Consider the following 56,456-nt stretch of genomic DNA (forward strand, 5'->3'; position numbering starts at 1 on the left):
GGCCGAGGCGTTCGTCGCCCTGGTACGTGCCCGAACAGGCGGCCGGGGCCGCCGGTCGCGACGCGGCACTCGCGCTCGCGGCCGCGCCCCCGCCGGGCTCCGCCGCCTGCGCCGGCGCGGCACCGAACAGGACCGTCGCGGCCAGCGCCGCGCCCGAGGCGGTCGCGCCTATGAGGACCCGCAGCCTGCTGAAACGTTTCACCATGTATGCCTCCTGAGATGTGATGGCGTCTCACATCTAGTGGCGCCGCGATCGGTTGAGCGTCCCGTACGCGCAAGTAGGCCGAAAGATCGCGCGGCGCGGCCGGAAGCGCACTGTTGTGCCCTGACGTGGCGCGTGGTGCCCGGCGGCACGCGAACCGCAGGCCCTCTCGGGTACTTGACGCGTGCTCCCCGAGGCGCTTTCATCCAGCCAGTGCGGGGCCCACGCGGCCCGGCGCTTCGAGAGGTGTGCCCAGCCGGTAGCGGATCCCGACCCGATCCCGAGTCCGGCCCGAGTCGCCAGGACGTGTGTCCCGCGTCCGAGGCGGGGCGCATCCGCGAAGGGATGGACGACCATGCCCGCCGGTCAGGACCGCACCAGCAAGCCCCACCCCGCCCCCGGCCTCCCGCGCCGCCGGGTCCTGCGCACGGGGGCGGGCGTCGTCGCCGGGGCCGCGGCCCTGCCCGTGCTCGACGCCTGCGCCGCCACCACCTCCGACGGCGTCGGCGCCGACGGCCGGGTCAACATCGAGATGTGGCACGGCCAGAACGAGATCGGCGCCAAGGCGATCGAGAAGCTCGCCGCCGACTTCAACCGCTCGCAGTCCCGCATCCGGGTGAACGCGAGCGGCGGCGGCGTGGTCGCGGACGCCATGCTCCAGAAGGTGACGGCCGCGCTGGCCGCGGGTGCCTTCCCCGACATCGCGTACATCTTCGGCTCGGACCTCGCCAGCATCGCCCGCAGCCCCAAGGTCGTCGATCTGACCGGCGTGATGCACGAGGGCGACCCGCCGTGGAACGACTTCTGGCCCTCCGTCAGGGAAGCCGTCACCCTGCACGGCAAGGTCCGGGCCGCGCCCTCGCTGCTCGACTCGCTCGCCGTCGCCTGCAACACCGAACTCTTCCAGCGCGCCGGAATCCCGCTGCCCAGGCCCGGCTGGACCTGGCCCGAGTTCGTGGCCACCGCCAAGAAGCTCACCGATGCCGGACACGGTGTCTTCGGCACCGCCTGGCCCGGGGCGGGCGACGAGGACACCGTGTGGCGGCTGTGGCCCATGGTGTGGGACCTCGGCGGCGACGTGATCGCCCCCGACGGCAAGAGCATCGGCTTCGCCGACGCGGGGAAACGGGCCCTGGAGACCGTGGCCCAACTGGTCGCCGACAAGAGCGTCTACATCGACCCCAAGCCCGGCAGCGAGCAGATGTACCAGGTGTTCACCTCCGGCCGGATGGGCATGGTGATCACCGGCCCCTGGCAGCTCCCCAACATCGTGGAGTCCAAGCTGCCGTACGACGTGGTGCCCATGCCCACCTACAGCGGAAAGCCGCTGACCATCTCCGGACCCGACACCTGGACCGTCTTCGACAACGGCAAGGCGCGCTCCCGGGCGGCCGTCGAGTTCGTGCGCTGGCTGATCACTCCCGCGCAGGACGTGCGGTGGGACATAGGGGGCGGCAGTCTGCCGCTGAGCAGACGGACCGAGGCCGAGAGCGCCTGGCAGCGGCACTCCGCCGACACCGTCGGCCTCCCGGTGTTCACCAAGGCCCTGGAGACCGCCCGGGTGCGGCCCATCCACCCCGCCTATCCGCAGATCTCCCAGGCCACCGGCGAGGCCGTGGTGTCCGTGCTTCTCGGCCGCGCCTCCCCCGCCAAGGCGGTGCGCCGGTGCGCCGACAAGGCGGACGCCGCCCTGCTGATTCCCCGATGAGGAGGGCCGTCGTGGACCGAGGATCCCGCACGGGCGCACCCCGCCCGCTCACCCTGTCCCCCGCCGACCGGGAGCCCGCCGAACGGCGCCGCGCCCGGCGCCGGCGGGCGCGCGGCGAGCAGGCCACCGCCTGGGCGTTCATCGCCCCGTCGGTCCTGGTGATCCTGGGGCTGAGCGTGGTGCCGGTCATCTGGTCACTGCTGCTGTCGTTCCGCGCCGACGACCTGGTCACGCCCGGCCGCTGGGTCGGCCTCGACAACTACCGGGCCCTGTCGAAGGACCCCGGCTTCCGCGAGGCCGTCGAGAACACCCTCACGTACGCGGGCCTGTACGTGCCGCTGAGCCTGGCCGGCGGGCTCGCGCTGGCCCTCGCGCTCAACCGGCGGATCCGGTTCGTCGGCGTCTACCGCACCCTCGTCTTCATACCGTTCGTCGTCTCGGCCGCCGCCCAGGGCGTGCTGTTCTCCTTCATCTTCGACCCGCAGTTCGGCGCGGCCAACTCGATCCTGCACAAGCTCGGCGTCTCGCCGCAGGGCTTCCTGACCGACCCCGGCCAGTCGCTGTACGTCCTGCTCGCGATCTCGCTGTGGAGCGGCATCGGCTTCTGCGTCGTCGTCTTCCTCGCCGCGCTCCAGGACGTCCCCACCGAACTCGTCGAGTCCGCGCGCCTGGACGGGGCGAACCGGGCGCAGGTCCTGCGGTACGTGACGCTGCCGACGCTCGCCCCCGTCACCGCGTTCCTGGTGCTGTGGCAGCTCATCACCGCGCTCCAGGTCTTCGACCTCGTGTACGTGACGACCAAGGGCGGGCCGCTGGAGTCGACCACGGTCATCGTGTACTTCGTCTGGGAGCAGGCGTTCCGCACCTTCACCGCGGGCTACGGCGCCGCCGCCGCGTACGTCCTCGCCGTCGCCCTGCTCCTCGCGGGCACGGCCGTCACCCTCTACCGCCGCCACCGGGAGCGCACCACCGGCGCCGCGTCCGGACTGCCGCGCATGGAAGGAGTGGCCCGATGACCGCCTCCACCATGGTCACCGAGGGCGCCGCACCGGCGGAGGCCCCCGTACCGCGCACGGCACGGGGGCGCCGACTGCCGTTCAGCGCCTGGCACTTGCTGCTCGCGCCGCTGTCGCTCTGCTTCGCGCTGCCGCTGATCTGGCTGGTGCTCAGCTCGTTCATGACCAACGCCGAGATCAACCGGTTCCCGCCGGCGCTGTGGCCCAAGGGGATCGACTTCGGCGGGTACCGCTATGTGCTGGGCAACGCGATGTTCCCGCGCTGGTTCGCCAACTCGTGCATCGTCTCGACCGTCGCCGTCGGCTCCAACCTGGTGCTCGGCGCGCTCGGCGGCTACGCGTTCGCCCGGATGCGGTTCCGGGGTTCGCGGGCACTGCTCGCGCTGATGCTGGCGACGATGGTGATCCCGTTCCAGCTGACGATGATCCCGACGTTCCTGGTGATGAAGTGGCTGGGGCTGATCGACACGCTCGGAGCACTGATCGTGCCGTCCCTGGTCACCCCGTTCGCGGTGTTCCTCTTCCGGCAGTTCTTCCTCGCCCTGCCCAGGGAGATGGAGGAGGCCGCCTGGATCGACGGCTGCTCACGGCTGCGGGTGCTCTTCTCGATCGTGGCGCCGCTGGCCAGGCCCGCGCTCGCCACGGTCGCGGTCCTGACGTTCCTCGCCACCTGGAACGACCTGTCCTGGCCACTGATCGCCATCAACCACGACACCCAGTACACCCTCCAGCTGGGGCTGACCACCTTCCAGGGGCAGCACCACACCCAGTGGGCGGCGGTGATGGCGGGCAACGTCATCACGGTGCTGCCGGTGCTGCTCGCCTTCCTGTTCGCCCAGCGGACCTTCATCCAGTCGTTGACGTCGAGCGGACTCAAGGGCTGAGGCGGTCCGGAGGCCGAGGCGGGCCGGACACCCGCCCGGCCGACGCCAACGGAAGCCACCGCTCCCTGACACCCCGTCACCCGACTCCCCCGGACCAGAAAGCCCTTCGCCATGCCGTCACCGCCCGCGCCCTCATCCCGCCCCTTCGACCTGCTCGTCGTCGGCGACGCCAACCCGGACGTGGTCCTCGGACCGGTGCCGCGCGACCTCGCGTACGGCCAGCGCGAGCAGCTGGTCGAGCGGGCCGACCTCGTCCTCGGCGGCTCCGCCGCGATCATGGCGTGCGGCGCGGCCCGGCTGGGGCTGCGCGTGGCGTTCGCGGGCCGCGTCGGCGACGACCCGGCGGGCGCCTTCGTCCGTACGGCCCTGGCCGCGCGCGGAGTCGACACCTCCGCCCTGACCACCGACCCCGAACGGGCCACCCCGCTCACCGCCGTCCTCACCCGGGGCGCCGACCGGGCGATCCTCACCGCGCCGGGATGCCTGACAGCGACCGGGCCCGGGGACGTCCCCGAGGAACTGCTCGCCCGGACCCGGCACGTCCACGCGGCCTCGTTCTTCCTGATGCCGCGGCTCGCCGGGGCGCTCGCCGGAGTGTTCGCGCGGGCGCGCGGGCTCGGCGCGACCACCTCGCTCGACACCAACGACGACCCGTCCGGCCGCTGGGACCCCGAACTGCTCGACCCGGTCCTGACGGTGACCGACCAGGTGCTGCCCAACGCGGCCGAGGCGCGCGCCCTGACCGGGGTCGCCAAGGGAGTGGCCGAGGCGGCGGCCGCGCTGGCCCGGCGCGGCCCGCTCGTCGTGGTCAAGAACGGCGCCGAGGGCGCACTCGCGCACGACGGGACGCGGGTCACCACGGCTCCCGCCCTGCCCGTCGAGCCGCTCGACACGGTGGGGGCCGGGGACAGCTTCGACGCCGGGTTCGTCGCCGCCGTACTGCGCGGCCTCGGCCTCGCCGACGCCCTGGCCGTCGCCGCCGCCTGCGGCTCGCTGTCCACCCGCGGCCGCGGCGGCACCGCGGCCCAGCCCACCTGGGACGAGGCCGTCGCCCGCGTTCCCAGCCTCAGCCACACCGCGGTCACGGGGGTCTCCGCATGACCGAGCCGACCACCACCGACACGAGCACCCGGACGACTGGAGTCACCGAGATGGCCGAACCGGCCGAAGTGAAGATCGCCTTCATGGGCGCGGGCAGCGTCGTGTTCACCCAGGGGCTGCTGGCCGACCTGTTCGCCTTCCCCGAGTTCACCCGGCTGCGGATCGCGCTGCACGACATCGACCCCGAGCGGCTGGCGACCAGCGAGGCGGCGGCCCGGCACATCGCGAGGTCGCTGAACGTGGCGCCCGTCATCACCGCGCACCCCGACCGGCGCGGTGCGCTGGAGGGGGCGCACTTCGTCATCAACACCGTCCAGGTCGGCATGAACGCGGCGACCCGCACCGACTTCGCCGTCCCCGCGCGGTACGGGCTGCGCCAGACCATCGGGGACACGCTCGGCGTCGGCGGCATCTTCCGCGCCCTGCGCACCTTCCCGGTGCTGCGGGGTATCGCCGAGGACATGGCCGAGCTCTGCCCGGACGCCTGGCTGCTGAACTACACCAACCCGATGGCGATGAACCTCCTGTATCTGCACCGGATCGCCCCCCGGCTCAAAGCGGTGGGGCTGTGCCACTCGGTGTACTGGACGATGCACGACCTGTCCGAGCTGGTCGGCGTCGACTTCTCCGAGGTGTCGTACCTGGCCGCCGGGATGAACCACCAGGCGTGGGTGCTGCGCTTCGAACGGGACGGCCGGGATCTGCACCCGCTCCTGGACGCCGCCATCGAGAAGGACCGCGAACTGCTGCGCCGCGTCCGTGTGGACATGTACCGCAGGCTCGGCCACTACCCCACCGAGACGAGCGAGCACTCCTCCGAGTACGTGCCGTGGTACCTGCACCACGACAGCGAGGTCGAGCGGCTGCGGCTGCCGATCGGCGCGTACCTCGACATCATCGAGGACAACACGGTCAGCTACGAGCGCACCCGCAACGCGCTGGCGGCGGGCCGCCCGCTGCCGGTCGAGGGCACCATGGAGTACGCCCCGCAGATCGTCCACAGCATCGTGACCGGCACGCCCCGCGCGATCTACGGCAACGTCCCCAACACCGGTCTGATCAGCAATCTGCCGGCCGACTGCGTGGTCGAAGTCCCGTGTCTGGTCGACGCGTCGGGTGTGCAGCCGACCCACGTCGGCCCGCTCCCGCCGCAGTGCGCCGCGCTGAACCGTACGTACGCGAGCGTCACCGATCTGGTGGTGCGGGCCGCCACCGAGGGCGAGCCCCGGCATGTGCGGCACGCCGCGATGACGGACGCGGCGACCGCCGCCACCCTGCCGGTGGAGCGCATCTGGGACCTGTGCGACGACCTCGTACAGGCCCATGGGGAGCTGCTCCAGCCCGAGTTGAGGGTGCTGCTCGGGCACTGAGGGCGGCCGGTTCAAAGACAGGCTGTCAGTACGCCACGGTGAACCTCGTGCGGTGGTGGCGGGGCTGCTCGGCCTCGTCGAGGAGCGCCACGGCGAGGTCCTCCATCGAGATGGCGGACTCGCCCCGGTCGTCCACCAGGAGCTCGTCGGCGCCGAGCCGGTAGCGGCCGGTGCGCTCGCCCGGCTCCAGCAGGGCGGCCGGGCTGAGGTAGGCCCAGTCGATCTCGCTCTCGGCGCGCCAGACGGCGAGCTGCTCGGTGCACGCCTGCGCGATGGGCCGCCAGTCGGCCGGGAAGTCCGGGTCGTCGACGACGGTGGCGCCGTCGCCGCCGGGCAGGGTCAGGGTGGCGGCGCCGCCGACGACCAGCACCCGCACGCCCGTTCCGCCGAGTCCGGCCACGAGCGCCTTGGTCACCGTGACGAGGTCGCCCTCGCTGCCCGGCGCGGGGCGGGTGGCGCTGATGACCAGGTCCTGTCCGGCGCTCAGCTCGGCTATGTCCTCGACGTTCCGCGCGTCGCCGGTACGGGCGGTGGCGGCCGGGTGGAGTTCGGGGAAGCGGGCCCGGTCACGTACGACGGCGGTGACCTCGTGCCCCCGGGCGATGGCCTCGGCCACGACGCGGCTGCCGACGTTTCCCGCGGCTCCGAAGACGGTGATGCGCATGAGTGTCCGCTCCTTCAGCTTCGTCCGGTCACCCCGGAAGTTCTCTTAGTGCTAAGAGAAAAGTACCTTAGCGCTAAGCAATTGGCTAGTCTGGAGCCGTGACCGACCATGTGGACCTCCTGCTCGCGCAGTGGGCCGAGCGCCGCCCCGACCTCGATGTGTCGCCGATGGCGGTGATCGGGCGGCTGAAACGGCTCACCCGGCTGATCGAGACCGAGCTGCGCCGCACCTTCGCCGAGCACGGCCTCGACCCCGCCTCCTTCGACGTCCTCGCGACCCTGCGCCGCAGCGCCCCGCCCCATCTGCTCACGCCCGCCGAGCTGATGCGCTCCGCGATGGTCACCTCGGGCGCCGTCTCGCAGCGCCTCGACCGGCTGGAGGCGCGCGGCCTGGTGACCCGCTCCCCGAGCCCGACCGACGGCCGGGTCGTCGAGGTCGCCCTCACCCCTGAGGGCCGCGCGCTCGTCGACCGGGCGCTGCCCGACCACCTGGCCACGGAGGAACGCCTGCTCGCGGCCCTCGGCCCGGACCGGCGGGACGCGCTCGCGGACACCCTGCGCGAACTCCTCGAATCCCTAGGGGACAGCGTCGACTGACGCGCGGCCGCGGGGTCCGGGGGCAGCGGATGGAGTACGGCCGACGGGCGTGGGCACGCGCTGGAGGAGACAGTGGAGACGGCGTCGGCCCGCACGGGCCATCTCCCGGGCGCGGAGCCGACGCCCCGCCACCGGCCCTGACCAGGGCCGGAGCACCCCAGGAGGTCCCGATGACGCAGCCCCCCCACCCCGATCCGAACCCGCCGGCGCCGGGGCCCACCCCGGGCCCGACCCCGGGACCGCCCACCCCCGGGCCGCCCGATCCGGTGCCGCCGACGCCCACGCCGAAGCCCGGCCCGCCCGCGCCCGGACCCGGGCCGCTGCCGGGGCCCCTGCCCGTACCGGAGCCGGATCCCGTGCCCAACCCGCCGGGGCCCGACCCCGTACCGGAACCGATGCCCTCGCCCGGTCCGCTCACCTGACGCCCGAGGGCCGCGGCGCGGCTACATCCCGCCCGCCACCCGCATGACCGTCCCCGTCGCGTACGAGGCGTCGGCGGAGAGCAGCCAGGCGACCGCTCCGGCTATCTCGTCCGGGCGCCCGGCCCGGCCCATCGGGATGGCGCCGGCGAGCTTCGCGGGGCGCTCGGGGTCCTCGTGGAAGCCGGTCCAGATGACGCCCGGCGCCACGCAGTTGACCCGGATGCCGTCGGCCGCGACCTCCTTGGAGAGGCCGACCGTCATGGCGTCGACGGCGGCCTTGGTGGCGGCGTAGTGCACATACTGCCCGGGGCTGCCCAGGGTGGCCGCGGCCGAGGAGATGTTGACTATGGACCCGCCGCCGCGCGCCGCCATGTCGCGCACGGCCCGGCGGGCGCAGAGCAGATAGCCCAGCACATTGACGTCGATGGCCCGGCGCATCCCCTCCGCGTCGGCGTCGGCGAGACGGCCGTTGGGGCCGCTGACGCCCGCGTTGTTGACGAGCCCGGTGACCGGGCCGAGCGCGGCGGCGGCGTCGAAGAGGGCGTCCACGGAGGCCTCGTCCGCCGTGTCGACCGCCATCGCCAGGCTCTCGCGGCCCGCCGCGCGCACCTCATCGGCGACGGCTTCGGCGGCCTCGGCGTCCGAGCGGTAGCCCACGACCACGTCATGGCCCTCGGCGGCCAGCCGGGCGCAGACCGCGGCGCCGATACCGCGGCTGCCGCCGGTGACGACGGTGACGAACCTCTGCTCCACAACGAACCTCCGGCGCCGGACGGACGGCCGCTCGAGGCGGCCACTCCTAATGGAAGTGATCTTCCACCATCGTAGGATCCGGCACTGACAACGCCCCAGGAGCCCTGTGGACGAAGGGCCGGAGCCCACCTGGCGGGAATCCGTTGGATGCTGGCACTCCCGCCACTTCTCCCGTTGCCCGAGCACGCCATAACGTCGGCCGGGGCTCCCGTCCGGGGGCCCACACGCCCGTACGAAAGTGCTCACCCCGTGACGAAGTTCCTGCTCACCGTGCACATCCTGGCCGCGATCCTCGCCATCGGACCGGTCGCCGTGGCCGCCAGCATGTTCCCGCCCACGGTCCGGCGGGCGCTCGCCGCGCCCGGCGACGCGCAGGCGCTGGCGTCGGTGCGGCTGCTGCACCGGATCTGCCGGGTCTACGCCGCCGTGGGCGTCGCGGTGCCCGTCTTCGGGTTCGCCACGGCGAGCAATATGCACATCCTCGGCGACACCTGGCTGATCGTCTCGATCGTCCTGACCACGCTCGCGGCGGGCGCGCTCATCGCGCTGATCCTGCCCCGCCAGGACGCGCTGCTCACCGAGCTCGACGCGGCCGCCGCGGCACCGCAGTCCGGGCCGGTGGCCACCGTCGATACGCGCCGGACCGTCCGACTGGCCATGTTCACCGGGGTGTTCAACCTCCTGTGGGCGGCGGTGACGGTCCTCATGATCCTGCGGCCCGGCTCCACCACCGGAGGCTGACGGCCGCGCCCCCGAAGGAACGTTTCCGGCCGCCCGGGTGCGCCCCCGCCTGCGCACCCGGGCCGAGTGGGGCAGGCTGGAGGGCGAATCACCCTCGGCAAGGGAGGACGCAGTGGCTCTGAAACCCGGAGACGGCGGCGCGGTGGAGATCAGCCCGACCGGCTGGGTGGCCCAACAGGCCCAGCTGTACGAGGAGTCGGGGGGCACCGAGGGAACGACCCTGCGCGGCGCGCCCTGTCTGCTCCTGGACTACGTCGGCCGCCGCACCGGCACGGTGCGCCGCACCGTTCTGATCTACGGGCGCGACGGCGACGACTACCTGATCGTGGCCTCCAAGGGCGGCTCCGACGACCATCCGCTCTGGTACCTCAACCTGATGGACCAGCCGGACGTCAGCATCCGGGTCGGCACCGAGCGGTTCCCGGCCCGCGCCGAGACCCTCTCCCCGGAGGAGAAGGCCCGCGTGTGGCCGCACTTGGTGGAGGTCTACCCGCCCTACGCGGACTACCAGAAGAAGACCGACCGGGACATCCCCGTCGTACGGCTGCGGCACACGGATCACTGACGGCCGCGCCCATGGGTGGTACGGGGCGGGGATCCGCGCCGTACCACCGGCGCGGCGTCAGTCCTCCAGCGAGATGGCCTGCACCGGGCAGGCGCGGGCCGCCTCGCGGACCATGGGGTCTCCCCCGCCGTCCGCGCGCCCCGGCAGCAACTCGCTGAACCCGTCGTCATCCTGGGTGAACACGCCCGGCGCCGTCAGGACGCACTGCCCCGAGCCGATACAGACGTCACCGTTGATGCTGATCTTCATGAGCCCACTCCACTACCAAGTGACGGGGAGTTCCAGCATCCCCTGGAGGGTGTCGCCCGGTTTGAACGGAATCCGGTCGGCGGGCGCCGCGAGCCGCAGCCCCGGCAGCCGGGTGATGAGGGCGCCCAGCGCGATCTCCATCTCGGCCCGCGCCAGGTTCTGCCCCAGGCACTGGTGGATGCCGAACCCGAAGCCCACGTGGTGGCGGGCCGAGCGGTGCCAGTCGAGCACGTCGGCGTCCGGGTAGACCGAGCCGTCCCGGTTGATCAGGGAGGTGGCGAGCACGACCCCCTCCTCGGCGCGGATCACGGTCCCGGCCACCTCGATGTCCTCGGTGGCCACCCGCAGCATGCCGTCGGCGATGGAGAGGAACCGCATCAGCTCCTCGACCGCCACCGGCATCAGCGACGCGTCCGCCCGCAGCTCCGCGAGCCGCTCGGGGTGCTCCAGGAGCGTGAAGGTGCCGAGCGAGAGCATGTTGGCGGTGGTCTCGTGTCCGGCGACGAGCAGCAGCACCGCCATCCTGACCAGCTCCGTCCGGTCCATGCCGCCGGTGCGCAACTGGTCTGCGACGAGCTCGTCGAGCAGCCCGTCGCCCGGCTCGCGGACCTTGTGGTCGATCAACTTGCCGAGATAGCCGTCCAGTTGGTCGCGGGCGTCCTGGGTGTCGGCCGGTTCCGGACCGCGCAGCAGCCGCCGGGACTGCTCCTCGAAGAAGTCGTGGTCGTCGTAGGGGACGCCGAGCAGCGCGCAGATCACCATGGACGGCACCGGCAGCGCGAACGCGGTGACCAGGTCGGCCGGCGGCCCCTTCGCCACCATGGCGTCCAGCAGGCCGTCCACGGTCCGCCGGATCATCGGGCGCAGGGCGGCGGTGCGTTTGAGGGTGAAGCCGGGGATGACCTTGCGGCGCTGGATGTTGTGCTCGGGGTCGTCCACGCCGAGCAGCTCGGTGCGGCGTTCGTTCAGCGCCGCGAACCGCTCGGTGGTCGTGGGGAAGGCCGGGTGGAGCCGGTCGGAGGAGAGCCGCGGGTCGACGAGCAGCGCCCGCGCCTCGGCGTGGCCGGTCACGAACCACGCGGTGCGGCCGTCGAAGAGCGTCACGCGCGACAGCGGGCTCGCTTCCCGCAACGGCTCGTACGCGGTGGGCGGCTGATAGGGGCAGGTGCGGTCCTGGGGAAAGGAGACGGATTCGGTCATGGGTGAACCTCGCAAGCGAAGAGTCCGACTTGCCGATCTCCATTACATGCCCAAGGCAGCTAAGTACTCTACGCAGAGTTCGGCCGAATCACCCGTGCGGGACGAACAGGCTGATTTCTGCCGCATTGAGCCGTCTCGCCCCGAGTACGCGTGAGAACCTTGGGGCCCCGGCACCACTAGCGCAGGCAGAAGGGGGGTCCCGTATGGCGGAGACGGCCCGGGAACTGGTGGAGCGGATCACGGCGGAACTGGCTCCCGCGAAGGACGCCAACCGGCTGGTACCGCAGATCGCCGACGGCTCGGCCACGGTGCACACGCTGGCCGCGCTGGCGCTTGAACAGCACCACGTCATCGCTTCCGACCTGCGCGCCTTCGCCTTCCTCGCCGACCGGTCGGCGAGGGCGGGCAACGTCGCCTGCGCGGAGTTCTTCGGCTCGCTCGCGACCGGCGAGACGCTCGCCCGGGAGCGGCTCGGCGTATACGCGGCGGCCTGCGGCCTCGACGCGGACGACGTGGAGCGGTACGAGCCGCTGGCCGGCTGCCAGGCGTATCCGGCCTATGCGGCGTGGCTGGCACTGAACGGCGAGCCGCCCCTGGTGGCCCTCGCGCTCACCGCCAACTTCGCGGCGTGGGGCGGCTATTGCGCCAACGTGGCCGAAGCGCTGCGCGGCCGCTACGGATTCTCCGACGAGGCGTGCGGCTTCTTCGACTTCTTCGCCGAGCCCTCGCCCGACCTGGAGCGCCAGGCCCTCGCGGCCGTCGCCTCGGGCGTGCGCTCCGATGCGGAGACCTCCCTCGCCCGCCGCTACGGCAGGCTGCTTCAGACGTACGAGGCGATGTTCTGGAACACGCTCGCCGACCGGTGACCGGGCGGCCGGTGGCACCAGTGCCACCGCCGACCGGGATGCCTGCGGGATCGATCGGGCCCTGCCCCCGGCAGGAGGATCGCGGATGACCGATCCACCCCGACGGGGAGTACGTATGAGCACGTTGAGCACGTTCCGGAACGCGACCCGGTGGTCAGTCGCCGCCACGGCCGGACTCCTGGTGGCCGCCGCGCTGCCGGCCGGCCCGGCCCACGCCTTCGCACCTCCGGGAGGCGCCGCCCGCGTGCCCGACCGCTATCTCCAGCAGCGGCTCGACTGGCGGCCCTGCGACTCGGGCGCGCTGGAGTGCGCGGCCATGGCGGTCCCGCGCGACTGGCGCCACCCCGGCGCGGGCCCGGACCTCACCGTCGCGGTCTCCCGTCACCGGGCGACCGGCCCCGGGGCGCGCGAGGGCGTCCTGATGATGGCGGCGGGCGGGCCGGGCGCCTCGGGCCTGGCCCGGCCCGCCGGCTTGGCCGAGAGCGCGCCGAAAGTGGCGGCCGCGTACGACATCGTCGGCTTCGACCAGCGCGGCGTCGGCGCCGGCACCCGGGTGGTCTGCTCGGACCAGCCCGCCGTCGACTCCTTCTTCACCAGCGGCGACCTGCGGGACCGCACCGCACCGGCGATCCGGCGGACCTTCGCCCGGGCCCGGGCGTTCGTCCGGGACTGCGAGCGCCACTCCGGCGATCTGCTGCCGTACCTCACCACCGACCAGGCCGTCCACGACATGGACCTGTACCGCGCCCTGCTCGGCGTGGACAAGGTCGCGTACTACGGGCCGTCCTACGCGGGCTTCCTCGGCGCGTACTACGCGACCGAGTTCCCCACCCGGGTGCGGCGGATGGTCCTGGACAGCACCGTCGACTTCAGCGGCTCCTGGCAGTCGTTCCTGACGGGCCAGCCGCTCAGCTTCCAGCGCCGGTTCGAGCAGGACTTCCTGCCCTGGCTGGCCCAGAACGACACCGTCTACCACCAGGGCCGCACCCCGGCCGAGGCGAAGGCGGGTTACGAACGGCTGCGCCAAGCCCTGCACGACCGCCCGCTGGAGCTGGAAGGCACCACCGTCACGGCCAACAGCCTCGACGTCGCCGCGACCGACGCAATGTACAACACCGGGCGCTTCGGAGGGTTCGCCGCCGCGCTCGGCGTTCTGGAGCGCCCCGACGCGGCCGCGCCCGCCGCCCGCAAGGCCCTCGCCCAGCGCCTCCGACACGCCATGGGCGCGGACTTCTTCGCCGACTTCTTCGCGGTGACCTGCTCCGACACCCCGTGGAACCGGGACGGCGGCCACTGGGTCCGCGAGAGCGCCGAGGCGACCCGCGCCCACCCGCTCGCGGGCGCCCGGGAGTTGACGTTCGCCTCGATCTGCGCCTCCTGGCCGCGCTCGAAGGCGCCGCGCGTCGAGGTCACCGGCAAGGGCCTGCCGCCCGTCCTGATGCTCAGCTCCGTGCACGATCCGGCCGCCCACTACGAGGGCGCCCTGCGCGCCCACCGCGCCCTGCCCACCTCCCGCCTGGTGACGGTGACCGGCGGCGGCGACCACGGCCAGTACCTCGACGGCAACGCATGCGTGGACGGGCTCGTCGAGGGCTACCTCCTCGACGACCGGATCCCGGCGGGCGACACGAGCTGCCCCGGGGTCAGTGCCCCCGGGGCAGCGGTAAAGACGACCGCGACAGGTTGACGCACACATCTGGCCATCACCGGCCCCAGGGCTCACCATGCTCCCAGCCACCCGGCCGTCAACCACCGTGATCCGCACCGCCGTTGCGGAGTGAGGGAGACATCGTGCTGTCCATGCGCCGTAGAGCAGTGTCTTCGGTGGTGACGCTGGCGGCCGTCGCCGCCGGGCTGGGGCTCGTCCCCGGACCGGCGGCAGCGGCCGCCCCCGCCCACACCCCGGTCGTCTTCGTGCACGGCTACAACGCCGACCCCGGGGTCTGGGGCGGAATGCGCGACGACTTCAAGGCGTCCGGGTACACCGACGCCGAGTTGTTCTCCTGGGGCTACGACACCGGCCAGTCGGTCAACGAGGTGCTGTCCGGCCGGTTCGCCGCATACGTGGACCAGGTCCGCGCGCGGACCGGCGCTGCCAAGGTGGACGTCGTGGCCCACTCCTTCGGGAGCCTGGTGACGCGCTGGTACGTCAAGTTCGGCGGCGGCACCGCCACCGTCGGCCACTGGGTCTCGCTCGCCGGACCCAACCACGGCACGTCCACCGCTTGGGCCTGCGCGCTGTGGTCCCAGGCCTGCCGCGACATGACGCCGGGCTCGTACGTGCAGAAGCAGCTGGCCGAGGGCGACGAGACGCCCGGCGCCGTCCAGTACGCCACCTGGTGGTCGAACTGCGACGAGGTCATCAACCCGGACAGCAGCGTGCCGCTGACCGGCGCGGCCAACAACCCGGCGGGCTGCCTCAAGCACAACGACCTGCTCGGCGACGACGCCGTCTCGCAGGGCGTGCGCGCCTTCCTGACCCGCTGAGCGTGACCTCCACCACCGGCCCCACCTGCCGGAATGTCACCGGGCACGACATGGTTGTGCCGTACACGGTCCGGCGGGACGAGCCCGGGGGCCGGTCGCGGAGAACGGGAACGATCCATGGGCGAGTTGATCCTGATACGGCACGGCGAGACGGCGTGGACCCTCACCGGGCAGCACACCAGCCACACCGACCTGCCGCTCACCGAGCACGGCGAGGCCCAGGCCCGCGCGGTGGCGCCGCTGCTCGCCGGGCACCGGATCGGGCTCACCCTGGTCAGCCCGACGGCCCGCGCCCGGCGCACCGCCGAACTCGCCGGACTCACCGCCCCGCGGGTGCGGCCCGATCTGAGCGAGTGGGACTACGGCGGGTACGAGGGCGTCACCACCCCCGAGATCCAGCGCGAGCGCCCCGACTGGAACCTGTGGACGGACGGGGTGGCCGCCGGGCCCGCCGCGCACCCCGGCGAGAGCGCCGAGCAGGTCGGCGAGCGGGCCGACCGGGTGCTCGCGGAGGCGCGGGCCGCGCTCGTCGAGTCCGGCAATTCCGGCACCGATGTCGCCCTCGTCGCCCACTCGCACTTCCTGCGTGTCCTGACGGCCCGCTATCTGGGGCTGCCCGCCTCGGCCGGGGCCCTGTTCCTGCTCGGCACCGGGGCCGTGTCACGGCTGGGTACGGAACACGGCCGACCCGTGATCACGGCGTGGAACACGACCCTTGCGCAGAGCGTGCCCGTGCCCGTGGGATGAGGCGGCCACCGCCCGCCCCCAGGGCGAGTTCCGCGAGCGCCTCGGGGGCGCCGCGCTGACCCCGTATCCCGGGAAAGGCGTTGACGTCCACGATGAGCGGGCCGCCGTCCGCGTCGATGAGGTCCACCCCGTACACGTCCAGGGCGAAGACCTCCCCCACCCGGAGCGCCAGCTCGGCCCGGCCGGGCGGCAGGTCGTCGAGCGCGAGCGAGTGGGTGGGGCCGCGGCCGCCGGGCGCGAGCTCGGAGCGGCGCAGGGCGGCGAAGACCCGGTCGCCGATCACCCACAGCTTCTGGTCCCAGCCGCTGTTGGCGGTGAACTCCTGCACCACCACCGGCTCCCGCGCCCACTCCTCGGCCAATGCCCGCAGCCCCGCCGCGTCGTCGGCGCGGGCGACCAGGTCGTGGCGGCGGCTGTGGCGGCTCTTCACCACCAGCGGATACATGAGGTCCGGGTCGTCCGGCAGCGGGGCGAGCGCGGCGAAGGTGCGGGTGGCCGCGAACGGCAGGCCGGCCGCGCCGGCCAGCTCCGCCATCGCCGTGCGGTCCTGGCAGAGGGCGGTCGCGGACGCGGAGTTCAGCACCGCCGCGCCCCGCAGCTCCAGCTCCCGGGCGAGCGCGAGGGCGCGCGGGGTACGGGACTTGAGCAGGTAGACGTCCGCGACGCGGGCCGGGGGCGCCGAAGCCGGGTCCACCGGCTCCACCACGTGCTCGCGGGCGAGCAGCGCCGTGGTGGCGGCGAGCAGCGGATGGCCGGGCTCCGGGGTGATCAGCCCGATCCTCATACCGCCGCCCCCGGCTGCTGTTCCGGGACGAGCGCGGCCGGGAACACGTCCGGCCCGCTCCCCCGGCCCGTGCGGGCCAGTTCCAGCACCGCGCGTGCCACCCGGGCCGCGGCCTGGGGGACCTGACGGAAGCTCGGGAAGTCGTTCACGTCGACCACCACCGGCCCGTCGGGGCCGAGCAGCACGTCCACGCCGTACAGGTCCAGGCCGTAGACCGCGCCGACCTGCGCGACGGTCGCGGCCACCTCGGCGGGCAGCGCCACCTGCCGCTCGCGCACGGCGTGGTCGGGGTGGAGCGGGGAGCACCGCTCGGTGGCGTACAGCTCGCCGCCCACGCAGTACACCTTGAGGTCCACACCCGAGTTGGGCACGTACGGCTGGGCCACCAGCATGCCCTGACCGGCCAGTTGCCCCGTCATCGCGGCGAGCCGGTCCGGCGAGGGCACCAGGCACACTCCGCGTCCGGCGCTGCCGTCGGCGGGCTTGACCACCAGCGGGAACTCCGACTCGGGTATCTCCGCGAGCAGCTCGGGGACGGCCGCCGCGTACGTCGTAGGCATCGGCAGACCCCGGCTGCGGCCGATGGCCGCCGCGAGCGCCTTGTCCCGTACGCCCCGTATCGCCCGGGCGTCGTTGATGGTGGTCAGACCGACCGCGGCGGCGGCCTCCAGGAGCATGAGGCCCGGGCCGCCGGACACCGTCTTGAGCACCCACGCGTCATGGCTGCCCGCGTTGACCGCCTCGGACATCCGCAGCAGGGAACCGCCGGGGCGCAACACGTCCACCCGATGACCCCAGGCGACGAGTTGGCTGATCACCTCCACCGGCATGCCGTCGTGGCGGTAGTGCTCCTCCACCAGAAAGCAGAGCCTCATCGACCTTCCCCTGTAACCCCCCGGACGTCCGCCGATCTGTCCGGCGAGCTGTGACGACACAGGATGTCATGAACAGCCGGGAACCTCGCTCTCCGCCCCACAACGGGCTTCGGCGCAGGTCAGCGCGGTCGCCGGGGAAAGGGGACTTGCCCCTCACACTAATGTGAGGGTTCGATCATGGCCGTATGCCGACCGCACGACTGGCGCGCACCGCCGCGCCGACCGCCACCGCACCCGCCGCACTGCCGCTGGGCGGCCTGCTCACGCTGGCCGCGACGGCCTTCACCGCCGCGCTGACCGAGCTCCTGCCCGCCGGGCTCCTCCCGGACATGGGCGGCGGACTCGGTGTGTCGCAGGGCCGGGTGGGATTCCTGGTGACGCTGTACGCGGCGGCCTCTTTCCTCTCCGCGATACCGCTCACCGCGCTGCTGCGCGGGCTGCCCCGGCGTACGGTCCTCATCGGCGCGCTCACCGGCCTCGCGCTCGCCGACGCCGTCACCGCGCTCTCCTCCTCCTACGTCCTGACGTGTGCGGCCCGGCTGCTCGCCGGGGCGATGGGCGGCACCCTCTGGGCGATGCTCGCGGGCTACGGGGCCCGGATGGTGCCCGCCGAACGCCGGGGCCGCGCCATCGCGATCGTGCTCGCGGGCATCACCGTCGCGCTCTCGCTCGGTGTGCCGCTGGGCACCGCGCTCGCGGGCACGGTGGGCTGGCGCGCGGGTTTCGCGGCGCTCGCCCTCCTCGCCGCGCTCCTGATCCTGAGCGCGCTGCGGTACGTGCCCGACTTCCCCGGCGAGCCGAGCGCCGGGCGGACCCCGTTGCGGCGCATCGCGGCCCTGCCGGGCCTGCGGAGCATCCTGTCCGTCACCCTGCTGCTGCTCCTCGGCCACCAGGCGATGTACACCTTCCTGGTGCCGTTCGCCGAGCACGCCGGGTTCGGGCGCGCGGGCCTGGTCCTCTTCGTCTTCGGGGCCGCGACCGTCGGCGGCATCTGGCTCGCGGGCGTGCTCGCGGACCGCAGACTACGGGCCGCGCTCCTGTGCGCCCTGGCTCTGATCGCCCTCGTGATGGCGGCGCTTGGCGCCCTGGGGCGGGTGCCCGCCGTCCTGGTGGTCGCGGTCGCGCTGTGGGGCGCGGCCTTCGGCGGGGCGCCGACGCTGATCCAGACGGCCCTGGTCGACGTCTCGGGCCCGGAGCACGCGGACGTGGCCACCTCGCTCCAGGCGACCGTCTACAACGTGGGGATCGCCGCCGGATCGCTCACCGGGGGCGTGGTTCTGGAGAACGCGGGCGCCGGGGCGCTGCCCTGGACGGCCCTGCCGCTCGTCATCGGTGCCGTACTGATGGTTTGGACCGCACGCACCTGTGGTTTCCCTGTTCGGCGGCGGGTGCGCTGATCGCCCAAGGTCGGCCGCAGGCATATGCCAGAAGCACCACCGTATCGAGTGTTGCCAAATCCCTTACGGGGCATCGCTCCCTGTGCAACAGTCGTTACCGGTCCATCCTTCCGACTTGCAGTGCCGCGCCTGTATCGGAGTACGTCATGCCGTCCCATCTGTTCGCGGACCGTCCCAGCCCGCAACCGCCGGAGCGGGAGACGGTCGACGCGCTGATCACACAGACCCGTCGGCTGCGCGGCGGAGTGGACGCCGTACGGCGCGACGCGCTCGTGGACGACGACGACGCGCACGGCCGCTGGCAGCGCGCCCTGTGCGATCTGGCGGTCCATCACCTCGACGACCTCGGCACGCACTTGGACCAGCTCAAGGAGGGCCTGCCCGAGCCCGTCGCGGAGGAGCCCGGCGAAGAGGAGGCACCGGCGGGGTACGAGCCCGACCCGATGCCCGGGTCGCTGCTCAGCCGGGTCGGCAGCGCCGAGTGGAACCTGCTCACGGACGCGGTGGACTGGTCCGACGAGCTCTTCCAGATATTCGGACGGGCGCCCGAGAGCGGAGCGATGTCGCTCGACGAACTGCCGTCGATGGTGTTCGCCGACGACCAGGCCCTGCTCACGGCCATGGTGACGGACTGTCTGGTCGACGGGAAGCCGATCGACGGCGAGTTCCGGATCGTCCGGACCGACGGGCGCGTGCGGACGCTGCACATGATGGGCGAGCCGGTGCTCGACGCCGACGGCTGCACCGCGTCGATGTGGGCCGTGCTGCGCGACGTCAGCGAGCTGCGCCGCAGCCAGCGCGCCGTGCGGGAGTCGCGCGACTCGCTGCGGCGCGAGCGGCACATCGCCCAGACCGAACACCGGCTCGCGGTCGAGCTCCAGGAGGCCGTGCTGCCGCCGTGGCGCGGCTCGCTGCGACTGCCCCAGGGCAACCCGGCGGCGCTCGACGTGGCGGCGCACTATCTGCCGTCGGGCACCAGCGCGCTCATCGGCGGCGACTGGTACGACGCGCTCGAACTGCCCGACGGCAGGTCTTTACTGACCGTCGGGGACCTCACCGGCCACGGCGTCACCGCCACCGGTGCCATGGCCATGCTGCTCGGCGCGCTGCGCGGCATGGCCGTCGCCGGCATCCGCCCCGGCGACCTGATGGGCCACCTCAACCAGCTGCTCGACCACTCGGTCCAGCCCGCGCTCGGCAGCGCGGTCTGCTGCCAGTACGACCCGGCCACCCGCGTCCTCTCCTGGGCGCAAGCGGGACACCCCGCCCCGCTGCTGTTCCGCGGCGGGACGGGGTGCGCCCTGACGCCGCCGGACGGGGTGCTGCTCGGAGCGACGTCAGGAGCCGGGTACGGACAGGCCGAGGTACAGCTGAGGCCCGGCGATCTGCTGGTCCTGCACACCGACGGGCTGACCCGGCGGGGCACCTCGGACGAGCCGGGGTGCCGCAGGCTGCTCGGGCTCGCCGCCCGCCTCGAAACGGTCCGTACGGCGCAGGACGGCGTACGGACGGTGGTCGAGGAGTTCGGCGAGACGAACCGCGAGGACGACGCGTGCGTGCTGGTCGCCCGGATCGGTTCGTGATGGCTGACGGGTGTGTTGGCGGTGATGGGGTGGATTGGCTGCGGATCGTGCGTGGCTGAGCGCACCCACGCGGCGGAACCGCGAGTGTTGCCGTCCCGCGCCCCTTGAGGGAGTGCGGTTGTCGGCATGCGCCCTTGGTGGGTGGCGAGTTGACGGGTTGCGTGCTCCCTAGAGATCCATGCTCCGGCCCCGCCTCGTCGGTGCCTTCGGCAGGGCCAGCTGGATTTCCTCGCGCAGGTCCTGGATCTTCTGGTACCCGGCGTACTGCCCGGTCAGCCGGTACATCTCGCGCAGCCGGTCCCAGGTGCGGTGGGAGGAGGTCTCCCCCATCGACACCAGGGCCAACCGGGCGTAGCGGTCCGCCTGTTCGGGGTCGTCGGCGATGAAGCAGGCCGAGGCGAGCGAGATGTAGTCGAAGATCTTCGAGCGCTGGCGCCCGTTGACCCGGAGTTCGAGCGCCTGTTTCGCATGGCGGGCCGCGGTGTTCGCGACACTCGGGTCGTGCTCGGCGAGCGTACGGAACGCCAGGGCCTGCATACCGTGCATGTCCGCCTCGTCGAACATCTGCATCCAGCTCGGCGGGGGCACGTCGCCCCGGTCCGAGACGAAGAGCTCCTCGGCCTCGCCGAGGGTGCGCCGCATCGCCTGGCCCTGCCCCATCGACGCCTGCGCCCAGGCCTCGATGGTGTGCAGCATGGCCCGGGTCCGCGGCAGGGTCTCGTCGCCGGAACCGGACTTGGCGAGCTTCATGAGGTCGAGCGCGTCGTCGGGACGGCCCAGATGGACCATCTGCCGGGCTGCGCGGGACAGTGCTTCGCCGGCGCGCGGGCGGTCGCCGCCCTCGCGGGCCGCGTGCGCGGCGATGACGAAGTACTTCTGGGCGGTCGGTTCGAGGCCGATGTCGTGGGACATCCAGCCGGCCAGGACGGCCAGGTTGGCGGCGACGCCCCACAGGCGCCGCTGGAGATGGTCGGGGTGACGGTAGGCGAGCATGCCGCCCACCTCGTTGAGCTGGCCCACCACGGCCTTGCGCTGAAGTCCGCCGCCCCGGGACGCGTCCCAGGCGCGGAAGACCTCGACGGAGCGCTCCAGTGCCCCGATCTCCTGCGACCCGATGGGGGCGGCCTCGTAGCGGTCGTACCCGGCGGGGTCGGCGTGGAGGGGATCGTCGAGGTGGGGGGCGTCGGCCGAGAGTACGGGGTCGGTGTGCAGCCAGTCGTGCATGGCGCTGCTGAGTGCGGAGCCTGCGGCGAGCGCGGCGCCCGCGCCCACCAGACCGCGTCGGTTGAGCATGAGGTCCATTCCCGTGAATTCGGTGAGGACCGCCGCCGTCCGTTCAGGCGCCCACGGTAGGCCGTCGGGGTTCTGCTTGGGTCCGACGTCCCGCCGCTTCCCGGCGCGCCCTTGCCGGTCGAAACCGAGGTCCTCGATGGTCACGACACGGCCGAGCCGCTCGGTGAACAGAGCCGCCAGCACCCTCGGCACCGGATCGCGCGGGGACTCCCCCATGTCGATCCAACGCCGCACCCGCGAGGTGTCGGTGGCCAGCTGGGGGTGGCCCATCGCGGCCGCCTGCCGGTTCACCAGCCTCGCGAGTTCGCCCTTGGACCAGCCGGCCAGGCCGAAGAGGTCGTTCAGGCGGGTGTTGGGTTGTCCGTTCACTTCAAGCCCCCAGGTTCTCGGCTGAGTTGACAGTAACCCCCAGTCAGATGCGGTGGGACTATTCGCCACGGTTCGCCAGGGTGCGCCAGATGGTGTGCCACCCGCGGCCGGGTGTCAGGTAAGAAGGCGCCACCCCGCCCCGGCAGGCGGACCCCATTCCCCAGGGTGGGATCAGGGCCACCGGGCCGGGCTGGCCGGCAACTCGTCGGCGCACGAAGGGATCTGTCTCGCCCATGTACACAGCATCGTCCTCCGTGTCAGCCCCGCCCCGACCGCACCGTCATCTGGTGACGGGCGGCGGACCGTACCTCGACCCCTCGCACGCCGCTCCGGCGGCGCTCGGCGCCGGCCGGGCCGCACGCCGGCCCGGCGCGGGCGTCCAACCGCTCAGCGGGAGGATCGACTTGTCCGGTCCGCAGGGCGCGCAGCTGCGGATGGCCATCGCCTCGGTGCACCGCATCTGTCCCGAGTTCAATCCGGTACAGGTGCTGCGGCGCAGCGGCCGGTCCGTCCTGCTCGTCGGATCGACCGGGCGCGCCACGGCGGTCGCCAAGTGCCTGCTGGACCACTCGCCCGTCTGGGCCGAGCGGTTCAGGCACGAAATAGCGGTCTACCGCGCGTTCGTCCGGCACCGCCCACCGGTGCGGGTGCCGCGGCTGATCGCCGCGGACCCCGACAACTGCACCCTGGTGATCGAGCGGATGCCCGGACGAGCGGCGGCGCTGTCCCGCCACCCGGTCGAGGCTCCGCCCCGCGCGGACGTCCGGGCGGCTCTCGGGGCGATCGGCCGGGTCAACGCCTGGCGGCCCCCGGCCGAGATGTTCACCCGGCCGCTGGAGTACGCGCCGCGGATCGCCCGCTACCACGAGCTCGGGCTCTTCACCGACCGGGATCTGAGCGACCTCCAGAAGCTGCTGCACGGTCTGGCCCACTCGGGCCGCCCGGTCGCGTGGCAGTTCTCGCACGGCGAGGCGCTGCTGACGAACATCCTGCTGTCGCCCGCGGGTCCGGTGCTCGTCGACTGGGAGCACGCCGGCTGGTACCTGCCGGGGTACGACCTGGCGACGCTGTGGGCGGTCCTCGGGGACGCCCCGGTGGCCCGGCGGCAGATCAGCCAGGCGGCCCAGGCGTCCGGCCCGGCCGCGCGGGACGCCTTCCTGGTGAACCTGATGCTCGTACTGACGCGGGAGATCCGGACGTACGAGACGGCCGTGCAGCGCACCATGCGCGAGTCGGCGCCCTCGGGCGCGGGCTCGCCGCAGCAGCCGGGTGTGCCGTCGGCCGGGGAGCAGCAGCGCCTGCTGCTGCGCAGGCTGCACGACGACTGCGCCCTGGCGCGTCGGGCCGTGCGTGCGGCGGTCGGGACCCGCTGACCGCCGTGTGAGGGGCCCGTTCCGGCCACCTGCTCCGCCGGGCGGGCCCCGTGGGAAAGGTGCGCGCCGCGCGCCCGGTGCCGACACACCGGACGCGCGGCGCGCCGCCGTGTGCGCTCAGCGCACCCGTACGACGTCGACGTCGGCGGCCCGCACCACGGCGATGCGGTGGCCGATCTGCACGGTGACGTACTTCGCCGTGCCGGGGAAGTACGTGTGGTCGTACGGGCGGGACGAGTCGATGGTCGGCGCGTAGAAGTAGCCGCTGGGCGCCTCGCCGCCGCCCGGGTAGGACTGGCCCGCCTTGATGGTGTACGCGAGCGGGGTGCCGACGCGGGGAGCGGTGAAGTCGGCCGGGTAGTCGGACTTCTCGGGGTAGGCGACGCCGTACACCGGCACCTCCGTCAGGCCCGCCCTCGGCTGTACGACGTAGCCGGCCGTCGGTGTGGTGGTGCGGGTGTGCTCGGGAGTCCGGAGCCAGGCCTTCTGGCCGTACCACCAGATCGCCGTCCAGCCCTCTCTGCGCTCGGCCACCACGGCCTGCTGGGTGGCGCTGATCTTGCTGCCCCAGTCGTTGGCGCAGTTGGTGCCGCTCTCCCCGGGGGCGTGCAGGCCGGGGTCGGCGAACAGCGGGGCCGTGGCGGAGGGTTCGGTGTGCAGGGGGACGGCGCTGCTGCCCTGGACGGGCAGGTCGGCGTTCTTCTCGCAGTCCCGGAACACCTGCTGGTTGGCGGAGAACTTGGGGCTGATGGTGACCAGTTGGCTGTTGGGCCGTGCGGTGGGGTGGGTGGGGGCGCCGAGCGCGGCCATGAACCGGTTCCAGTCCCAGTACGGGCCCGGGTCCCAGTGCATGTTCTTGGTGCCCCCGGCCGTGGTCGGCGGTACGTTCTCGTGGCCGATGATGTGCTGGCGGTCCAGGGGGATGTCGTACTTGGCCGCGAGATAGCGCACCAGGGCGGCCGTGGACCGGTACATCTGCGGCGTGTACCACTTGGCGCCCTCGACGGCGACGCCCTCCTGCTCGATGCCGATGGAGTGCGTGTTGATATACCAGTTCCCGGCCTGCCAGGCCACGTCCTTGGTCTTCACCATCTGCGCCACATGGCCGTCCGAGGAGCGCACGACGTAGTGGGCGGAGACGGCTCTCTTGGGATCCTGGAAGATTCTGATCGTGCCGTCGTAGTCCTCTTCGGTGTCATGGAGGACGATGTACTTGATCCGGTTGGTGGACGGCCGGTCGGCGATGTCGTAGTTCCCGTACGCCTGTTTGTTGGCCGGATCGCCGTTCTGCTGGTAGGCCGCCGGGATCCAGTCGCACTTCAGCACGCGCGGGCACTCGGCGGTGCGCTCCTGTGCGCCTGCCGGTGCCACGGGGGAGAGCAGGGCGAGGCCGAAGGCCCCGGTGGCGGTCAGCGCGAGTGCGAGCCTGGTCCTGTGATGGGGTGTCATGACAACCCTTCCTGCCGGGAGTTCACCTCGGGTGCGGGTGCGCGCACACTGTGTGACCCCGGGTGAGGGCGCGTCAAGAGCGCCGCCAGAAGGGTGAGTTGTATCAGTGGACCAGACCGGTGGCAGGCCGTCGACCTGCCGTCGGCGCCGTCAGCCCTGCTGGAAGAGCTCCGCGGGCAGCGGCTTCAGGAGTGCGTACAGGTCGTCGGTGATCGGCCGGTCCCAGCTGGCGATGGTGACCAGCACGTTGTCGCTGCGGTCGAACTGCACACAGGAGACGCGGCTCTCGGAGAGCTTGAGGCGCCGCACGATCAGCAGGTTGTCGCCCTGCATCACGGGGATGTCCTCGGAGTCGACGACCTCGACGGGCTCGTCGTTCTCCAGCGCGAGCAGGAGCTGGGCGACCTCGAACGGCACCTGGCCCTCGTCGAGCTCCCGGGCCGGGGAGCCCTCGGGCAGGTTGCCGATGACCATCGCGGGGCCGCGGCCGCCGAACAGGTCGTAGCGCAGGAAGACGCCCTGGCAGCTTCCGTCGGGCGCGGGCAGCAGCCCGGCACCCAGGTTTCCGGGCCAGTCGCCCGGGTCCATGGCCAGGACATCGAAGTCCGGGCCCGCGGGAGTGGCGGAGCTGCGGCGGCGGAGGAACGACATGCCGCCCATGGTACGTGGCCGGGGCACCGCGACGGGCCCCGGCCCACGACCGACGGTTCAGCGCGGCGGCAGCCCCGGGGCCGGGCGGTTCTCGGCGTGCCGCAGCAGCTCCGGCAGCCCGGCCAGATCGGTGCCGATCTTGCGGAAGACGCCCGAGAGCAGCAGTTCGACGGCCCGCTCCCGGATGCCCAGCTCCTCCGCGATGCGGGTGTTCTCCCAGCCCCGCGCCGCCCGGTCGGCCACCGTCTTCTCCTGTGCGGTGAGCGAGTCCGTGCCCACCGCACGCAGCCGCAGCGGGCGCAGCCCCGACGCGGCCAGCTCGTCGCGCGCCCGGGCCGCCAGCGCGTCGGCGCCGCACACCACCGCGCTCTCCATGCCCCGGATGAGCAGCTCCGAGGCGTCCTGGTGCAGCCCGGCCCGGCTGAGCGCCGTGCCGTGGTCGACCAGCGCGCAGGACAGCTCGTACGCGGAGGGCGAGCGCTCCAGGTGGTGCACCGCCTCCGCGAGGAGCTTGAGGCTCTTCGCGCCGGTGGCCACCTTGGCGGCGGAGTGCAGGGCCCGGCCGATGGCGCCCGCGGTGCCGAACCGGCGGGCCAGCTCGACGCCCTCGTCGGCCACCTTCTGGGCCTCCGCCGGATCCGCCTGGGCCAGCGCCTCGGCGAGCAGCGGCCGCCAGGGACACCACGCCGGGTTGCGCATGCCCCTGCGGTCCAGACGCCGGCCGACCGCGCGCAGCCGCTGCTCGGCGTCGCTGCGCAGACCGCGGGCGAGCAGCAGCTCGCTGTAGACGGTCTCGGAGTCGGGGTAGACGACGGCGTTGGGGACGACCTGGCCGTAGTTGTACCGGTCGGACAGGTCCTGTGCCTCGTCCACCCGGCCCCTGGCCAGCAGGATCTCGATCAGGATGCCGAGGGCGAACCACTGGGCCGGGATGCGCTGGCCGACCCGGTCGGCGATCCGCAGCCCGCCGTGGACCAGGTCCTCGGCCTCGGCGAGGCGGCCGCGGCAGAACCGGATGTACCCGAGCAGGGTGAGGCCGAACGAGAGGTGGGCGCCGCGCCAGCCGCGGTTCTCGCACTCCGCGATGCCCCTGCTGAACAGCTCGTCCGCGCGGCCCGGCTGGTCGCAGTACATGAAGGTGAGCGCGACCATGACGGGGACCTCGAAGCCCCAGTCCTCGTCGGTCCAGGAGAGCCCGTCGCCCAGTGCCTCCTCCGCGTAGGAGAGCGCGACGGCGGCGGGCTCGCCGCGGACCATGGCGTCCCAGGCGCGCAGCCCCAGGATGTAGCGCTCGGCCATACCCCGGGTGGTGAGGTGGTCGGCGAGGCGGGCCAGCCTGCGGGAGCGGGCTGCCGAGTCCTCCTCGTCGGCCCGGAACGCGTTCCACTTGAAGCCCTCGGCCTGCATGCGCAGCCGGGTGCGGGGGTTGGTGGAGGTGCGGCCCTCGACGGCGACCAGCTCGGCCGCCTCGCCCATCCGGTCGGTGTGCGCCAGCGCCTGGGCGAGCCGGTAGGTGATGGCCTCGCGCAGGGCGGGGGCGAGCTCCGGTTCCTCCAGGGCCGCCTGGAGGTGGTTGACCGTGGTGGCCGGTTCGTTCAGGAGCGCCGAGCAGCCGAGCTCGAACAGCACCTCGGCCCGCTCCTCCAGGGAGGGCGGTTCGCGCAGGGCGCGGGCCAGACAGCGCCGGGCGGCCTCGGGCGCACCGGCCCGCATGCACTCGCGCGCGGCGGCCCTGAGCTGCTGGACCGCCCAGCGGTCGTCCTCGGGATGCATCTCCAGGAGGTGGCGGGCGGCGACCGTGGGGCCGAGGCCCGCCTCGGTGACGCAGACCGCTGCCTGGCCGTGCATCGCCACCCGCATCGCGGGCGGAATGGCGCGGTAGACGGCCGTACCGACCAGCGGGTGGAAGAAGTCCAGCCGGTCGGAGTCGCCCGCGCGGTCGGCCAGGATGCGGGCCTCGCGCAGCCGCTGGATCGCGTCGACGGACTCCTCGGCGCCCAGTCCGCCCACGCTGCTCGCCATGTGCGGGTCGACCGCGGTGCCCAGGATGGCGACGGCCCAGGCCAGCCTGACCGGCGAGGGGCCGAGCCGCTCCAGGCGCTCGACGAGTCCGCTGCCGCGCGCCAGGGAGGCGAGCTCCCGCAGCTCGGCGGCGTTGGCGTAGTGGGGCTTGATGTTCCGCTCGCGGATCTTGGCGATCAGTTCGACCGCCTCGAACGGGTTGCCGCCCGTCAGCGCCCAGCACTCGCGGGAGAACAGGTCGTCGGCGCCGTTCTGCAGCACCTCGTGGACGAGCCTGCCCACGCCGTGCGGGGAGAGCGGTGCCAGCGTGACCGGCCGCGAGCCGTGCCGCTCGGCGAGCCTGCGGAACTCGCTGGCCTGCGCGGGCAGTTCCTCCGGCCGGTAGGCCACCACGATCAGGATCGGCAGCTCGGCGGCGCGCAGCGCGAACGAGCTCAGCCAGGTGAGGGATTCGTCGTCCGCCCAGTGCGCGTCGTCGACGATGAGCACGACCGGCGTGTGCTCGACCGAGAACCGGGTCACCAGCCAGTCGAGGCCGTCGCGCACGCCCTGCGGGTCCGGCGAGCCGCCCGGCAGGGCGACCAGGCCGACCGCGGGAGCCACGATGTCGTACCAGGTTCCGAGTATCCGCCGGTGTTCGCTCTCGCCGGCCGAGGCCAGCACGGGCTGCACCAGTTGGCGCACCACGTGGAAGGCCACGCGCTGCTCCTGCTCGCCGCCGCGGGCCGTCAGCAGGGTGCAGCCGCGGGCGACGGCCTCCCTGCGGACCTCGGCGAGCAGACTCGTCTTGCCGAGCCCGGCCGCTCCCGAGACGGCGAGCAGCCCGCCGCTCGACGCGCCCGTGTTCCCCTCGGCGCCCGCGCCGCACAGGTCGTCCAACATGCCTTCGAGGAGCAGGAGTTCATTCTCCCGCTCGAACAGCCGCCTGCGCGCACCACTGGTCCGCCGGCCTTTCATGTCCGCCACAACCGTCCCCTTTTGACAGTAGGGCCGAGCCTACGCTTTCGGACACGCACCGTGACACCGATGTGACCGTCTTGCAAACCCGGCTTGACTAACTCGTATGGATCTGCTGGGGGGTTGACGTCTATTCAGGGGGCGCAAAGCACCGGCCCACACGCCGCTTGTGCGGTTCCGGCCACGGGCGCACTATGAGCTTTCCGGACAGCAGCTCCGCCCAAGGCTGCTCACCCTTCGGCGCAGAGGAGGCGGAGCGATGTCATCCCCGGCAGGCTCACCGCCGACGCACGACCGCACAGGGCTCGTCGACATCCCGTTCCGCGCCCGCTGCCATCCGCGCCACGCCGTCGCACGTCAGCACACCCTCGACTGGCTTCACCGGTTCGGGATGCTGTCGGGCCAGTGCGCCACGGACGAGTACGACGCGATGGGGCTCGAACGTCTGATGGCGTACTTCTATCCGGACGCCACGGACTCGGACCTCGCGCTGGCGACCGACCTCAACGCCTGGTTCTTCGTGTTCGACGACCAGTTCGACGGCCCGATCGGCCGGCAGCCGGACGCGGTGGCCCGGCAGATCGACATCATGCTGCGCACGATGAGCGACCGCGGCCCGGCGCCGGGCGATCCGACCAACCATCTCGCGGGCACGCTCGCGGAGTTGTGGAAGCGGCTGTGCGACGGCACCCCGCGGCTGTGGCAGGAGCGCTTCCGGGAGCACTGGCGGGAGTATCTGACGGCCTATCACTGGGAGGCCATCAACCGCACCCGCACCGGGCCGCCGTCGCTGCCCGGGTTCCTGCGCGGCCGCCGCGACTCCATCGGCGTACAGCCCTGTCTGGATCTCGTCGAGCGGTGCGGCCGGTACACGCTCCCCGACGAGCTGCACCGCGGCAGCCCGCTGGCCGAGATGCGCTGGATCACCGCCGATGTGGTGATCTTCGTCAACGACATCGTGTCGGTGGACAAGGAGCTGGCCGCCGGGGACGTCAACAACAGCGTGATCATCCTGCACAAGGGGTCCGGCCTCTCGGTGGACCGGGCCGCCCGTGAGGTGGCCCGGCTGGCCAACTCCCGTGTGGAGCGCTTCCAGACGCTCGCGGTGGAGCTGACCGAGGCGCTCGCGTGCGCCGGGGTCTCGGGCCAGCTGCGTGCCCAGGTCGACGACTATGTGGCGGGCATGCGGGCGCTGATGAGCGGCAATCTGGCGTGGTCGCGCACGACGGCCCGGTACAGCAGGACGGGCGTCGAGGCCGCGGGCCGGGGTCAGCGGCCCTGGGCGCACCTCTTCGACGAGGCGGACGCGCTGGAGGCCTGACGCCGCCGCGGCGGCCGGCCCCACGGCTCGGCGTGGAGTCCTACGGCTCGGCGTGGAGCCGATGGCGCCGCTGGTGGCGGGCGACCCGGGCGCGGTTGCCGCAGGAGGGCCTGCACCACTCCTGGCGCGGGTGCTCCTTGAGGAAGTACCGCACGCACCGGGGCGCGTGGCAGGCCCGCAGCTTCTCCCGGTCGGGCCCGGCCAGGAAGTCGACGGCGGCGCGGGCGAGCGCGGCGCAGAGCGCCGTGACGGCGTCGGGGGCGCCGGTGCCGCGGTGGACGGCGTACGGGTCGCGGCCCTCGGGCCATTCCAGGCGGGGCGCGGTGGGGACCGCGCCCGCCGCCGAGTTGAGCACTTCCAGGGCCATCCCGGCGGGGAGCAGCCGCTGGGCGTCGGCGGGGCTCGGCGGGTCGGGCCGTACCGCGCGGGCGAAGAGGGCGCGCACGGCGGCCCGCAGGGCGCGCACCGCCGCGAGGGCCTCCTCGTCGGCGGTGAAGGCGTCCGCCGCGGAGCCGTCCGTACCTGCCTCCGCGCACATGTCCGCGTCCGGTTCCAGCGCCGCCGCGTGCTCGCGCACCCACGCGGTCAGCCCCTCCGGCCCGCTCAGGTCGTCGGCGACCCCGCCGTGGCCGTCGTGCCGGACGGTGAGGGCGAGCGCGAGGACGAGGGAGTGGTCGGCCATGCGGCTAATGGTAACCACGGCGGCAAACGTTAGACGGGGGCGGCATCCGGGCGCGGCTGGTCTTCGCGCTCCGGCCCCGCCCGGCCCGTGGGCCGGGCGGGTGCGCGGACGCCCGCGATCGGCCGGGGCGAAGCCGTCCGGCCGGTCTTTCAGGTGAGGTCGAACTCCCCGTCGCGCGCGTTCAGCACGAAGGCCCGCCACTCGGCGGGGCTGAAGATCAGCGAGGGGCTGCCCGGGCGGCCCCCGTTGCGCATCGCGATGAACCCCTCGACGAACGCGATCTGGACGTCTCCCGTCCCTTGGCTGCTCGACCTCCAGTCGGCCTTGCTGAGATCGAGATCCGGCTTGTCCCAGCCCACAAGGGTCTGCTGGGTGGTGCTCTCGGCCACGTCCCTGCTCCTCCCGGTTCCCTGTCGTCCGGGGGCCAGACTAGCGATCGCGTCCGGTCCCGGACAGGCCACGGAAGGAGTACCGCGGCCCGCCCTCCACGTCGGCCCGTACGCCCCCGGCGACCGGCCGCCCGCACCCCGCGCCGGGGCCGCCCCGATCGACCGGACCGGCCCTATCGGCTCGGCGGCTCGGAGCCGACCAGCCACATGGAGAAGAACTGCGAGCCGCCGCCGTAGGCGTGCCCGAGCGCCCTGCGGGCCCCCTCCACCTGGTGCTCGCCGGCCCGGCCCCGCACCTGGAGGGCCGCCTCGGCGAAGCGGATCATGCCGGAGGCGCCGATGGGGTTGGTGGAGAGCACCCCGCCCGACGGATTCACCGGGAGGTCCCCGCCGAGCTCGGTGACGCCCGACTCGGTGAGCTTCCAACCCTCGCCCTCCGCCGCGAACCCCAGGTTCTCCAGCCACATGGGCTCGTACCAGGAGAACGGCACGTACATCTCGACGGCGTCGATCTCGCGGCGCGGGTCGGCGATCCCCGCCTGCCGGTAGACGTCGGCGGCGCAGTCCTTGCCCGCCTGCGGGGAGACGAAGTCCTTGCCCGCGAAGAGCGTGGGCTCGCTGCGCATCGCGCCGCCGTGCACCCAGGCGGGCGGATGCGGCGAACGGGCCGCCCCCGCGCGGCCGGTGAGGACCATCGCGCACGCGCCGTCGGAGGAGGGGCACGTCTCCGAGTAGCGGATCGGGTCCCAGAGCATCGGGGACGCCTGCACCTTCTCCAGGGTGATGTCCCGCTCGTGCAGATGCGCGTACGGGTTCAGGAGCGCGTTGCGCCGGTCCTTGTAGGCGACGAGCGAACCCACCGTGTCGGGGGCGCCGGTGCGCCGCATGTACGCGCGCACATGCGGCGCGAAGAAGCCGCCCGCCCCGGCGAGCAGCGGCTGCTGGAAGGGGATCGGCAGCGACAGGCCCCACATGGCGTTGGACTCGGACTGCTTCTCGAAGGCCAGGGTCAGGACCGTGCCGTGGACCCGGGCGGCCACCAGGTTCGCGGCGACCAGCGCGGTCGAGCCGCCGACGGAACCGGCCGTGTGCACCCGCAGCATGGGCTTGCCGACGGCGCCGAGCGCGTCGGCGAGGTACAGCTCCGGCATCATCAGGCCCTCGAAGAAGTCGGGGGCCTTGCCGATGACGACCGCGTCGATGTCCGCCCACCCCAACTCGGCGTCCTTCAGAGCGCGTTGGGCGGCCTCGCGGACCAGTCCGGCGATCGAGACGTCGTGCCGGGCGGCGACGTGCTTGGTCTGGCCGATTCCGACGACGGCCACGGGTTCCTTGCTCACGACGGCTCCCCCTCCAGGACGGCGACGAGGTTCTGCTGGAGGCACGGCCCCGAGGTGGCATGAGCCAGCGCCCGGTCGGACTCGCCCCGGTGGATCGCGGCGGCCGCCTCACCGATACGGATCAGACCGGCGGCCATCACGGGGTTGGCGGCCAGCGCTCCCCCGGACGGGTTGACCCGTACCGTGCCGTCCAGCCGCAGCGCCTTGCGCAGCACCACTTCCTGCGAGCTGAAGGGGGCGTGCAGTTCGGCGGTGTCGACGGTGGGGGCACCTCCCGTGCCCTTCAGGCCATGGGGGAGCTCGAAGGCGCCCGCGCGCTCGGCGGCGAGCCGGGCCGACGGCGAGTCGGTGAGGTCGCGCACGCCCAGGCCGTGCGCCTCGATGCGGTGGTCCATGCCCCGGATCCAGGCGGGCCGCTCGCACAGCCCGCGCGCGGCGTCCCCGGCGGCGAGGATCACGGCGGCGGCCCCGTCCCCGACCGGCGGGCAGTCGCCGGTGCGCAGCGGGCGTACCAGATAGTCGCCCTGGGGCCGTGAACCGCGCACCTGGGCGTGGGGGTTGGCGGCGGCGGAGTCCCGGCTGCGGGCCGCGATCGCGGCGAGCGCGGGCTCGTCGGTGTCGCCCGCGTCGATCAGCGCCTGCGCCTGGAGCGCGGCCAGCGCGACGGAGTCGGGCCACAGGGGTGCCAGGTAGTACGGGTCGAGCTGGCGTGTCAGTACGTCACGGACCTCGCCGGGCGAGGACTTGCCGTACGAGTAGACGAGCGCCGTGTCGGCCTCCCCGGTGAGGATCTTCACCCAGGCCTCGTAGAGCGCCCAGGCGCCGTCCATCTCGACGTGCGACTCGGCGATCGGCGGCCAGGCGCCCACGCCGTCGAGGGCCATGGTGAAGGAGAAGGCGCGGCCCGCGAGGTAGTCGGAGGAGCCCGAGCAGGTGAAGCCGATGTCGCTGGTCTTCAGGCCCGTCCGGTCGAGCACCTCGTGCAGCACCGGCATCAGCATCTCGACCTCGGAGAGCTCGTCCGTGCGGCGCCGGTGGTCGCTCTGCGCGAAGGCGACGACGGCCACATCCCGTGCGGGGCCCATCAGATCAGCTCCTTGTACGTGTCGTAGTCGGCGTCGGGCTCCCCGGTGGGCCGGTAGTGGTCGGGGTGGCGGCCGCCCTCGCTCCACACCGGCTCGACCCGCAGCCCCATTCGCACCTGGTCATAGGGGATGCCGCCGATCCGGCCGTGCAGGGCGAGGTCGGCGCCGTCGAGGGCGATGTGCGCGTAGACGTACGGCACTTCGATGTCGAGGTTCTTCGCTTTGATGTTGACGATGCAGTACGTGGTGACGGTGCCCGCCGGGCCCACCTCCACCCGCTCGTCGGTGGCGACCCCGCAGGTGGGGCAGGCCCCGCGCGGCGGCACGTACACCTTGCGGCACGCCGGGCAGCGCTCGCCGACGGTGCGGCGGTCGGCCAGGGCCTCGATGTACCCGGCCTGGGCGCGGCCCGGGCTGTAGGTGTAGTCGAGCCGGGCAGGGGCGACGATCCCGGTGACGGGGTCGGTGAACTCGCCGGTGTGCGGGGCGGGTTGACCCGCCTCCTCGCTCTCGTACGGTTCGAAGCACGCGATGTCGGTGATCGCGCCGACGCGTTCCGGCGCCCACCGCACACGCACCCGCATCCCGGTCCGCACGGCGTCGGGGCCCGGCGCGTCCAGGGCGTGCAGCAGCGCGGTGTCGGCGCCGTCGAGCCGTACCAGGACCCAGGCGAAGGGGCGCTCCAGCGGCTGGCCCCGGCGCGGGGACGGGTTCCAGGCCCAGGTGGTGACGGTGCCGGTGGCGGCGACCTCGACGAGGTCGCGGAGCTCTTCGGCGGTGGCGGGGTCGTACTCGACGGGCGGCACCAGCGTGCGGCCGTCGACCGTCCGCACACCGAGGACGGTCCGCTCGCGCAGCCCGGTGAGGAAGGCGCTCTGGACCGGGCCGAGCGAGCGGGTGAACGGGAACTCGACCACCAGGGGGGCGCTGAGGACTTCGGGCATCGATAATTCCTTCTTGAGTGCGTCAACTTGGAGCTCCAGGGCCGCGCCCCTTCAGAGGCGCGGGGAACTGCGCGATCAGCCACAGACGGCCCGCGGTCGCATCACCGCACTTCCAGCGGAGCGTCAAGCGCGCCGGTAGACGGGCGGGCGCTTCTCGGCGAAGGCGCGGGCGCCTTCCTTGGCGTCGGCGGTGTCGAAGACCGGCCAGCCGCGCTTGAGTTCGGCGGCGAGCCCCTCGGTCTCGGTCATCTCCGCCGTCTCGTACACCGAGGCCTTGACCGCCTCGACGGCGAGCGGTCCGCAGGCGTTGATCTGCTCGGCGAGGGCGAGCGCCTGCTCAAGCGCGGTGCCGTCGGGCACCACCCGCCCGACGAGCCCGATGTCCCGCGCCTCGGCCGCGCTGTAGGCCCGCCCGGTGAGGAGCATCTCCAGGGCGTGCGTGCGCGGGATCTGGCGCTGGAGCCGGACGGTCGAACCGCCGATCGGGAACAGGCCGCGCCGGACCTCGAAGAGCCCGAAGGTGGCGCTCTCGCCCGCCACCCGGATGTCGGTACCCTGGAGGATCTCGGTGCCGCCCGCCACACAGGGGCCCTCGACGGCCGCGATCACGGGTTTGCGGGGGCGGTGGTGGCGCAGCATCGCCTTCCAGTGCAGATCCGGGTCGGCCTTGAGGCGGTCCCGGTACCGCTCGCCCTCCATCCCCTTGCCCGCCAGGGCCTTGAGGTCCATGCCCGCGCAGAACGCGCCGCCGGCGCCGGTGAGGACGACCGAGCGGACCCCGTCGTCGGCATCGGCCTCCAGCCAGCCGTCGTAGAGGCCGACCAGCATCGACAGCGAGAGCGCGTTCCTGGCCTCCGGCCGGTTGAGCGTCAGTACGAGTGTGGCGCCCTCGCGCCGCACGGTGAGGTGTTCGGTGCCACCCATGCGCATGCCTCCCGTCGTCGGACTGGAACAGGTTGCAGGAGCCGGGGACGCAGTTCAATAGTTTTCTGACAGGCAGTCAGATTCTTTCGCCGGGGGCTCTTCACAGTTGTGGTCGGCTCTGCTCTGATGACGGCCACACGGATGGCGCCGGGGTCAGGAGGAGCGGTGGAGTACAACCTTGCCGACCTGTTCGAGTCGGTCGTCGACGTGGTCCCCGACCGCGAGGCACTGGTCCACCTCGACCACCCGGGCACGGGCGCCGAGCGCCGGCTCACCTACGCGCGGCTGGACGCGGCCGCCAACCGGATCGCCCACCACCTGATCGACAGCGGTATCGAGCCGGGCGAGCACCTGGGCCTCCATCTGTACAACGGCGTCGAATACCTCCAGACCGTGCTCGGCTGCCTCAAGGCGCGGATCGTCCCGGTCAACGTCAACTACCGCTACGTCGAAGACGAGTTGGTCTATCTCTACCGGGACGCCGATCTGGCGGCGCTGGTCTTCGACGCGGAGTTCACCGAGCGGGTGGCGGGCGCGCTGCCGCACACCGAGAAGCTGCGCCACCTCGTACGGGTGGGGGAACCGCCGCGGGGCGCGCCCGCGCTGGACACGGTGCCGTTCGCCGAGGCCGAGGCGGCCGGGTCCGAGGAGCGGGGATTCGCACCCCGCTCGCCCGACGACCTCTTCATCATCTACACCGGCGGCACCACGGGCATGCCCAAGGGCGTGATGTGGCGCCAGGAGGACCTGTTCTTCTCCGGGCTCGGCGGCGGCGCACCCACGGGCGAGCCGGTCGCGCGCCCCGAGGAGCTGGCCGAGCGGGTCGCGGCGGGCGGCGAGGGCATCACCTTCTTCCCCACTCCCCCGCTGATGCACGGCACCTCCACGCTCACCGCGTTCATCGGCTTCAACTTCGGCCAGCGCGTGGTGATCCACCGCAAGTTCGTGCCCGAGGAGGTGCTGCGGACGATCGAGAAGGAGAAGGTCACCAGCGTCTCGCTGGTCGGGGACGCGATGCTGCGCCCCCTCATCGACGCCCTCAACGGCCCGATGAAGGGCACCGACTGCTCGTCCCTGTTCAGCGTCTCGTCCTCCGGAGCGATCATGTCGGAGACGGTCCGCGCCCAGTTCAGCGCGCTGGTGCCGACCGCGATGCTGCTCAACAACTTCGGCTCGTCCGAGTCCGGCTTCAACGGCACCGCCACCGACGACTCCGGCCCCGACAAGGGCTTCCGGCTGCGCGTCAACTCCCGTACGGCAGTGGTCGACCCGGCGACACACGAGCCGGTGAAGCCCGGGGAGCCCGGCCGGATCGCCCAGCGCGGCCATGTGCCACTCGGCTACTACAACGACCCGGCGAAGACCGCCGAGACGTTCTTCCAGCGGGGCGACGAGCGCTGGGTGCTGCTCGGCGACATGGCCACGGTCGACGAGGACGGCATCGTCACGGTCCTCGGGCGGGGCTCGCAGTGCATCAACACCGGTGGCGAGAAGGTGTATCCGGAGGAGGTCGAGCAGGCGCTCAAGTCCCATCCGGACGTGTACGACGCGCTGGTCGCCGGGGTGCCGGACGCCACCTGGGGCAACCATGTGGCGGCCGTGGTGCAGCTGCGCGAGGGCGCCGAGGAGCCGACCCTCGACGACATCCAGAGCCACTGCCGCACCCGGCTCGCGGGGTACAAGGTGCCGCGCCAGCTGGTGATCGCCCCGAGCATCCAGCGCTCCCCGAGCGGCAAGGCGGACTACCGCTGGGCGCGGGCGGTGGCGGCGGGGGCCGACTCCCCCGCCGGGTGACCTGTTCAAAGACAGGCACTCAGATCCCGAAGTCCCGCAGTTCTGCGACGAATTCGTCCGGCCGGGCCGTGTGGACCGAGTGGCCGCCGTCGATGGTGACGAGGCGGGAGCCGGGGATGCGGGCGGCCATCTCGGCGACGCTCGCCTGGTCCACGATCTCGCTGGTCGCGTCGCCCGCGATCAGCAGGGTCGGTACGGCGAGCTCGGCGAGCCGCTCACGCCAGGCCGGGTCGGGCGCGTTGAGCTGGGCATTGGTGTCGGTGACCACCGGCCAGTCGAACGCGAGCTCCTCGTCCGGCCGCGCCATGAACCGGCGCGGCGGATCCAGCGGTACGAACACGGGCGCCTCCTCCAGGACCAGCCGCCCGATCAGCTCGGGCGCGTCCTGGGCGAGCAGCAGCGCGGCCGCGCCGCCCATGGAGTGGCCTATCAGATCGGCGCCGGCCAGGCCGAGCGCGTCGACAAAGCCGCGCAGGTCGTCGCGGAAGCCCTCGAACGAGTAGCGGCCGGGCCAGTCGCTGAGGCCGTGGCCGCGCAGGTCGACCGCGTACACCCGACGCGTCGCGGCGAGCCGTTCGGCCACTTCCGTCCAGTGCGCGCCCGATCCGCCGCGCCCGTGCGCGAGCACGACGGGCGGGGCGCAGGCGTCGCCCCAGGTCCGGTAGGCGAGCCGGATGCCGGAGACGGTCCTCACACTCTGGACGCCGGGCGTCAGGAAGGCGGCGACCATACGGGCGAAGTCGCCGTCGTACGCGTCGGCCATGGCCGGTGACTTCCCCGCCCCCGTCAGGTGGTGGGCGGGTCCGGTCCCGTCGTATTCGGTGAACTTCGGCATGCCGGTGATCTTCACAGGCCATGGTGACCGGGCCAAGGGATTTCGCCGACAGCGCGAACGGCAGTGGGGACGAGAGCGGGGGCGGCATCGGCGACGGCACAGGGATGACAGCGTGGTCGGCAACGTGGTCGGCAGCGCGGACGGCTCGGTGAAGCGCGTTGTCCACAGGCCTTGACGGTGCGGTCGGGTGGCTGGATTACTGAACCCGAACAGATCTACCGAATGATCGGTCGTCCGATTTCGGGCGGAGTGACGACCGGCGAGGGCGGCGAGGACGGGAGCGGCCATGGAACCCCTGCTGGACGCGGCGGAACGGCTGAGCCGGGCGGAGCTGGAGGCGCTCCAGCTGGACCGGCTGAGAGCTTCGCTGCGCCATGCGTACGACAACGTGGGTTTCTACCGGGAGGCGTTCGACAAGGCGGGGATCCGGCCACAGGACTGCCGTTCGCTCGCGGACCTCGCCCGCTTCCCGTTCACCACCAAGGCGGATCTGCGCGACCACTACCCGTTCGGGATGTTCGCGGTCCCCGACTCCGAGGTCCGCCGTATCCACGCCTCCAGCGGGACCACCGGCCGCCCCACGGTGGTCGGCTACACCGAGCGCGACCTGGACACCTGGGCGGACGTGGTGGCCCGCTCGATCCGCGCGGCGGGCGGCCGCCCCGGCCACAAGGTGCATGTGGCGTACGGATACGGGCTGTTCACGGGCGGTCTGGGCGCGCACTACGGGGCGGAGCGGCTCGGCTGTACGGTGATCCCCGCGTCCGGCGGCATGACGGCCCGCCAGGTCCAGCTGATCCAGGACTTCCGTCCCGAGATCATCATGGTGACCCCCTCGTACATGCTCACACTCCTCGACGAGTTCGAGCGGCAGGGCGTCGATCCCCGCTCGACCTCGCTGAAGGTCGGGATCTTCGGCGCCGAGCCGTGGACGGAGGAGATGCGCCGCGAGATCGAGGAGCGCTTCGCCATCGACGCGGTCGACATCTACGGGCTCTCGGAGGTGATCGGGCCCGGTGTGGCACAGGAGTGCGTGGAGACCAAGGACGGGCTGCACATCTGGGAGGACCACTTCTATCCGGAGGTCGTCGACCCGCTCACCGGCGAGGTGCTGCCCGAGGGCGAGCGGGGCGAGCTGGTCTTCACCTCGCTGACCAAGGAGGCCATGCCCGTGATCCGCTACCGGACGCGGGATCTGACCCGGCTGCTGCCGGGCTCGGCACGGGTCTTCCGGCGGATGGAGAAGGTGACCGGCCGCAGCGACGACCTGGTGATCCTGCGCGGGGTGAACCTGTTCCCCACCCAGATCGAGGAGATCGTGCTGCGCACACCCGGCCTCGCCCCGCACTTCCAGCTGCGGCTCACCAAGGAGGGCAGGCTGGACGCGCTGACGGTACGGGTGGAGGCGCGCGCCGACACCCCGCCCGAGCAGCGTGACGCGGCCGCGCGGTCGATCGTCGCGGCGGTGAAGGACGGCATCGGGGTCTCGGTGGCGGTGGAGGTCGTCGACCCCGAGACCATCGAGCGGTCGGTGGGCAAGTTCAAACGGATCGTGGATCTGCGCCGGGGGCCTGCGGGTGGGGCGTGAGCGCGTGAGTCCGGGGGGCGGCGGACGGGGGTGAGCCAGGGCCCTGCGGGCCGGGGCTACGTCGGCACCCTGCGAGCCACGCGCACGTCAGCGCCCTGCGGGCCGGGCGGGAGTGTTGACAGGCGTGCGCCGGGCTGACTGAGTGGCTGGCGGCACTTCGTGTGCCATGAGCAACCACCTGTGTCACCCACTGAGTTGGGAGGAACATTGGCTCTCCGCACCGGCGCCCGCAGCCGCGCCGCCGACCGCACCCATGCCCGGGCCCGTACCCCGATCAGGCGTCTAGCGGTGCTCGGCATCGCCCTGCTGACCGCCTCCGCGTCGCTGTCCCCGACGGCCTCGGCCGCGTCCGACGACCGCGAGCACCACCCCTCCGGGGGCGGTCTGTCCGCCGTCATCCGGTACACCGAGTACGGCATCCCGCACATCCTCGCCGAGGACTACACCGACCTCGGCTTCGGCACCGGCTACGCCCAGGCGGCCGACCAGGTGTGCACCCTCGCCGACGGTTTCGTCACGCTGCGCGGGGAGCGGTCGAAGTGGTTCGGCCCGGACGCGGCTCCCGACGGCTCGCTCTCCGCCGCCGCCAAGAACCTCTCCAGCGACCTGTACTTCACCTCGGTACGCGACTCCGGCACGGTCGGGAAACTCCTGGCCACCCCCGAGCCCACCGGGCCGAGCCACCAGTCGAAGGAGCTGATGCGCGGCTGGGCGGCGGGCTACAACGCCTGGCTGAAGCAGCATCGCATCACCGACCCCGCCTGTAAGGGCGCCGCCTGGGTGCGCCCGGTGACCGTCGTCGACGTGGCCGCGCGCGGCTTCGCGATATCCGTGCTCGGCGGGCAGGGGCGCGTCACCGACGGCATCACCGCCGCGCAGCCGCCGGCCGCCGCGTCCACGCCCACCGCGCCCGATCCCGCCTCCAGTGCGAAGGCGGCCGAGCGGCTGTTCGCCGCCGACCAGGCCGACATGGGCTCCAACGCCGTCGCCTTCAGCGGCGCCGCCACCGCCAACGGGCGCGGTCTGCTGCTCGGCAACCCGCACTACCCCTGGCACGGCGGCCGCCGCTTCTGGCAGATGCAGCAGACCATCCCCGGCGAGCTCAACGTGTCGGGCGCGGCCCTGCTCGGCACGCCGACCGTGAGCATCGGCTTCAACGACAAGGTGGCCTGGAGCCACACGGTCGCCACCGGCGTCACGCTCAACCTCCACCAGCTGACCCTCGACCCGGCCGACCCGACGGCGTACCTCGTGGACGGCACGTCGCAGCGCATGATCCGGCGCACGGTGACGGTCCCGGTGCGGGGCGGCGCGCCGGTGACGCGCACCCAGTGGTGGACGCGGTACGGGCCGGTGGTCACCGCGCTCGGCCCGTCGGTGCCGCTGCCCTGGTCCCGGACCACGGCGTTCGCGCTGAACGACCCCAACGCCCTCAATCTTCGCGCCGCCGACACCGGTCTGGGCTTCTCCAAGGCGCGCGGCACCGACGACGTCCTCGCGTCGCTGCGCCGCACCCAGGGCCTGCCCTGGGTCAACACGGTGGCCGCCGACTCCCGGGGGCACTCCCTGTTCACCCAGTCGCAGGTGCTCCCCCGGATCACCGACGAGCTGGCCGCGCGCTGCTCGACCCCGCTGGGCAAGGCGCTCTACCCGGCGTCGGGGGTGGCCGTGCTCGACGGTTCGCGCGGCGACTGCGCCCTCGGCTCGGACCCGGACGCGGTCCAGGCCGGGGTCTTCGGGCCCGCCCGGATGCCGCTGCTCAAGGACGCCGCGTACGCCGAGAACTCCAACGACAGCGCCTGGCTGACCAACGCCGACCACCCGCTGACCGGTTACGAGCGGATCTTCGGCACCCTCGGCACGCCGCGCTCGCTGCGCACGCGCGGCGCCGTCGAGGACGTCTCGGCGATGGCCGCGAAGGGCCGGCTCACCGTCGCCGACCTCCAGCGCCAGGAGTTCGCCGACCGGGCGCCCGCCGGGTACCTGGCGGCGGCCGACACGGCCAAGGCCTGCGCCGCGCTGCCGGGCGGCACCGCGACGGACAGCACCGGCAAGGCCGTCGACGTGTCCGCGGCGTGCGCGGTGCTGGCCCGCTGGGACCGTACGGTCGACGCCAGGAGCCGGGGCGCGCTGCTCTTCGACCGCTACTGGCGCAGGCTGACGGCGACGGTCCCGGCGGCCGAGCTGTGGAAGGTGCCGTTCTCCGCCGCCGACCCGGTGCACACACCGAACACCCTCAACACCGCCTCGCCCGGCGTCGGCCGGGCGCTCGCCGACGCGGTGGGCGAGCTGCGCGCGGCCGGCATCCCGCTCGACTCGGCGCTGGGCGACCACCAGTACGTGGTGCGCGACGGCAAGCGCCTGCCCGTCTCGGGCGGGACGGAGGCCCTCGGCATCTGGAACAAGGTGGAGGGGATCTGGGACCCGGCCGGCGGCTACACCGAAGTGTCCACCGGATCCAGCCACATCCAGGCGGTCGGCTGGGACGGCGGCAGGTGCCCGGTCGCCCGCACCCTCCTGACGTACTCCCAGTCGGAGAACGTCCTCTCCCCGCACCACAGCGACCAGACGAAGCTCTACTCGCGGCAGCGCTGGGTCACCTCGCGCTTCTGCGAGCGGGACATCCGCTCCTCGCCCGCCCTGCGGGTCGTGAAGGTGCGCGAGCACGGCTGACGTCCGCGCGGCCCGCCGTCGGGGCGGGCCGCGCACGGAGGTTCACGCCGGTACGTGGCCGAGCTTGTCGGGGTTGAGCACCGCGTAGATCCCGTGGACGCGGCCGTCGCGGACGTCCAGCATCGTGATCTGGGAGCGGTCGTGCATCGAGGTCGACAGCGCGGGCGCACCGTTGACGTCGACCAACCGGGTGGCGCCGGTCGCGTACCGGCTGAGCAGGCCGGTGATGAAGGCGAGGACCTTGGCGCGGCCGATGACCGGTCGCAGGGCGGCGCGCACCCTGCCGCCGCCGTCGTTCCAGGCGACGACGTCCTCGCTGAGCAGATCGGTGAGAGCGCCGAGGTCGCCCTCCTGTGCGGCCTCAAGGAACCGCGTGAAGAGCTTCACATGGTCCTCCTCGGCGGGCGTGAACCGCTCGCGCCCGTCCGCCAGATGCTGTCCGGCCCGGCGCAGCAACTGGCGGCAGTGGGGGACGCTCGCCCCGAGGATGTCGGCGATCTCGTCGTACGGCAGCTCGAAGGCCTCGCGCAGGACGAACACGGCCCGCTCCGGCGGGGTCAGCCGCTCCATCAGGTGCACGGTGGCGAAGGCGACCGTGTCGCGCAGCTCGGCCGTGTCCATCGGCCCGAGCGCGCCGGTGGCGACCGGCTCGGGCAGCCACGGCCCGGTGTAGGCTTCACGGGTCACCCGCGCCGAGCGCAACTGGTCCAGGGCGAGCCGCGAGACCATCTTGACCAGGAAGGCGCGGGGCACCCTGACCTCCTCCCGGTCGGTACCCAGCCAGCGCACACAGGCGTCCTGGACGACGTCCTCGGCGTCCCACATGGAGCCGAGGAACCGGTAGGCGAGCCCGAGCAGCATCGGCCGGTGCCGTTCGAACTCGGCTGCCCCGTCCCCGTCCGCCGTCGTGTGCTGCTGATCCGCGGGCACTGCCATGGTCCTTCTTCCTCTCCCCGTCCCTGCGGCCGTCGCGGATCACTTCGCCGCGGCCACCGCGCCATTCAACTCGACCGCCAGACCGGTGCGCCACGAGGTGTGGCGCGGCCGCCAGTCGAGGGTGAGCCGGGCACGCGCGTTGTCCGCGCCGCGCAGCCGTGTCAGATACGCCGCTCCCCAGCCGCCGACGGCGAGGCGCGCCACGAACGCGGGGAGCCGCTTCGGCGCCGGGGCGCCCAGGATCCGCGCCACCTCGGGCAGCCACACGCTCATCCGGGCCGGGTCGTTGTCGACGATGTTCAAGGCGCCGGTGGCGTTCTTGTCGAGGGCGGCGGCCACGGCCGTGGCCGCGTCGTGGGCGTGGGTGAAGGAGAAAGTGGCCGAACCCCCGCCCACCAGCGGCAACTTGCCGGCCCTGATCTGACGGACGAACTGCCCGTCGGTGTCGAACGCCGAGCCGGGACCGTAGAGGTGACCGAAGCGCAGCACGAGTCCGCCCGCGTCGTGGGTGCGCCGCTCCAGCTCGCGCAGGGCGTCGAGCGAGCGCCGGAACGGCTTGGGCGGCGCCTGCCACAGCGGGGTGTCCTCGTTGGCGAGGCTGTCGCCGTCCGGGTCGTAGGCGAAGGCGACGCTCTGGGCGATGACCCGGCGCGCTCCCGCGCGGTGGGCCGCCTCGATCAGATTGCGGGTGCCCTCGGTGCGCAGCCGGTCGGTGAGGGCAAACTCCTGCCGCATTTTGCGGGGGTTGAGCTCGGCCGGAATCGCGGTGAGCAGGTGCACGACCGCGTCCGGGGCCGCCTCGCGCACGGCCCGGTCCAGGGCCGCGGCGTCCAGGGCGTCGGCCACGACGGCCCGCGCCCCCGCCCGCTCCAGGAGGGCGGAGCGCCCGGCCGAGCGGGAGAGGCCGGTCACGTCATGGCCCACCGAGGCGAGCAGCGGGACCAGGGCCCGCCCGATGACTCCGGTGGCTCCGGCGACGAGTACACGCATGGGGGTCCCTCCTGAGGTCGGTCCTCCGGGGCCGGTGCACGGCCCCGGAGGAGGTTCGGCATCAGGACGGGCGAGCCCCGCCGCGCGTGACAGTCACCGAAGGTGACGTGGGTCACGGCACCACGGCGAAGGGCCGCTCACATCGCCCGCTCGTGCCCCTCCCAGTACGGCTCGCGCAGCCGCCGCTTGTAGAGCTTGCCGTTGGGGTCGCGCGGCATGGCGGCGATGAAGTCGACGGACTTGGGCCGCTTGTAGCCCGCGAGCCGCTCCTCGCAGTGGGCGAGGATGTCGGCGGCGAGCGCGTCCCCCGGCTCGTGCCCGGGCGCCGCCTCGACGACCGCCTTGACCTCCTCGCCCCAGTCCGCGTGCGGAATGCCGAACGCGGCGGCGTCGGCGACCGCCGGGTGGGTGAGGAGCGCGGCCTCGATCTCGGCCGGGTAGATGTTGACCCCGCCCGAGATGATCATGTCGATCTTGCGGTCGCGCAGGAAGAGGTAGCCGTCCTCGTCGAGGTAGCCGAGGTCGCCCACGGTGAAGAAGTCCCCGATGCGGTTCTTGCGCGTCTTGGTCTCGTCCTTGTGGTAACTGAAGCCGCCCGTCGACATCTTCATGTAGACGGTGCCCAACTGGCCGGGGGGCAGCCGCTCGCCGTCGTCGTCGAAGACGGCGAGTTCGCTGATGGGCCATGCCCTGCCGACCGTGCCCGGCTTCTTGAGCCAGTCCTCGGCGGTGGCGAACGCCCCGCCGCCCTCGCTCGCCGCGTAGTACTCCTCCACACAGCTCCCCCACCACTCGATCATCGCCCGTTTCACATGGTCGGGGCAGGGGGCCGCGCCGTGGATGGCGTGCCGCAGCGAGCTCACGTCGTACCGCGCCCTGACCTCATCGGGCAGGGCGAGGAGCCGGTGGAACTGGGTCGGCACCATGTGCGTATGGGTGCAGCGGTACGCGTCGATCAGACGCAGCATCTCCTCGGGCGTCCACTTGTCCATCAGGACCAGCGGGTGCCCGATGTGCAGGGACGCGCCCGCGAACTGGAGCACGGCCGTGTGGTAGAGCGGCGAGCAGACCAGATGGACGTTGTCGTCGAACGGCTTGATGCCGAAGATGCCCAGGAAGCCGCCGAGGTAGGACTCCTCGGGGAGCTTGCCGGAGAGCGGGCGCCGGATGCCGCGCGGGCGGCCGGTGGTGCCCGAGGTGTAGTTCATCACCCAGCCGAGGGTGCGGCCCTCGGGCACGGACGCGGACTGCCCGTCGAGGAGTTGGCCGTACGGGCGGAATCCCGCCACCTCGCCCACCGCGTACCGGTGGCTGCCCGCCAGCTTCGCCTCGTCGGCGGCCGCGGTCGCCGCGTCCGCGAACCGCTCGTGGGCGATGAGGACCTTGGCGCCGGAGTCGGCGACGATCCACGCGATCTCGGGCCCGACCAGGTGGTGGTTGACGGGCACGAGATAGAACCCGGCCTGGGACGCGGCCAGATACGCGGTGAAGAACTCGACCCCGTTGGGCAGGACGACGGCGAACGCGTCGCCCCGTTCGAGTCCGGCCGCCCGCAGCCCGTGCACCAGCTGGTTGACGGCGCCGTGCAGCCGGCCCGCCGTCCAGTGCTCGCCGTCCGGCGCGGTGAGCACCACGCGGTCGGGGTCGGCTGCGGCCTGCGCCCAGAACCCGTTGGGCGGCTGCGCGGAGTCGCTCATGACCCGCTCCTCTTGGCGATACGGCTGATGCGGTCGACGGCCTGCTCGAAGCCGCGGGTGAGGTCGTCGAAGACCTCCTGGACGCTGCGTTCGGAGTTCATCCGGCCGACGATCTGGCCGACGGGCGTGCCGAGCAGCGGCGCGACCTCGTACTTCTGGATCCGCGACAGCGCCTCGGCGACCAGCAGTCCTTGCAGGGGCATGGGCAGGGTGCCCGGGCCGCTGGGGTCGTCCCAGGCGTCGGTCCACTCGGTGCGCAGCTGGCGGGCGGGCTTGCCGGTGAGGGCGCGCGAGCGGACGGTGTCGCCGGAGCCCGCGGCGAGGAGCTTGCGGGTGAGCGCGCGCGAGTGCAGGTCGGCCTCGGTGGTGGTGAGCCAGAGGGAGCCGAGCCAGACGCCCTGGGCGCCGAGGGCGAGTCCGGCGGCCACCTGGGCGCCGCTGCCGATGCCTCCGGCGGCGAGCACGGGCAGCGGTCCGACCGCGTCGACGACTTCGGGCACCAGCACCATGGAGGCGATCTCGCCGGTGTGTCCGCCGGCTTCGTAGCCCTGGGCGACGACGATGTCGATGCCCGCCTCGGCGTGGTGGCGGGCGTGCTTGGCGCTGCCAGCGAGGGCGGCGACCAGGACCCCGTTGGCGTGGGCCCGGTCGACGACGTCGGCGGGCGGGGAGCCGAGCGCGTTGGCGAGCAGGGCGATCGGGTAGTCGAAGGCGACGTCGAGCTGGTTGCGGGCGACCTGCTCCATCCATCCGGTGATCCGCCAGCCGGAAGCCTCGCCGTCGGCGAGCTCGGGCACACCGTGCTTGGCGAGCGTCTCGCGGACGAACTGCCGGTGCCCCTCGGGGATCATCGCCTCGACGTCGGCCTCGGTGACGCCCTCCACCTTCCGCGCGGGCATGACGACGTCGAGCCCGTAGGGCAGCCCGTCGGTGTGGTCCTGCATCCAGTCGAGGTCGCGCGCGAGGTCGTCGGGGGCGGTGTAGCGGACCGCGCCGAGCACGCCGAACCCGCCGGCCCGGGTGATGGCGGCGGCCACCGCCGGGAACGGCGTGAAGCCGAAGATGGCGTGCTCCACTCCCAGTCTTCTGCTCAGCTCCGTCTGCATGGGGCGCAGGATGCCGCAGCCCGGCCGACGAGGGAAGAGATTTTCTGATGCTGCGTCAGATTATTTGCCGCGTCGGTTTCTTTACGCGGCGGGCGCACCCGGGCCCCTTAAAGTGGCGGCCATGATCCGGGGCGACGGGACGGGAGCCGTGCTGAGGTACGGCACCGCCGAGGAGGCCGGGCTGCTGCCGGGGCCGCTGGGCGAGCTCGTCGCCGTGGCCGAGCGGTTCCTGGGGCCGTCGCCGGTCCACCCCTGGTACGCGGGCGCGGTGGTGCTGGCCGGGCGCGGCTCGACGGTGGCGCTGCACCACGCCGTCGGCACGGCGGTGCGCTACTCGGCGTACGACGAGCGGACGGACACCGGCGTCGAACTCCCACCCGGGCAGCGGATCCCGATGACCCGGGACACGGTCTTCGACCTCGCCTCCGTCTCCAAGCTGTTCACCTCGCTCCTGGCGGTGCGGCAGATCGAGCGGGGCGCGCTGGAGCTGGAGGCCGAGGCGGCCGTGTATCTGCCGGAGTTCGCGGCGGCGGGCAAGGAGGCCGTCACCGTACGCCAGTTGCTCACCCACACCTCGGGACTGCGCGCCTGGCTTCCGCTGTACGACGAGCCGACGTACGAGGGGAAGCTGAGGCTGCTGTGGGAGGAGCGGCCCGAGCGGCCGCCGGGGAGCGCGTACCGCTACTCCGACCTCAATCTCCTCACGCTTCAACTGCTCTTGGAACGGATCACCGCTCGCACTCTGGATACCCTGCTCCACGACGAGATCACTGCTCCACTCGGGATGCACCGCACTCGCTACAACCCGCCCGCCTCCTGGCGCTCCGGGATCGCCGCGACCGAGGACGCCCGAAAGCCCTGGTCGGGGCTTGACCGGGGGCTGGTGTGGGGCCAGGTGCACGACGAGAACGCGTTCGCGCTCGGCGGGGTCGCGGGGCACGCCGGGGTGTTCTCGACCGCCTGGGACCTCGCGGTCCTCGCCCGCACGCTCCTGAACGGCGGCGTATACGGCCCCGCCCGCATCCTGCGCCCCGCCTCCGTCGAACTCCTCTTCACCGATGCCAACACCGCCTTCCCGGGCGACGCGCACGGCCTCGGCTTCGAGCTGGACCAGCACTGGTACATGGGCGTGCTCGCCTCCCCGCGCACGGCGGGCCACACCGGTTTCACCGGCACCAGCCTCGTCATCGCCCCGGACACCGGCACGTTCCTGGCCGTGCTCGCCAACTCCGTTCATCCGGTGCGGAGTTGGCGCTCCGGCTCGGCGCCGCGCAGGGCCCTGGCCGACGCCCTGGCCCGGGCGATCGCGCGCTGACGGCCGGTCCTACCTCCCCAGCACCGCCATCGCCGCGTTGTGGCCCGGGATGCCGCTGACCCCGCCGCCCCGGACCGCGCCCGCCCCGCACAGCAGCACGTTCGGGTGCGCGGTCGCCACGCCCCAGCGGCCCGCGGACTCCTGCGCGTACGGGAAGGACAGCGGGCGGTGGAAGATGTTGCCGCCGGGCAGCCGCAGCTCCCGCTCCAGGTCGAGCGGGGTCTTCGCCTCGACGCAGGGCCGCCCGTCGGCATCGGTGGCCAGGCAGTCCGCGAGCGGCTCGGCCAGATGCGCGTCCAGCTGCGCCAGCGTCGCCTCCAGCAGCACCTCGCGTGTCTTGTCGTGGTCACCCGCGAACAGCCGCGCCGGGGTGTGCAGCCCGAACAGCGTCAGCGTCTGGTAGCCGCGCCCGGCCAGGCCGGGGCCGAGGATCGAGGGGTCGGTGAGCGAGTGGCAGTAGATCTCGGAGGGCGGCGCGCTGGGCAGCGCACCGGACGCGGCCTGCGCGTACGCGGCCGCCAGCTCCCCGTAGCCCTCGCCGATGTGGAAGGTCCCGGCGAACGCCTCGCGCGGGTCGACCGAGGTGTCCTTCAGCCGGGGCAGCCGCGTGAGCAGCATATTGACCTTGAGCTGGGCGCCCTCGGCGTGCTCCGGGGCCGGGTCACCGGTGAGCGCGGCCAGCGCCTCGGGCGAGGCGTTGACCAGGACGTGGCGGGCCGCGACCGTGCCCTCGCCCGACTCCGTACGGAAGTCGACCTCGGCCTCGCGGCCGTCGGTGCGCAGCGCGGTCGCCTCGTGCCCGGTGACGATCTCCGCGCCGGCCGCCCGCGCGGCGCCCGCGAGCGCGTCGGTGAAGGCGCCCATCCCGCCCACCGGCACGTCCCAGTCGCCGGTGCCGCCGCCGATCACGTGGTAGAGGAAGCAGCGGTTCTGGGCGAGGGAGGGGTCGTGGGCGTCGGCGAAGGTGCCGATCAGGGCGTCGGTGAGGACGACGCCGCGCACCAGGTCGTCGTCGAACCGCTCCTCCACGGCCACGCCGATCGGCTCCTCGAAGAGCACCCGCCACGCCGTGTCGTCGCCCAGGCGCTCGCGCAGGGCCGCGCGGGTGGGCAGCGGCTCGGTCAGCGTGGGGAAGATCCGCTCGGCGGCCCGCCGGGTCATCCCGTAGAACTCCTCCCAGGCCGTATACGCGGCGTCGGAGCCGGTCAGACGGCGGAACGAGGCCCGGGTGCGCTCCTCGCCGCCGCCGACGAGCAGCCCGGTGGGGCGTCCGTCGCGTACCACCGGCGTGTACGAGGAGACGGTCCGCTTGCGGACGGCGAACCGCAGCCCCAGATCGTCCACGATCTTCTTGGGCAGCAGCGAGACGAGGTAGGAGTAGCGCGAGAGCCGGGCGTCGACGCCCGCGAAGGGGCGGGTCGAGACGGCCGCACCGCCGGTGTGGCCGAGGCGCTCCAGGACCAGCACCGACCGGCCGGCGCGGGCGAGGTAGGCGGCGGCCACCAGGCCGTTGTGGCCGCCGCCGACGATCACGGTGTCGTACACCTGGTGTGCGGGCATGGCCCTTCCTAGCACGCGCCGATCACCGGCGGCCAGGGTGGCGCCGGTGATCGGCCGCCCGCTACCTCCCGCGTGGCGCGCTCTGCTGCCGCAGGGCCGCGACCCGCCGGTACAGCGCCGCCGCCTCGGCGCCGCGCCCCAGCCGCTCCAGGCAGTGGGCCTCGTCGTTGCGGCTGGCGAGGGCGTCGGGGTGGGCGGTGCCCAGGACCCGCTCGCGGGCGTCGGCGACCTGCCGGTAGACGGCCAGCGCCTGCGCCCACCGCTCGAGCCAGCCGAGGCCGACGGCGATCTCGCGCCGGCTGACGAGGGTGTCGGGGTGGTCGGGGCCGAGGACGCGCTCGCGCAGCGCGCACACGTCGCGGGCCTCGGCCAGGGCCTCCTCCCAGCGGGCCAGGCGCCCGAGGTTGACGCCGAGGCCATGGCGGGCGCGCAGGGTCTCGGGGTCCTCGGGGCCGTCGACGCGGGTGCGGTCGCCGACGAGCACCCGGTACAGCTCCAGCGCCTCGGCGCTGCGGCCGAGGCGGCCCAGGGCGATGCCGACCTCGTAGCGGGTGGCGAGCGTGTCGGGGTGGTCGGCCCCGAGGACGGTCGCGCGCGCCGAGGCGACCTCACGGTAGAGCTGGAGCGCCTCCACCCAGCGTCCCAACTGTCCGAGCACATAGGCGACTTCGGACCGGGACACCAGGGTGTCGGGATGCCCGGCGCCGAGCACGCGCGCGCGGTCGGCGGCGACGTCGCGCGCCATGCGGTACGCGTCCTCCAGCCGGCCCAGACGGCCCAGGTTGAAGGCGAGGTTGTGGCGGCAGCGCAGGGTGGCCGGGTGGTCGGCTCCCATGACGCGCTCGCGGGCGGCGAGCACCGAGGCGTACACCTGGTGCGCCTCGAAGTGGCGTCCGAGGCGGCCCAGGACGTACGCGGTCTCCTGGCGGGCGTCGAGCGCGCCCGGATCGTCGGGTCCGAGCGTGCGGGCCCGGGCCTGGGCGACCAGGCCGAACTCGCGCAGGGCGTCCGCCTCGCGCCCGGTCCGGCTCAGGGCGAAGGCCACCTCGTACTGGCTGGCCAGGGTATCGGGGTGGTCGGGGCCCAGTGCGTGGGCGCGTTCGGCGGCGACCGCGCGGTGCACCTCGCCCGCCTCCGCCCAGCGGCCGACGCGGCCCAGACCGAGGCCTTCGCGGTGCCGGTCGTCGAGCTCGGCGAGGAGCTCGGGCGGGGGCGGCGGCGGCCGGTCGGGGGCGGGCGGAGCGGGCGGCAGGGCGGTCGTCCAGGCGCCGGTGAGGCTGGCGTCGGGGTCGGGCGGGGCCGGGTCCGGGGGTGTGGAGCCGGTCGCCTTGTGGCCGGTGGTCATCCCGCGCGCCCAGGACGGCAGCCCGCGCGACCGCACGGGCTGCGGCGCCACCGCGAAGGGGGAGACCGGGCCCCTGACCGGCCCGCGCCCGGCGGCCAGCCGCCGCACCACCTCCCTCGCGTCCTGGGGCCGCGAGCCTGGCTCCTTGGCGAGCAGATCGAGCACGATCTCCTCGAAGAACTCGGGAGTTCGGGGCGCCCGGCGCGCGGGGGCTCGGGGGAGGTGTCACGGTGGCCGACGAGGATCGCCCAGGCGTCGTCGAGGTCGAACGGCGGTGCCCCGGTGGCCAGTTCGTACAGCACGCACCCCAGCGAGTACAGGTCGCTGCGGTGGTCGACGGGGGCGCCGCCGATCTGCTCGGGCGACATGTAGTGCGGGGTGCCCATGGCGATGCCGGTGCCGGTGAGCCGGGAGGTGAACCCGATGTCGGCGCCGAGACGGGCGATCCCGAAGTCCAGGATCTTCACCGTGCCGTCCGGCAGCCGCATGATGTTGGCCGGCTTCAAATCCCGGTGGACGATGCCCTGTTGGTGGGTGTAGGCGAGGGCGGAGGACAGCTGCTCGGCGATGTCCACGACGTCCAGCACCGGCAGCGGATGCCCCTTGCCGTCCTGGAGGAGCTGGCTCAGATTGCGGCCGTCGAGCAGCTCCATGACGAGATAGAGCACGCCCTCGAACTCGCCGAAGTCATGGACGACCGTGACGCCCCGATGCTGGAGCGCGGCCGCGACCCGCGCCTCGCGCCGGAAGCGCTCGCGCAGTACGCGGGCGGACGCCTGGTCGTGCTGAAGCCCCAGCGGCTTGAGGCACTTCACCGCGACCCGCCGCCCCAGCGAGTCGTCGCGGGCCGCCCACACCTCGCCCATGCCGCCGCGCCCGATCAGCTCCAGCAGCCGGTACCGGCCGTGGATCAGCCTGGTGTCCGCCATCGCGCGATGTCGCCCCCGTCACGTCACTGAGCTGCGCCCTCCCCGGCTGCCTCCAGTATGGCCGCCTGTCTGCGGAGTGTGTACGGCGACGGGCGCGTTCCCGGCCCCATCCGGGCGACCGCGCGCAGGATGTGCTTGGGCGGCAGTTGCCAGCGCACGGTCGCCGGAATGAGCCGCAGCAGCCGTCCGGCGCCGACGAGCCGCCGGGTGACCTCGTCCGGCCGGGGCGCGGGCCGCCCGTACAACTCGTGGGCGTACGGGGGCAGCGCGTCGTAGGCGAGCCGCGCCACGCGCCGCCACACCAGCGCACGCGCCGGTACCAGCAGCCGGGGCACGGGCGGCCGCCGCAGGAACGCGTCGACGTCGCGCGCGTCGGCGCCGGCGGCGAGTTCGGGCCGTACGTCCGCGAAGTAGGCGGAGAGCTGCGCGGTGGACGCCGGGACGACGGCCGGGTCGAGCCCGATGAGCCGCGCGGCCTCGCGCTGCTCGTCCACATAGCGGTCGGCCTGCGCGTCGCTGACCGGATATCCCGAGCGGCGCGCGACGCTCAGATAGCTGTCGACCTCCGCGCAGTGCACCCAGAGCAGCAGCGCGGGATCGTCTATCCGGAACCGCTCCCCGGTCACGGGGTCATCGGCCTTCAGGAACCCGTGAATGCGCCGCACCCGCGCACCGGCCCGCTCCGCCTCGTCCTTCGTCCCGTACGAGATGGTCGCCACGAACCGCGCGGTGCGCAGCAGCCGCCCCCAGGTGTCCTTGCGGAAGTCACTGTTCTGCACGACCCCGCGCACGGCACGCGGATGCAGCGCCTGAAGGTACAGCGCCCGCACCCCGGCGATCCACATGATCGGATCCCCGTGCATCTGCCAGGTCACCGACCGGGGGCCGAAGTAGCCGGGGTCGGGCCCGGAACTGTTGTCGCCCATGGGCCGCCACCTCCTGTAGGGCCAGGCTAACGGCGCACCCGCGGCATCCCCAGACCGATCCAGGAGATGATTTCGCGCTGGATCTCGTTGTTGCCGCCGCCGAATGTGAAGATCACGGCCGAGCGGTAGCCGCGTTCCAGTTCGCCGTGGAGCACCGCGCCCGCCGAGCCCTCCTTCATGGGTCCGGCCGCGCCGACGACCTCCATGAGCCAGGCGTACGCGTCGCGGCGGGCCTCCGAGCCGTACACCTTGACGGCGGAGGCGTCCTGCGGGGTGAGGGTGCCTTCCTGGACGGCGTTGACCATCTGCCAGTTGAGGAGCTTCATCGCGTCGAGCCGGGTGTGGGTGCGGGCCAGGCGGCCGCGTACCCAGCCGAGGTCGATGACACGGCGGCCGTCGGCGAGCTTGGTGTCGGCGGCCCAGCGCTGGACGTCGTGCAGGGCGCGGATCGCCATGGTGCCGTGCGCGGCGAGCGTGACGCGCTCGTGGTTGAGCTGGTTGGTGATCAGCCGCCAGCCCTGGTTCTCCTCGCCGACGCGGCGGGAGACGGGGACGCGGATGTTCTCGTAGTAGCTGGCGGTGGTGTCGTGCGAGGCGAGTGTGTTGATGACGGTGCAGGAGTAGCCGGGGTCGGAGGTCGGCACGAGGAGCATGGAGATGCCCTTGTGCGGGGGCGCTCCGGGGTCGGTGCGCACGGCCAGCCAGACCCAGTCGGCGGTGTCGCCGTTGGTGGTCCAGATCTTCTGCCCGTTGACGACGTAGCTGTCGCCGTCCCGCACCGCCCTCGTCTTCAGCGCGGCCAGGTCCGTGCCCGCGTCGGGCTCGCTGTAGCCGATCGCGAAGTCGATCTCGCCGGAGAGGATCCTCGGCAGGAAGTACGCCTTCTGCTCGTCCGTGCCGAACCGCATCAGGGTCGGGCCGACCGTGTTCAGCGCCATCAGCGGCAGCGGGACCCCGCCCTGGGCGGCCTCGTCGAAGAAGATGAACTGCTCCATCGGGCTCAGCCCGCGCCCGCCGTACTCCTCGGGCCACCCCACCCCCAGCCAGCCGTCCGCGCCGAGGCGGCGCACGGTGTCGCGGTAGAAGCGCTTCTGGGTGGCGGGGTCGGCGTACCGCGCGTACGCGTTGTCGGGCACCAGCTCGGCGAAGTAGGCGCGCAGCTCGGCGCGGAGGCGCTGCTGCTCGGGCGTGTATTCGAGGTGCACGGGCCCCTCCAGGCTGGTCACGGTCCGTCGGTGCGCGTCGGGCGGACGTCGCTGTACGTCGTGCGAGCGGGCACACAGTAGAACGTGTTCCAAGAATCTGGAAGGGCGGTGCGGTGGGGAGTGGGGCCGACCGCTCGGCCGGTCACCCGTTCGTCGCCATACGGTCGCCGCGCGCCCGGGGCGCGGCCAGCATGGCGAGGGTGTAGCCGAGTCCAGGACCCACCGCCCCGGAGGCCCCCATGACCACCGCCCGCGATCTGATGACCGTCGACGTCCGCTGCATCCCGGCGAGCGAAACCCTCGACCGCGCGGCCCAGTTGATGCGGGACCACAACATCGGCGCGCTGCCCGTGAAGAGCGGCGACGGCACGCTGACGGGCATCGTCACGGACCGCGACATCGTGGTGAAGGTCCTGGCCGCCGGGAAGGACGCGGCCGACGTGACGGCGGGCGACCTCGCCGACGGCCGGCCGCGTACGGTCTCCGCCGACGCGGACGCGGCCGAGGCGGTGCGGGTGATGAGCGACGCGCGCATCCGCCGCCTCGTCGTCGTGGACGACGGCGAGCCGGTCGGTGTGATCACCGAGGCGGATCTGGCCCGGCACCTCCCTGCGGACCAGTTCGCCTCGTTCGCGAGCAGCGTCTACGCGAGGGGCTGAGTCCTGAGAGGCCGGGCCTCCGCGAGCGGGTCGGGCGCGTGGGTCAGGGCAGCAGCTTGTCGATCGCCGCGGGGCCGTCCTCCGCGAGCCGGCGCTCTGCCCACGCCATGTTCTTCGGGTTGATGTCGCGCCCCGACGCGAGCACCAGGTCCTCGGCGGTGACCTCACCGCCCGCTCCTGTGTGCAGCAGTGCGTCGGGGGTGATCCCCTCCCGCTTCGGCGCGGGATCGGACTGAGCGTTCATGCCGCCTCCTCATTAGTCCGGCGTGGCTCCATTCTGGTACCCGGTCCCGCAGAACGCATCCGCCCCAGAAATATCACCGGTCCGGCCCGTACGGTGGCGGCCTACGGACCCTGCCGCCGCATGCGCTGCCGGGCTGCGACGGGCCGGGAAACCGTGATCCCGGCCGTTCGGCGGCCCGGCGCGGGGCCCCTGGACGGGCCGCGCGGCCGCGTCCACCAAAGTCACCGCGCATGTCACCACGAAAGTCACCCGTACGACACGCCGGAGCCGGGAACCAGCCGCCGCGCTCGCCGCGTTCTCCCCACAGCGACGCGGCACGCTGCGGCACGAAGCAGCGGGGCGCGGCGGAGCGCGGGACAGCGTGGCGCGGTGGCGGACCGCGGCGGGCCAGTGGAGGGGTGTGCCGATGAGCGAGCTGGTTCCCGGGGGCAACCGGCCCCTTCCGGACGGCGTGCTGACGATAGGCGTCCCGGGCCCCTTCGACCTTTCGGTGCTGATCACCGACGACACCGGAAAGGTCGGCGGCGACGCCGACTTCGTCTTCTACAACCAGCCGTCCGCGCCCGGCACCCGCCTCGACGACGACGTCATCACGGTCGACCCGAGCCGGCTGCGGGCCGGGGCCAGCCGACTGACCGTGGTGGTCAGCCCCGCCGAGCCGGGCGTTCCGCTCGGCCGGCTGCCGGTGCCGAGCCTGCGGCTCACCGGTCCCGGCGGCGAGGTCCTGGCCCGGTTCACCCCGCCGAAGCCGGAGCGGGAGACAGTGCTGCTGCTGGCCGAGATCTACCGCCGGGGCACCGGCTGGAAGGTGCGCGCACTGGGTCAGGGGTACGCGGACGGCCTCGCGGGAGTGGCCCGCGACTTCGGGGTGGACGTGGCCGACGAGGGCCCGCCGCCGCACGCACCCACCGTCCAGGTGCCCACCGCGGCGATACCGGTCCCCGCCGCGCGGCGGCAGGAGGCCCAACAGAGCGACGGCTTCGGCGGGTTGGTCAACGCCGAGCGGGTCCGGGCCGGGGCCCCGCCGGTGACGATCGACGCCCGGCTGACCTCGGCCGCCGAGGCGCACGCGGCGACCATGGCAGCGCAGGGCCGCCTCAGCGTGGAGAGCCCGGACGGCGTGTCGGTCTTCCAGCGGGTGACGACGCGGGGGTACGCGTATCTGGGCATCGCCGAGCACCTGGTGTCGGGGCCGCGCACCCCGGCCGAGTTCCTGGCGTACTGCCTGGAGGACGCCCACACCCGGCGCCCACTGCGGGACGCCGCCTTCACCGAGGCGGGCATCGGCCGTGCCACCGACGACCGCACGGGCGAGGTGTACTGGACGGCGCTGTGGGCCCGGCCGTTCAGCGGGGACGGGCTGCACCGCACGGTCTCCGAGGTGGTCGCGCTCACCAACGGGCGCCGCGCCTCGGCCGGGCTGCGCCCGCTGGCCGACGACACCCGCCTGGCCTCGGCGGCCCAGGCGTACAGCACGGACATGGCGGCGCGCGGCTTCTACTCGCACACCTCGCCGGAGGGCCTGGAGCCGTGGGACCGGGCCCGGGCGGCCGGGGCCGCGCACCGGGGCATCGGCGAGAACATCGCCTGCGGGCAGCGCACGGCGGCCGAGGTGGTGGAGGGCTGGATGAACAGCCCGGGCCAC

Annotated in this window: 47 protein-coding genes and 2 pseudogenes (2 of these 49 running past the window's edge); 22 read left to right on the forward strand and 27 right to left on the reverse strand. The window is 73.1% G+C overall.

The window, feature by feature from the left end; genetic code table 11:
• Positions 1 to 205, reverse strand: partial view of a TNT domain-containing protein gene (locus BX283_RS07080; RefSeq protein WP_101386793.1) — the beginning only. 554 nt of this gene lie to the left of the window's left edge; only the first 205 of its 759 coding nucleotides appear in the window; it begins with the start codon at positions 203 to 205; the stop codon falls past the left edge of the window.
• A 352-nt stretch (positions 206 to 557) separates the two neighbouring features.
• Between BX283_RS07080 and BX283_RS07085 the strand changes: the two genes are divergently transcribed.
• The 5 genes from BX283_RS07085 to BX283_RS07105 all read left to right on the forward strand — a co-directional run bounded on the left by BX283_RS07085 (position 558) and on the right by BX283_RS07105 (position 6,281).
• Positions 558 to 1,910: an ABC transporter substrate-binding protein gene (locus BX283_RS07085; RefSeq protein ID WP_101386794.1), complete on the forward strand. Its 1,353-nt coding sequence runs from the start codon at positions 558 to 560 to the stop codon at positions 1,908 to 1,910.
• Positions 1,907 to 2,926: a carbohydrate ABC transporter permease gene (locus BX283_RS07090; protein WP_101386795.1), complete on the forward strand. Its 1,020-nt coding sequence runs from the start codon at positions 1,907 to 1,909 to the stop codon at positions 2,924 to 2,926. The genes BX283_RS07085 and BX283_RS07090 overlap by 4 nt, the downstream gene beginning before the upstream one ends.
• Positions 2,923 to 3,810, forward strand: coding sequence for a carbohydrate ABC transporter permease (locus BX283_RS07095; protein WP_101386796.1), 888 nt, complete (start codon positions 2,923 to 2,925; stop codon positions 3,808 to 3,810). Before BX283_RS07090 ends, BX283_RS07095 begins: the two co-directional genes overlap by 4 nt.
• 111 nt (positions 3,811 to 3,921) lie before the next feature.
• Complete coding sequence (locus tag BX283_RS07100; protein ID WP_101386797.1) at positions 3,922 to 4,911, forward strand: carbohydrate kinase family protein; 990 nt, start codon at positions 3,922 to 3,924, stop codon at positions 4,909 to 4,911.
• A 50-nt stretch (positions 4,912 to 4,961) separates the two neighbouring features.
• Positions 4,962 to 6,281: an alpha-glucosidase/alpha-galactosidase gene (locus tag BX283_RS07105; RefSeq protein WP_101392194.1), complete on the forward strand. Its 1,320-nt coding sequence runs from the start codon at positions 4,962 to 4,964 to the stop codon at positions 6,279 to 6,281.
• Between the two features lie 25 nt (positions 6,282 to 6,306).
• Here the strand turns inward: BX283_RS07105 and BX283_RS07110 are convergent, their stop codons facing one another.
• Positions 6,307 to 6,945: an NAD(P)-dependent oxidoreductase gene (locus tag BX283_RS07110; protein WP_101386798.1), complete on the reverse strand. Its 639-nt coding sequence runs from the start codon at positions 6,943 to 6,945 to the stop codon at positions 6,307 to 6,309.
• A 98-nt stretch (positions 6,946 to 7,043) separates the two neighbouring features.
• Between BX283_RS07110 and BX283_RS07115 the strand changes: the two genes are divergently transcribed.
• Positions 7,044 to 7,541: a MarR family winged helix-turn-helix transcriptional regulator gene (locus tag BX283_RS07115; protein ID WP_101386799.1), complete on the forward strand. Its 498-nt coding sequence runs from the start codon at positions 7,044 to 7,046 to the stop codon at positions 7,539 to 7,541.
• A gap of 443 nt (positions 7,542 to 7,984) precedes the next feature.
• Here the strand turns inward: BX283_RS07115 and BX283_RS07120 are convergent, their stop codons facing one another.
• Positions 7,985 to 8,716 (reverse strand): SDR family NAD(P)-dependent oxidoreductase, encoded by a 732-nt coding sequence (locus BX283_RS07120; RefSeq protein ID WP_101386800.1) that lies wholly within the window; start codon positions 8,714 to 8,716, stop codon positions 7,985 to 7,987.
• 249 nt (positions 8,717 to 8,965) lie between these two features.
• Between BX283_RS07120 and BX283_RS07125 the strand changes: the two genes are divergently transcribed.
• Together BX283_RS07125 and BX283_RS07130 are read left to right on the forward strand one after the other, a co-directional pair.
• Complete coding sequence (locus BX283_RS07125; RefSeq protein WP_101386801.1) at positions 8,966 to 9,457, forward strand: DUF2269 family protein; 492 nt, start codon at positions 8,966 to 8,968, stop codon at positions 9,455 to 9,457.
• Positions 9,458 to 9,569: 112 nt separating this feature from the next.
• Positions 9,570 to 10,022, forward strand: a complete 453-nt coding sequence (locus BX283_RS07130) for a nitroreductase family deazaflavin-dependent oxidoreductase (RefSeq protein WP_257582149.1) — start codon at positions 9,570 to 9,572, stop codon at positions 10,020 to 10,022.
• A 57-nt stretch (positions 10,023 to 10,079) separates the two neighbouring features.
• Here BX283_RS07130 and BX283_RS07135 read toward each other — a convergent pair whose 3' ends face one another.
• Positions 10,080 to 10,271 (reverse strand): ferredoxin, encoded by a 192-nt coding sequence (locus BX283_RS07135; RefSeq protein ID WP_101386802.1) that lies wholly within the window; start codon positions 10,269 to 10,271, stop codon positions 10,080 to 10,082.
• Positions 10,272 to 10,283: 12 nt separating this feature from the next.
• A complete protein-coding gene (locus tag BX283_RS07140; protein WP_101386803.1) occupies positions 10,284 to 11,471 on the reverse strand; it encodes a cytochrome P450 in 1,188 nt (395 codons plus the stop codon).
• A 203-nt stretch (positions 11,472 to 11,674) separates the two neighbouring features.
• Here BX283_RS07140 and BX283_RS07145 point away from each other — a divergent pair, with 203 nt between their 5' ends.
• The 4 genes from BX283_RS07145 (at position 11,675) to BX283_RS07160 (ending at position 15,571) form a co-directional block, all read left to right on the forward strand.
• Complete coding sequence (locus tag BX283_RS07145; RefSeq protein WP_101386804.1) at positions 11,675 to 12,337, forward strand: transcriptional regulator; 663 nt, start codon at positions 11,675 to 11,677, stop codon at positions 12,335 to 12,337.
• A 115-nt stretch (positions 12,338 to 12,452) separates the two neighbouring features.
• Positions 12,453 to 14,024, forward strand: a complete 1,572-nt coding sequence (locus BX283_RS07150) for an alpha/beta hydrolase (protein WP_101386805.1) — start codon at positions 12,453 to 12,455, stop codon at positions 14,022 to 14,024.
• Positions 14,025 to 14,137: 113 nt separating this feature from the next.
• Complete coding sequence (locus BX283_RS07155; RefSeq protein ID WP_101392196.1) at positions 14,138 to 14,824, forward strand: triacylglycerol lipase; 687 nt, start codon at positions 14,138 to 14,140, stop codon at positions 14,822 to 14,824.
• A gap of 117 nt (positions 14,825 to 14,941) precedes the next feature.
• The gene (locus BX283_RS07160; protein WP_101386806.1) at positions 14,942 to 15,571 is read left to right on the forward strand and encodes a histidine phosphatase family protein; all 630 of its coding nucleotides are present in this window, start codon (positions 14,942 to 14,944) and stop codon (positions 15,569 to 15,571) included.
• On the opposite strand, the gene BX283_RS07165 is transcribed toward BX283_RS07160, so the two are convergent.
• Together BX283_RS07165 and BX283_RS07170 are read right to left on the reverse strand one after the other, a co-directional pair.
• On the reverse strand, positions 15,519 to 16,355 hold the full coding sequence (locus BX283_RS07165) for a RimK family alpha-L-glutamate ligase (RefSeq protein WP_101386807.1): 837 nt from the start codon (positions 16,353 to 16,355) through the stop codon (positions 15,519 to 15,521). The two genes, BX283_RS07160 and BX283_RS07165, sit on opposite strands and share 53 nt — an antisense overlap.
• A complete protein-coding gene (locus BX283_RS07170; RefSeq protein WP_101386808.1) occupies positions 16,352 to 17,230 on the reverse strand; it encodes a RimK family alpha-L-glutamate ligase in 879 nt (292 codons plus the stop codon). Before BX283_RS07170 ends, BX283_RS07165 begins: the two co-directional genes overlap by 4 nt.
• Before the next feature lie 185 nt (positions 17,231 to 17,415).
• Between BX283_RS07170 and BX283_RS07175 the strand changes: the two genes are divergently transcribed.
• Together BX283_RS07175 and BX283_RS07180 are read left to right on the forward strand one after the other, a co-directional pair.
• Positions 17,416 to 18,627 (forward strand): MFS transporter, encoded by a 1,212-nt coding sequence (locus tag BX283_RS07175; RefSeq protein ID WP_101386809.1) that lies wholly within the window; start codon positions 17,416 to 17,418, stop codon positions 18,625 to 18,627.
• A 146-nt stretch (positions 18,628 to 18,773) separates the two neighbouring features.
• Positions 18,774 to 20,210: a PP2C family protein-serine/threonine phosphatase gene (locus tag BX283_RS07180; RefSeq protein ID WP_101386810.1), complete on the forward strand. Its 1,437-nt coding sequence runs from the start codon at positions 18,774 to 18,776 to the stop codon at positions 20,208 to 20,210.
• Between the two features lie 168 nt (positions 20,211 to 20,378).
• Here BX283_RS07180 and BX283_RS07185 read toward each other — a convergent pair whose 3' ends face one another.
• Positions 20,379 to 21,872 carry a hypothetical protein gene (locus BX283_RS07185; protein WP_101386811.1) on the reverse strand — a complete coding sequence of 498 codons (1,494 nt, stop codon included), beginning with the start codon at positions 21,870 to 21,872 and terminating at the stop codon, positions 20,379 to 20,381.
• A 233-nt stretch (positions 21,873 to 22,105) separates the two neighbouring features.
• Between BX283_RS07185 and BX283_RS07190 the strand changes: the two genes are divergently transcribed.
• Positions 22,106 to 23,245: an aminoglycoside phosphotransferase family protein gene (locus BX283_RS07190; RefSeq protein ID WP_101386812.1), complete on the forward strand. Its 1,140-nt coding sequence runs from the start codon at positions 22,106 to 22,108 to the stop codon at positions 23,243 to 23,245.
• Positions 23,246 to 23,362: 117 nt separating this feature from the next.
• Here the strand turns inward: BX283_RS07190 and BX283_RS07195 are convergent, their stop codons facing one another.
• From BX283_RS07195 to BX283_RS07205, 3 genes are all read right to left on the reverse strand, one after another.
• On the reverse strand, positions 23,363 to 24,694 hold the full coding sequence (locus BX283_RS07195) for an N-acetylmuramoyl-L-alanine amidase (protein WP_101386813.1): 1,332 nt from the start codon (positions 24,692 to 24,694) through the stop codon (positions 23,363 to 23,365).
• A 150-nt stretch (positions 24,695 to 24,844) separates the two neighbouring features.
• The gene (locus BX283_RS07200; protein ID WP_101392197.1) at positions 24,845 to 25,345 is read right to left on the reverse strand and encodes a hypothetical protein; all 501 of its coding nucleotides are present in this window, start codon (positions 25,343 to 25,345) and stop codon (positions 24,845 to 24,847) included.
• Between the two features lie 57 nt (positions 25,346 to 25,402).
• On the reverse strand, positions 25,403 to 28,324 hold the full coding sequence (locus BX283_RS07205) for an AAA family ATPase (RefSeq protein WP_101392198.1): 2,922 nt from the start codon (positions 28,322 to 28,324) through the stop codon (positions 25,403 to 25,405).
• Between the two features lie 259 nt (positions 28,325 to 28,583).
• On the opposite strand from BX283_RS07205, the gene BX283_RS07210 reads away from it, so the two are divergent.
• Complete coding sequence (locus tag BX283_RS07210) at positions 28,584 to 29,645, forward strand: isoafricanol synthase (RefSeq protein WP_101386814.1); 1,062 nt, start codon at positions 28,584 to 28,586, stop codon at positions 29,643 to 29,645.
• Positions 29,646 to 29,685: 40 nt separating this feature from the next.
• On the opposite strand, the gene BX283_RS07215 is transcribed toward BX283_RS07210, so the two are convergent.
• The 6 genes from BX283_RS07215 to BX283_RS07240 all read right to left on the reverse strand — a co-directional run bounded on the left by BX283_RS07215 (position 29,686) and on the right by BX283_RS07240 (position 35,009).
• Positions 29,686 to 30,327, reverse strand: a complete 642-nt coding sequence (locus tag BX283_RS07215) for an ABATE domain-containing protein (RefSeq protein WP_101386815.1) — start codon at positions 30,325 to 30,327, stop codon at positions 29,686 to 29,688.
• A gap of 149 nt (positions 30,328 to 30,476) precedes the next feature.
• Positions 30,477 to 30,716, reverse strand: a complete 240-nt coding sequence (locus BX283_RS07220) for a DUF397 domain-containing protein (protein WP_101386816.1) — start codon at positions 30,714 to 30,716, stop codon at positions 30,477 to 30,479.
• 173 nt (positions 30,717 to 30,889) lie between these two features.
• On the reverse strand, positions 30,890 to 32,056 hold the full coding sequence (locus tag BX283_RS07225) for a thiolase domain-containing protein (protein WP_101386817.1): 1,167 nt from the start codon (positions 32,054 to 32,056) through the stop codon (positions 30,890 to 30,892).
• A complete protein-coding gene (locus tag BX283_RS07230) occupies positions 32,053 to 33,141 on the reverse strand; it encodes a thiolase domain-containing protein (protein WP_101386818.1) in 1,089 nt (362 codons plus the stop codon). Before BX283_RS07230 ends, BX283_RS07225 begins: the two co-directional genes overlap by 4 nt.
• The gene (locus BX283_RS07235; RefSeq protein WP_101386819.1) at positions 33,141 to 34,085 is read right to left on the reverse strand and encodes a Zn-ribbon domain-containing OB-fold protein; all 945 of its coding nucleotides are present in this window, start codon (positions 34,083 to 34,085) and stop codon (positions 33,141 to 33,143) included. Before BX283_RS07235 ends, BX283_RS07230 begins: the two co-directional genes overlap by 1 nt.
• A gap of 123 nt (positions 34,086 to 34,208) precedes the next feature.
• Positions 34,209 to 35,009, reverse strand: coding sequence for a crotonase/enoyl-CoA hydratase family protein (locus tag BX283_RS07240; protein ID WP_101386820.1), 801 nt, complete (start codon positions 35,007 to 35,009; stop codon positions 34,209 to 34,211).
• A 165-nt stretch (positions 35,010 to 35,174) separates the two neighbouring features.
• Here BX283_RS07240 and BX283_RS07245 point away from each other — a divergent pair, with 165 nt between their 5' ends.
• Positions 35,175 to 36,803, forward strand: coding sequence for an acyl-CoA synthetase (locus BX283_RS07245; protein WP_101386821.1), 1,629 nt, complete (start codon positions 35,175 to 35,177; stop codon positions 36,801 to 36,803).
• Positions 36,804 to 36,822: 19 nt separating this feature from the next.
• Here the strand turns inward: BX283_RS07245 and BX283_RS07250 are convergent, their stop codons facing one another.
• A complete protein-coding gene (locus BX283_RS07250) occupies positions 36,823 to 37,638 on the reverse strand; it encodes an alpha/beta fold hydrolase (protein ID WP_373979148.1) in 816 nt (271 codons plus the stop codon).
• Between the two features lie 286 nt (positions 37,639 to 37,924).
• Between BX283_RS07250 and paaK the strand changes: the two genes are divergently transcribed.
• Together paaK and BX283_RS07260 are read left to right on the forward strand one after the other, a co-directional pair.
• Positions 37,925 to 39,226, forward strand: coding sequence for a phenylacetate--CoA ligase PaaK (paaK, locus tag BX283_RS07255; protein WP_101386823.1), 1,302 nt, complete (start codon positions 37,925 to 37,927; stop codon positions 39,224 to 39,226).
• 273 nt (positions 39,227 to 39,499) lie between these two features.
• The gene (locus BX283_RS07260; protein ID WP_101392199.1) at positions 39,500 to 41,899 is read left to right on the forward strand and encodes a penicillin acylase family protein; all 2,400 of its coding nucleotides are present in this window, start codon (positions 39,500 to 39,502) and stop codon (positions 41,897 to 41,899) included.
• Between the two features lie 42 nt (positions 41,900 to 41,941).
• Here BX283_RS07260 and sigJ read toward each other — a convergent pair whose 3' ends face one another.
• The 4 genes from sigJ to BX283_RS07280 form a co-directional block, all read right to left on the reverse strand.
• The gene (gene sigJ, locus BX283_RS07265; protein WP_101386824.1) at positions 41,942 to 42,835 is read right to left on the reverse strand and encodes an RNA polymerase sigma factor SigJ; all 894 of its coding nucleotides are present in this window, start codon (positions 42,833 to 42,835) and stop codon (positions 41,942 to 41,944) included.
• Positions 42,836 to 42,874: 39 nt separating this feature from the next.
• A complete protein-coding gene (locus BX283_RS07270; protein WP_101386825.1) occupies positions 42,875 to 43,825 on the reverse strand; it encodes an NAD(P)-dependent oxidoreductase in 951 nt (316 codons plus the stop codon).
• 137 nt (positions 43,826 to 43,962) lie between these two features.
• Complete coding sequence (locus BX283_RS07275) at positions 43,963 to 45,522, reverse strand: acyl-CoA synthetase (protein WP_101386826.1); 1,560 nt, start codon at positions 45,520 to 45,522, stop codon at positions 43,963 to 43,965.
• Positions 45,519 to 46,628 carry a nitronate monooxygenase family protein gene (locus tag BX283_RS07280; protein ID WP_101386827.1) on the reverse strand — a complete coding sequence of 370 codons (1,110 nt, stop codon included), beginning with the start codon at positions 46,626 to 46,628 and terminating at the stop codon, positions 45,519 to 45,521. Before BX283_RS07280 ends, BX283_RS07275 begins: the two co-directional genes overlap by 4 nt.
• A gap of 121 nt (positions 46,629 to 46,749) precedes the next feature.
• Here BX283_RS07280 and BX283_RS07285 point away from each other — a divergent pair.
• Positions 46,750 to 47,934: pseudogene (locus BX283_RS07285) on the forward strand (serine hydrolase domain-containing protein); the annotation flags it as partial.
• 18 nt (positions 47,935 to 47,952) lie between these two features.
• Here the strand turns inward: BX283_RS07285 and BX283_RS07290 are convergent.
• The 4 genes and pseudogenes from BX283_RS07290 to BX283_RS07305 form a co-directional block, all read right to left on the reverse strand.
• Positions 47,953 to 49,503 (reverse strand): NAD(P)/FAD-dependent oxidoreductase, encoded by a 1,551-nt coding sequence (locus BX283_RS07290; protein WP_180357090.1) that lies wholly within the window; start codon positions 49,501 to 49,503, stop codon positions 47,953 to 47,955.
• A 61-nt stretch (positions 49,504 to 49,564) separates the two neighbouring features.
• Positions 49,565 to 51,777 (reverse strand): annotated as a pseudogene (locus BX283_RS07295) (tetratricopeptide repeat protein).
• Positions 51,778 to 51,800: 23 nt separating this feature from the next.
• The gene (locus tag BX283_RS07300; RefSeq protein ID WP_101386829.1) at positions 51,801 to 52,703 is read right to left on the reverse strand and encodes an oxygenase MpaB family protein; all 903 of its coding nucleotides are present in this window, start codon (positions 52,701 to 52,703) and stop codon (positions 51,801 to 51,803) included.
• Positions 52,704 to 52,729: 26 nt separating this feature from the next.
• A complete protein-coding gene (locus tag BX283_RS07305; RefSeq protein ID WP_101386830.1) occupies positions 52,730 to 53,908 on the reverse strand; it encodes an acyl-CoA dehydrogenase family protein in 1,179 nt (392 codons plus the stop codon).
• Between the two features lie 239 nt (positions 53,909 to 54,147).
• Between BX283_RS07305 and BX283_RS07310 the strand changes: the two genes are divergently transcribed.
• Positions 54,148 to 54,567 (forward strand): CBS domain-containing protein, encoded by a 420-nt coding sequence (locus tag BX283_RS07310; protein WP_101386831.1) that lies wholly within the window; start codon positions 54,148 to 54,150, stop codon positions 54,565 to 54,567.
• Positions 54,568 to 54,610: 43 nt separating this feature from the next.
• On the opposite strand, the gene BX283_RS07315 is transcribed toward BX283_RS07310, so the two are convergent.
• Positions 54,611 to 54,811, reverse strand: coding sequence for a hypothetical protein (locus tag BX283_RS07315; RefSeq protein ID WP_101386832.1), 201 nt, complete (start codon positions 54,809 to 54,811; stop codon positions 54,611 to 54,613).
• Positions 54,812 to 55,217: 406 nt separating this feature from the next.
• On the opposite strand from BX283_RS07315, the gene BX283_RS07320 reads away from it, so the two are divergent.
• Positions 55,218 to 56,456 carry the 5' portion of a CAP domain-containing protein gene (locus BX283_RS07320; RefSeq protein WP_101386833.1) on the forward strand. It continues 102 nt past the right edge of the window, so 1,239 of the gene's 1,341 nt are visible here — the first part of the coding sequence; it begins with the start codon at positions 55,218 to 55,220; its stop codon lies beyond the right edge, outside the window.

Origin of the sequence: Streptomyces sp. TLI_146 (genome assembly GCF_002846415.1) — a bacterium.
Taxonomy (GTDB): domain Bacteria; phylum Actinomycetota; class Actinomycetes; order Streptomycetales; family Streptomycetaceae; genus Streptomyces.

Excerpts from the sequence above, each read along its gene's own strand:
- BX283_RS07315 (WP_101386832.1), bottom strand. The coding sequence starts at position 54,811 with ATGAACGCTCAGTCCGATCCCGCGCCGAAGCGGGAGGGGATCACCCCC.
- BX283_RS07180 (WP_101386810.1), top strand. The coding sequence starts at position 18,774 with ATGCCGTCCCATCTGTTCGCGGACCGTCCCAGCCCGCAACCGCCGGAG.
- BX283_RS07135 (WP_101386802.1), bottom strand. The coding sequence starts at position 10,271 with ATGAAGATCAGCATCAACGGTGACGTCTGTATCGGCTCGGGGCAGTGC.
- BX283_RS07095 (WP_101386796.1), top strand. The coding sequence starts at position 2,923 with ATGACCGCCTCCACCATGGTCACCGAGGGCGCCGCACCGGCGGAGGCC.
- BX283_RS07215 (WP_101386815.1), bottom strand. The coding sequence starts at position 30,327 with ATGGCCGACCACTCCCTCGTCCTCGCGCTCGCCCTCACCGTCCGGCAC.
- BX283_RS07145 (WP_101386804.1), top strand. The coding sequence starts at position 11,675 with ATGGCGGAGACGGCCCGGGAACTGGTGGAGCGGATCACGGCGGAACTG.
- BX283_RS07175 (WP_101386809.1), top strand. The coding sequence starts at position 17,416 with ATGCCGACCGCACGACTGGCGCGCACCGCCGCGCCGACCGCCACCGCA.
- BX283_RS07210 (WP_101386814.1), top strand. The coding sequence starts at position 28,584 with ATGTCATCCCCGGCAGGCTCACCGCCGACGCACGACCGCACAGGGCTC.
- BX283_RS07235 (WP_101386819.1), bottom strand. The coding sequence starts at position 34,085 with ATGCCCGAAGTCCTCAGCGCCCCCCTGGTGGTCGAGTTCCCGTTCACC.
- BX283_RS07230 (WP_101386818.1), bottom strand. The coding sequence starts at position 33,141 with ATGGGCCCCGCACGGGATGTGGCCGTCGTCGCCTTCGCGCAGAGCGAC.
- BX283_RS07170 (WP_101386808.1), bottom strand. The coding sequence starts at position 17,230 with ATGAGGCTCTGCTTTCTGGTGGAGGAGCACTACCGCCACGACGGCATG.
- BX283_RS07105 (WP_101392194.1), top strand. The coding sequence starts at position 4,962 with ATGGCCGAACCGGCCGAAGTGAAGATCGCCTTCATGGGCGCGGGCAGC.
- BX283_RS07165 (WP_101386807.1), bottom strand. The coding sequence starts at position 16,355 with ATGAGGATCGGGCTGATCACCCCGGAGCCCGGCCATCCGCTGCTCGCC.
- BX283_RS07150 (WP_101386805.1), top strand. The coding sequence starts at position 12,453 with ATGAGCACGTTGAGCACGTTCCGGAACGCGACCCGGTGGTCAGTCGCC.
- BX283_RS07160 (WP_101386806.1), top strand. The coding sequence starts at position 14,942 with ATGGGCGAGTTGATCCTGATACGGCACGGCGAGACGGCGTGGACCCTC.
- BX283_RS07290 (WP_180357090.1), bottom strand. The coding sequence starts at position 49,503 with ATGCCCGCACACCAGGTGTACGACACCGTGATCGTCGGCGGCGGCCAC.
- BX283_RS07270 (WP_101386825.1), bottom strand. The coding sequence starts at position 43,825 with ATGCGTGTACTCGTCGCCGGAGCCACCGGAGTCATCGGGCGGGCCCTG.
- BX283_RS07090 (WP_101386795.1), top strand. The coding sequence starts at position 1,907 with ATGAGGAGGGCCGTCGTGGACCGAGGATCCCGCACGGGCGCACCCCGC.
- BX283_RS07190 (WP_101386812.1), top strand. The coding sequence starts at position 22,106 with ATGTACACAGCATCGTCCTCCGTGTCAGCCCCGCCCCGACCGCACCGT.
- paaK (WP_101386823.1), top strand. The coding sequence starts at position 37,925 with ATGGAACCCCTGCTGGACGCGGCGGAACGGCTGAGCCGGGCGGAGCTG.
- BX283_RS07195 (WP_101386813.1), bottom strand. The coding sequence starts at position 24,694 with ATGACACCCCATCACAGGACCAGGCTCGCACTCGCGCTGACCGCCACC.
- BX283_RS07310 (WP_101386831.1), top strand. The coding sequence starts at position 54,148 with ATGACCACCGCCCGCGATCTGATGACCGTCGACGTCCGCTGCATCCCG.
- sigJ (WP_101386824.1), bottom strand. The coding sequence starts at position 42,835 with ATGGCAGTGCCCGCGGATCAGCAGCACACGACGGCGGACGGGGACGGG.
- BX283_RS07100 (WP_101386797.1), top strand. The coding sequence starts at position 3,922 with ATGCCGTCACCGCCCGCGCCCTCATCCCGCCCCTTCGACCTGCTCGTC.
- BX283_RS07280 (WP_101386827.1), bottom strand. The coding sequence starts at position 46,628 with ATGCAGACGGAGCTGAGCAGAAGACTGGGAGTGGAGCACGCCATCTTC.
- BX283_RS07140 (WP_101386803.1), bottom strand. The coding sequence starts at position 11,471 with ATGACCGAATCCGTCTCCTTTCCCCAGGACCGCACCTGCCCCTATCAG.
- BX283_RS07300 (WP_101386829.1), bottom strand. The coding sequence starts at position 52,703 with ATGGGCGACAACAGTTCCGGGCCCGACCCCGGCTACTTCGGCCCCCGG.
- BX283_RS07275 (WP_101386826.1), bottom strand. The coding sequence starts at position 45,522 with ATGAGCGACTCCGCGCAGCCGCCCAACGGGTTCTGGGCGCAGGCCGCA.
- BX283_RS07240 (WP_101386820.1), bottom strand. The coding sequence starts at position 35,009 with ATGGGTGGCACCGAACACCTCACCGTGCGGCGCGAGGGCGCCACACTC.
- BX283_RS07250 (WP_373979148.1), bottom strand. The coding sequence starts at position 37,638 with ATGCCGAAGTTCACCGAATACGACGGGACCGGACCCGCCCACCACCTG.
- BX283_RS07110 (WP_101386798.1), bottom strand. The coding sequence starts at position 6,945 with ATGCGCATCACCGTCTTCGGAGCCGCGGGAAACGTCGGCAGCCGCGTC.
- BX283_RS07200 (WP_101392197.1), bottom strand. The coding sequence starts at position 25,345 with ATGTCGTTCCTCCGCCGCCGCAGCTCCGCCACTCCCGCGGGCCCGGAC.
- BX283_RS07205 (WP_101392198.1), bottom strand. The coding sequence starts at position 28,324 with ATGAAAGGCCGGCGGACCAGTGGTGCGCGCAGGCGGCTGTTCGAGCGG.
- BX283_RS07155 (WP_101392196.1), top strand. The coding sequence starts at position 14,138 with ATGCGCCGTAGAGCAGTGTCTTCGGTGGTGACGCTGGCGGCCGTCGCC.
- BX283_RS07085 (WP_101386794.1), top strand. The coding sequence starts at position 558 with ATGCCCGCCGGTCAGGACCGCACCAGCAAGCCCCACCCCGCCCCCGGC.